The organism is Kribbella sp. NPDC026596, from assembly GCF_040638415.1.
Lineage (GTDB): Bacteria > Actinomycetota > Actinomycetes > Propionibacteriales > Kribbellaceae > Kribbella.
Genome location: NZ_JBEZYF010000018.1, coordinates 55,027 through 108,340, shown reverse-complemented (window position 1 = coordinate 108,340; position 53,314 = coordinate 55,027). Strand labels below are relative to the sequence as shown.

The window sequence follows — 53,314 nt, the reverse complement described above, 5'->3', positions numbered from 1 at the left end:
AAGTTGGCGAGCGTCGGCGACGGGAAGTACTCCGCCAGCGTGCACGTTTGGCCGATGTACTCCGAGGCGAGCCAGATCGACGTACCGTCGGTCACCGCGGCCCCATAGTCGCCCCAGCGCGTCCGCGGCGGATCACCGACGAACGCCTTGTACGACGTGAAGCCGTCCGCCGGCCCGAGCCCCGTCGCGGCGAGGTGGATCGGCCCCACCGACCCGCTCTCCGTGATCCGAACGTAGCCGGCACTCGGGAAGAACGTCTCGCCCATCACGGTGAACGCGATCGCGCCCTGGCCGCTCGGGGTGAAGGCGATGGCCGGCATGGTGAGGTTGTTGTTCGCCAGAGCGATGTAGCCCTGCTTCTTCACCGTGCCCTCGATCTTGCCGGCGCCGTTGATCTTCGGGCTGACCGCGAACCAGGCGATGCCCGCCTTGAGCTCACCGTTGACCCGGACCGCGGTCCCGGAGGAGCCCCAGAGCGTCCCGTTGACGTACCAGGTCTGCTGCATCCGGGAGTCCAGCGAGTCCGGCGTGGACTCGACCTCGTCGTGCGCCGGTTCGTCCGCCGGGAGGAAGAAGACCTGCCAGCAGCCCGGGCCGAATGGGGTCGGCATCGTTGTGTCGTTGACGCACTCACCGAGCGGGATGTCACCGACCTTCTGGTCCGACTTCGGCGGGAACACGTAGGTCTGGCTGTTCGTCAGCCTGCTGGTGATTCCGAGGTTTGGCGCGGCTGTGTTCAGCGACGCGGTGTTGGTGATCGCCCAGATCCCCAGCCGCCGTGCGGTCCCGGTCGGATTGCCGGTCTCGCTGCCGTCACCGGCGATCGTGCTCAGCGCGTACTCCGTGCCGTTGCGCTCGCTGGAGTACTCGCCCGCCGGGGAGTTGGCCGGCCAGACGGTGAAGCCCGGTGAGCCGTCGACGGAGGTGTTCTCGATCAGGGTCACGTTGACGCTGGCCGGGTGAGTGGCGAGCTGCGCCTTCGAGAACGCGAAGATCTGCGCGGCGTTGAAGTTCGGCCCGAACAGGTCGTACTCGTTGGTCGAGATGTAGACGCCGTTGGCGTCCTGGCCGATATGCGGGTAGTCCTGGAAGCAGGGGCCGTGCTCGACGCCGTCGGTGGTGCAACCGTGGTCCGGCGTACCGTCGGTCCCGTCGTTCTGCGCCGGGACGTGGTAGATCGTCCACACGCCGCGTGGGTCGCCGGTGTTCGAGACGGCGACGTCGATCGTGTTCTTGCCGGTGAAATCACCGTTCGGCTCGCTGCCCAAGGTGGTGAGGGCGACCATGAACCGTTGGTGGTCCGGGTCGTACAGGCAGATCGGGTCGATCACCTGCGGCCCGATCACGCCGGTCGCGCGGTTGATCGCTGCCGGGTAGCCGAAGAACGTGTTGAGGTCCTGGACGCCGGTCAGTGCGGCGCCGTTCGCGGCGCTCCGCACCCGGATCACGCTGTTGACCGCTTCGACGGTGAAGCCGTTGCCGACGCACAGCGCCTGGTCCGGTGGCTCGAGCGAGAACTGGTTCCCGCCGTTGGCCAGCCGCTGGTCGCGGTGGGTCAGGCCGTTCACGCTCGCCAGAAGGTCTGGATTGGAGCCGGTCACCGCACTGGACGGGACGACCGGCGCGTCGAGCGGCTTCTTCGGGAACTTGCCGTTCTTGAACCCCGGGCGCGGCCTGGTGAACTCACCGGCCTCGCCGCCTTCTTCCTCTTCCCGGCCGCCGGGCCGCAGTTCGGGCTGCTGGAGTCCGTCCACTCCCAGGGGACGGGTCTGGATGCTCGTGGTGCCGCCGCTGGGAATCGCACGGGTGCCCCCGTCCGCTGTCGCGGCCGACGAGGCCGCCGGCGCTGCCATACCCGTCGCCGCGATGAGTAGTGTCGATGTCGCCAGACCAATGACGCGGTAGCGCGTGGTCTGAAGCCTGAACCTCATGGGTTCCCTCCCTGCTGGCGGTCGCTTGCCACTGCAGTGACGAGCGAGCACCAAGGCATGCAGGGTCTCGCAATGCTCGACAGACTCCCCCCGAGGCGCCCGCTCGCCAGAGCTTCACCAGCCATTGGAGCCCCGTCTCACAACCAAGCGCAAGAACTCGGGACCCCTTTCGAACAACTCCCGACAATCAACAACAGCCGTCGTCAGCCAGCCGACTTCTTCCGACGACGTCGTGGCCACCAAGCCGCCAGGAGGTCCGCCCTTCCCGCGAAGCGCACCGTCAATCCATCACTCCGAGGACCAGCCGAAGGTCCGCAGCGTCTCCCGCCTGCGCCTCGGCCCCGAACTTGCCGATCGCCGTCCCAAGCAGCTCAACTTCAACGTCAATGCCTGCGGCGAGCTCTGATCTGCTGGGCCTGGCCCAATCTCCGACGCGCTACTGCAGGTCGATCCCCTGCCACCGACCTGACCGTGGAGGCCACGCCACTTCCTGACGGTAGGCCCCGTGGTGTTGTGGCTCAACACATCCCGGACGGGTGTCTCAGGACATAGCGGACTGGTGTCTCAAGACATCGGAGACAGGTTTGTTGATGCTCGGGCATGTCGAAGGCCCGGGTGGTGATCACCGCGATCACGGTGGAGAAGCGGTCGGTGGCGCAGGTGGTCGCCGAGTACGGCGTGGCGCGGTCGTGGGTGTACGAGCTGCTGGCCCGCTACCGGGCCGAGGGCGAGGCGGCGTTCGAGCCGCGCAGCCGGCGGCCGAAGACCTCGCCACGCGCCACCCCGCCGGCCACGGTGGAGCGGGTACTGGCGCTGCGCAAACAGCTGGCCGAGGCCGGCCTGGACGCCGGCGCGAACACCATCGGCTGGCACCTACTGCACCACCACGCCACGACGCTGTCGCGGGCCACGATTCACCGGATCCTGACCCGGGCCGGTGCCGTCGTCCCCGACCCCGGGAAGCGGCCGCGATCGTCGTACCTGCGGTTCGCCGCGGAGTTGCCGAACGAGTGCTGGCAGTCCCAGAACCGCACGAGCGATCTGCTCGGCGCGCGTCACCCGCGGCAGCGCTGAAGGCCCGAACACAGCCGTTCAACACGTTGTGGGGGCTGTGGTGGCCAGCGCGCGCCCGCGCCAGTCGACCATTTCCATAAACTATGAATATAAAAGTGTTATGCTTCGAGCATGAGTCGTCAAGGCACCGCTCCTGGCGCGTCCGCCACCATCGGGGCAGCCCTCTACGGCCTGGCCACCAGGGCCGCGAGACGCCTGCCCCGGGACATGAGCCTGACGTCCGCCGCCACCCTGGCCACCCTGGACCGGACCGGCCCGCGGCGCATCACCGATCTGGCCACGGTCGAGGGCGTCACCCAGCCCGCGATGACCGCCCTGGTCCGGGTGATGGAGGAGTCCGGCCTGGTCGAGCGGTGGGGCGACGCGTCCGACAAGCGGGTCACGCTGGTGTGCCTGACCGAGGCCGGCGCCTCCTATGTCCGGACGCGGCGCCAGGCGGGCGTCCACGCGTTCGAGCGGTTGATCGGCGAGCTCACCGGCGACGAGGTCGAGGCGCTGGTGGCGGCCCTTCCGGCGCTGAAGCATCTGGCAGAGCTCGAAAGCCAGGACCGCGAAGGGCCGAAGCATTGACCGGGCAGCCGGTTGGCGGGGTGAAGGCGTTCCCGGTGGCGCGTTCCGAGGCGCGGCTGTTGGTCCCCGCCCTGATGTTCATCGCTCTGGTCGTGGCGGCGGTCGCCAGCCTCGGGACGCCGCTCATCACCAGCGTGGCGACCTCGTTCCACGTCTCGCTCGGCAGCGCGCAGTGGACGCTGACCGTCGCGCTGCTCAGCGGCGCCGTCGCCACGCCGGTCCTGGGCCGGCTCGGAGCCAGCCCGCACCGGCGGGCCACGATCCTCGCCACGCTGGCGGTCGTTGTCGCCGGCAGCGCGCTCACCGTGCTGCCGCTGCCGTTCGCGTGGCTGCTGGCCGGCAGGGCGGCCCAGGGCGTCGGGCTCGGGCTGACGGCGCTGATGATGGGCGTGGCCCGGGACCACCTTCCCGAGGAGCGCAGCGCGGCCGTGATCGCCCTGATCTCGGTGGTCTCGATCATCGGGGCCGGCGTCGGCTACCCGCTGGCCGCACTGCTCGCCGACCTCGGCGGGGTACGGGCCGCCTACGGCCTCGGCCTGGTCGTCACCGCCGCCGCCCTCCTGACCGCGTGGCGCTCCATGCCCGAAGCCCCCGAAGGCCGCTCCGCCCACGTGGACGTGGCAGGCGCGGTCGTCCTGGCCGCTGCGCTGCTCCTGGTGCTGTTCCTCGCCGGCGAACGGAATCTGTGGAGCCGGCACCTCGCCGTGGCGGCGGGCCTCGCCGTCGTCGCGGTGGTGCTGCTCTGCGTCTGGGCCGTCATCGAGCTGCGCAGCACGACGCCCCTGGTCGATGTGCGGGCGGTGCGGCACCCGGCGGTCGCCGGGGCGAACCTCGCCATGTTCGTCGGCGGGATCGGCATGTACCTCCTGCTCACGCTCATCACCCGGTACGCGCAGACGCCGCACGGCGCCGGCTACGGCTTTGGGCTGACGACCTTCGTCGCCGGGCTGGTCCTCATCCCGTTCTCGGTGCTGGGGTTCGTCGCCGGCAAGCTCACGCCGCGGGTCCGGACGCGGGTCGCCGACCCCCTGCTCCTGGCCGGCAGCGCCGTCGTGGTCGGCGGCGGGTTCGCCTTGTTCGCGGCGGCCCGGTCGGACCTGGCCGAACTGTTCGCGGCGATGGGCGTGCTCGGCTTCGGCGTCGGCGGCTTCTCGGCCGCGATGCCCGGCGTCATCCTGGCCGTCACCCCCAAGAGCGAGACGTCGAGCGCCATGAGCTTCAACTACGTCGTCCGCAGCGTCGGGTACTCCCTGGGCAGCGCCATTGGCGGCCTGATCCTCGCCGCGGGCACCGGCCCCGGCCACCTCTTCCCCGACGACAGCGCCTACACGACCGCGGCGCTGGTCGGCATCGGCGCCATGGCGATCACGACGCTGACAAGCCTCGCTCTCGCCCGCCGACGCTCGTCCGAAACCAACCCGTAAGTCAGATGCACTCATCCCAATACTGGAGGTTCCATGCCCAAGGGCTACTGGGTCAGCGTCTACCGCACCATTTCAGACCCTGAGAAGCTGGCTGCCTACAACAAGCTGGCCCGTCCGGCCGTCCAGGCCTTTGGCGGGCGGACCCTCATCCGTGGCGGTCGGGTCGTCGCCCACGACGCCGGAATCGCCGAACGCACCATCCTGGTCGAGTTCGACAGCTTCGAGCAGGCCGTCGCGGCGCGCGAGAGTGCGGCCTACCAGGAGGCACTGGTCGCCCTCTCCGACGGCGTCGAGCGCGACTTCCGCATCGTCGAAGGCATCGACTGACCGAGGTCCAGTCGGATCTTCACTGAAGGACTCTGTCGGGAATCTTGAGGACAGACAGTTAACGATCGTGACGTTGCGTCAGGCTCGTAGGAACATGATGCCCATGTTCCCGGGGGAGCCCCCATCGCTGCACCGCTCACCTAGGCGCAACAGCTCGTTTTGCCTTAGTGCAGAGAAGGAGCTGGCTCTCGATTCAATTCCTTGGTGTGCCGAACGTCGCCCTGTACTGGATCGGTCTCGCAGTCTGGGTGCTGTCCGCGGTCCGGCTTTAGCCACTACGTGGTCTTCATGCTGTCACCCTTCCTCGCGCCACTCGTCGAGCCTGGGCCGCTCGCGTCCAAGAGAAGTCGCCGATCGGGCCGCGGCGGACCTCGGGTACGGCGCGCTGCCGGCGGAGTTCATCACCGGCCGGGAGTACGAACGCGCGCAGTCCTGGGCAACCGCCCCTCGCCAGGGTCTGAAGGCCACTCAGCCGCTCGACACGGCGCGGCTGCGTGCTCTGAGCGGCGCCTGGCCACGGCTCCGCGGAACCGCCGCCAACCAGGCTGAGCCCAGCTCGAGTCGCCTGCGGACAATTCCGGCGCGGGCATGCGCAATCGGTGCACCCTGTTGTTGAAACCTCCGGGCCGCCGCGCCTTCAGCCGGCCTCGCCCGTGCTACCGGCGGACGCGTCACCCTGTTCGACGGCGCTCCGCGAGATGGTGCGGCTGCCGCCGGTCGCATGGGTGATCTCGACCCGGCGTGGCTGACTCCGCGGCGACGCCGGGATGGTCACGTGCAGGACACCGTCGGCGTAGTCGGCGGTGAGGTTCTGCGAGTCCACGCCCTCGCCGAGGGAGAGTTGCCGGGCGAACGACCCCTGGGATCGCTCGGCGACAATGACCTGCTGGCTATCGCGGTAGGGCGGGGTGCGCTCGGCCTGGATCGTCAAGGCGCCGGAGTCGACGGTCACCTCGATGCTGTCAGGATCGACGCCGGGCAGGTCGGCCTCGACGTGGTAGCTGCCGTCCTCGCCGCGGTAGACGTCCAGCGGCATCCCGAGGGGGCCGCGCGTCCCGCTTACGGCCATCGACATGAGCCGGTCGAGCTCCCGGGCAGGGTCACGGAACGGCTCAAACCTGAACACGGACATCGCAGGCCCCTCCTCGTGAGGTGTCGGCTCGGGGACCACAAACCGCCTCGGGCGACGCTGTCTCTCTCGGGACATGATAGTCCTCCTGGGACTCCGCATTCATGTCTCTCGGCCTCGGATGTCAGGAACGGCGAGACCCGCCCGAGGAGGTTGGTCGAGTGGGCTGGCTGTGCTTCTCAGTGGTGACCCGAACCCTTAGCTGTGTCACGCTGCAGGTATGTTCAGGCACGTCGTCCGAGACCACGACGGCATCCGGGAGTCGGATGAACCGCCCACAGATGTTCAGGTCGCTGGGACGTTGGACGTAACCACGATCGACGGGCGCCGCGTGACCTTCCATATCGTCGTAGGGCTGGGCGAACTGCGATACATGGTCGGGCTCGGTGGGGCGCTGCACATTCTCGCCGGTGAGCAGATCATCCAGACGTTCGGACCCGGCTACTGGGCCTTTGTCACTGGCGAGGCGGTGCAGGTCAAGGGCGACGAAGGCTATCTGCCGAGCCGGGGGTAGGGCCTACGCCGGCCGTCGGATGTGGCTAACCTGTCAGTCAGAGTTGAAGCCGCGTCTGGAAGGGAGCGCCGTCGAGGGGTAGCGCCTCGATTGAGGTCACCTCGACCAGCAAGGCGCCGTACACGGGGTTGGTGCCGCTGATGTGCAGGGTGATGCCCGTCTGCGCGTCCCGCAAACAGATTCCTGACTGTCGGGTGCCAGAGGTCGAACCAGTCGACATCTCTGCCGAACAGCGGTCCGCGGCGGGGATCGGCGCCGGATCCGCGCCGAGCCACGTGGTTGCCGAACGGAGGTTGCGCAGCGCTGCCACCTCTGGTGCCCTGCTCTCGCAGCAGCCCATGCTCATGGTCGTCGACCACGGTGCCCTGCCCCTGACGGTCTAGCACGGCCGTCGCCGGCAGTTGCATGTTGAGCGTCGCGAGCGCGTCTGCGTTCGACTCCCGCGGCCTGACGTTCAGGTACCTACGCGCGGGAACACGCGGCCACAGACCGCCGAGCCGTCCCTGACGCTCCCGCATGGCGGCAAGTCAGTGAGCTCAGGCGTGGTCGCGGGTGCCCAGTTCGGTGCGGGCGAGGAGCTCCACCAGTTGACCGACCGTTCGCTGTCGCAGCAGAGCCTCTGGCAAGGGTTTGTCGACCTGGACTCCGTACCGGTTACGGCGGCCGTTCTTGTCCTTGACCACGTATCCGGCTTCCACCAGATCGGTGACGATACCGAACGCCGCGCGCTCGGTGATGCCGAGCGTGCTCGCGATCTCCCGCAGCCGCACGCCCGGGTCGTGCGCGATGCACAGCAGCGCCTGCGCGTGGTTCGTCAGGAAGCCCCAAGCCATGACACAGAGCATACCGGATAATCAGATCTAGGAACTCTATTGCTAGTATTGAAATACTAGCGTAGGTTCAGTTGCGGAACTGGTCTGCGGGTTACGCAAGCCGCTCCACCACAGGAAGGCACACCATGCGCTGCACGCGCGTCGCTCTCTATGACATCAAGACCGGCACCTTCGACGAGGTAGTCAGCCAGGCGAAGTCCGGGATGGTTCCCTTGTTCAAGGACAGCAAGGGCTTCGTGTCCTACGAAGTTGCCCAGATCGCCAAGAACGCTTTCGTCTCCATCAGCACCTGGGAAACCCGGGCGCAGGCTGACGCAGCCACCGCAAAGGCCGCGGACTGGGTGAAGGCCAACAGTCGGGACCGTTTCGCCCTGCGCGACAACTACGTCGGTGACCTCGCCATCGACACCGGCCATCGCGAGCCGGCGCCGATCACCCACTAACCGTCCAGGTAACGAGCCCCGCCGCGCATCGCGGCGGGGCTCGCGCCGTTCCGCCTGTCCGCCGCCAAGGCGCTGCGACATGCTGACGTCGAGGTCACCGTCATCTGCCGCACCAACCCCATCTGTTCCAGCTGCTGCTCTACCAGGTCGTTTCCTTGGGGGCGACACCACCCGGCGCCGGCTTCAGGCTCACAACGTGATCGCGCAGCCGCGCGCCGACGGCGCCGCAGTGTCGGTCTCGTCTGTTGCCCGGGCTGCGCGGGTGCACCGCAACTTCATCCACCGCCACCCCGACCTGCATGCGGCCGCCGTAGCCGCCGCACGGCATCCAGCCGAGCCGGTTCCCACCAACTCTGCCGCCAGTGTCGCGTCGCTGCGAGCAGACATACTCAGCATGCGCGGTCACAACACACGCCTTCAGGAGCGGATCCAATCGCTGGAGCTTCGGCCATCGGAGGCCATAGGCGAGGCGGCGTTCCCGGCCGGTGGGCTTGGCGCACCAGACGATGTCCGCACCCTGCAGCAGTCGCTCGCCGACTCACACCAGCAGATAGTCGAACTGCGCCGTCAGCTCGAAGAACGCACCGACGAGCTAGCCGCAGCCCGCGCCGCGAACCGGGAACTCATGACCCAGCTCAACACCGCCCAGGCTGTCCCAGCCTGAACCACCCGCCAGAGAATCGGTTCGCTACGGCCAGAACCGACGCCAGACCTGGCGCTTGGCTTCAGCGAGAGCATCGACAACGTTTTGCCCGGTGTCGGCCCTCTCGGCGACCCCGAGCGCTTGGCCTACCTCCCGCCATGAGACGCCTTGCGCACGAGCCTCGTGGAGGGCCTCACCAAGCGCCTTGTCAATCGCCATCGATGCTCGACAGCACTCGCGCACAGCATCTAGCGGATCCTGCTCCCACCGGCCACGCTGCCGCAGCCGGAGGCGCGCACCGTGCCCCGAAAGGCGGATCCGTGGCGACCGTGCCAACACGGCGATCACCTTCCTCGGTCGACCACTTATCAGGGTAGACCTCGTACGTCAGTGTCGCCGGGCGCACCTCGCCACAAGGATCGGCGGCACCAGACTCCCGCTGGGTCACAATCCGCTGACCGTCCAGCAGGTTGGCGCCAATCGGTCTCCCGAAGCAGGCCCGAACCGACAAGCAGTGCGCTGGCGGGGTCAGGTGGTCAGCGGTCGACGGTGAGTCGGGCGACGGCGGCGTCGAGGTCGTCCTCGGTGGGCAGGGTGTAGACCCGGGTCGAGTCGAGTGAGGCGTGGCCGAGGAGTTCGGCGACGGTGACCAGGTCGGTGCCGGCGCGGACCAGGTCGGTGCCGAAGGAGTGTCGTAGCACGTGTGGCGTGACCTGGTCGGCCAGGCCGGCGGCGCGCGCGATGCGAGCGATGATCGTGTCGGCGGCACGCGCGGACAGTCGGCCACCGAACCGGTTGAGGAACACCGCGGGGGTGGTGTCGCTGCCGGGCCAGCTGTGACGCTCGGCGAGCCAGGCATCGAGTGCGGTGCCGACCTCGGTGTGGACCGGTACGCTGCGTTGTTTGCGGCCCTTGCCGCGGATCCGCAAGCGGCGGCGCCGCTGGGTGGTGGGCAGGTCGTTCAGGTCCAGGCCGACGGTCTCGGCGATCCGGGTGCCGGCCAGGCGCATCATCGCCGCCACCGCGCGTTCCCGCGGCGGCGCGGACTGGGCGGCTCGCTGCCAGCGCAGGTCGTCGTGACCGACCAGCGCCCTGGGGGCCCGCCGGGCGGGGAGGTCGATGCGGGCGACCTGGTCGCCGTCGAGCCTGCCGAGGCCGCGGCGGATCGCCAGATCCGATACGGCCGCGAGCGCGCCGTTCACGGTTGCCGGCGCCCGCTTCAGCGTGCCGTACAGGTAGGTCTTGTAGTCGCGGGCGGCCCAGGTGGCCGCAGCCGGGTCGGTGAGCGGGTCACCGTCGACGGCGGCATCGGCCAGCCAGGCCAGGTACATCCGCACCCTGGACAGGTAGGTGCGCCGGGCCTGTGCGGTCAGGTCCGCCCGGGCGAGCTCGCCGGCGTACTGGTCGAGCACCGCCACCAGCGTCGTCGGCAGCGAAGTTGGTCTGCGACCCCGCCGCCCGGGCGCCTTGCTCTCTGAACCGGTTGTGGGTGGTTCAACCGATGGCGGGGTTGTGTTCTCTGAACTCACAACAGCGATCATATTAGAGAATCCATATTCTCTGAACCGGCGTAGGATAGCGGTGTCCGGAACGACGACACTCCACTCCTGAGGTGCCAGCCACACCGGCTCCCCGCAAGGAAGACGCCATGGCCGTCTTGCACCGCACCCGGAAATCACCGAAGACCCCGGCGGATCCTGCTGACACGGCCGCCACGGATCCAACACCCGCAACGATCCCCACGCCCGCAGCCTCGACCGAGCCAGCAGCGGCACCGGCGCCCGCGCCGGGTCCGGTGCCCCGCACCCGCACGGGTGCCACCTGGGTCGGGATCTGCGCCGCCGTGCTCACGCTCGTGGTGCTGATCGTGTTCATGCTGCAAAACACCGGCCGCGTCGAGGTCAGCTTCCTGTGGATGGACGGGTCCGTGCCGCTGGCACTGGCCCTGCTGATCGCCGGCGTCGGCGTCGGCATCGTTGCCATGGTGGTCGGCACCGCGCGGGTAACCCAGCTGCGCCGGGTCGTCCGCGACCGCCGGCAGCGTCATTGAGCGGGCTCGTGTCCGTGGCGCAGCCGGCAGTGTCGGTCCGGGGAGAGCGCTGATCGGACGGCCACGGCCCACACAAGGCCCCGACTCCAATGGCGAGGGAGACGTCGCGGTGGCGGACATCAGCCGACCCAACGGGCATCGGGTCGTACCGACCGCACCTGCGCCCGTGCAGGTTTTGATCGGTGGCCGGTGGCTTACCGCCAAGGCGCACGCCGTCCGCGGCGGCGGCCGCCGCGGCGCACAAGTCCTGATCGCCTGCTACGGGCGCCTGGTCTGGATCCCCGCCGCACGGGTCCGCAGACCACAACACCCCTCACCACAACATCATGACTTTCCCGGCCAGCCGCCGGCCAAACCGCCGACCCGGGCAGACCTCGCGTCCGGAACCGGCGGCTCCGAAGACCAGCCGAAGAGGTGACACCACCATGGCGCGACCGCTCCACCCAATCCGAGGCCACAGCAACCGGGCCGACCAACCCGACCAGCCCTCCCAGCAGAACCACGACGAGACCGGCGGACAGGACCGGCCGGGTCCACCGATGCGCTGGCTGCCGAGCGAACCGTTCGCCCACCTCGAAGACATCTACCGGCGGATGAACCAGATGATGCGCAACCTGGCCGAGGACGTCGACTTGCGCTCGTGGCGGTCCCCGGTCGACATCGAGGAGACCGACGACGCCTACCTGGTCGAGATCGACCTGCCCGGCGTGCCACGCGACACCCTCACCCTCAAGTGGAACGACCGCCAACTCACCCTGCACGGCGAGGTCAAAGACCGAGAACGGACCGGCATCGTGCACCAGCAGGCCCGCCGTACCGGCCCATTCGACCACACCATCACCCTGCCCGGCGCCGTCGACGGCGACACAATCCAGGCCACACTGACAAACGGCGTCCTCACCGTCCACGCACCCAAGGCCCAAGCCGCCAAAGGCCGCCGCATCGAGATCACGGACACGCCACCAGCAGCGTCATCGACAGATGCGACCGAACCGACGGGAGGCGACTCAGCCAGCGACCCGCCACCCAACGGCGGATGAGCCGAAAACGCATCGACTTCGGGATGCAGTAGCCATGATTGTGCTCGCACCGACCCGCAGGGGCATCCGCTTCCGCCCTTCCGCGAACACCCGCAGCCGGGTGCTTTGGCCTGGGTCGGCCGGCGGCACGCTGAACGCGTCCAGCGCATCTCGCAGTACCTCTCCTGCCCGTTGCAACGCGCCCAGCGCCTCGCCGCCTGTCAGCGCCGTCGGCAACAGCTCCGGGCCCGCTTCCGCCGCCGCGCTCTGCTCGACTCGCGACAGCCCCTTGCAGCAAGTTCTCGGCGCGCCGGTACATCAGCGCGAATGCCGCGTCATCGGCACCAACCGCCAAGTCATCGCCGGACTCCTTTCAGCGCTCGATGGTCGCCCACCGCTATCAACGCTACGTTGCAGCACGCATGCTTCGAGCGGCGCTCCATAAGGGGTGCGGTGGCTGTTAGTCGCTAATGCCGGGCTTGGCTCCATGCCCGGTAGCGGGCGATGATCAGCATCCGGTTGATGCGGGTCTCGGTCGAAGCGTTGTGTGGAGGCGGAACGGAGTTGGGCTGCGTCGGCGTCGTGATGGCTGGGCGCCGGTGGAGGTGACTGGAGTGTCGTCTGTGCATGGCGAATCCCCCTCGTACGGGGCACTGCATAGGGCGCTTTCAGTGTGCGCCGTGATCCCGCGGTTCGTCACCTTCGAGCCAGGCGCGGCTGGCCTGGCGCGACGCGGCTCCGTATTCAGGGTTATGGCACGGGTCTCAGTACGAGCCGAAGTACGACGGCTTCCTTTCCTGCACTGGTCGAGGGTCGGCTCGTGTACCTCAGCCTGTGAGGCCCGGCGTCCGTATCGCGGATGGTTGGAGCTCACCAGGTCAAGCGGCGGTGGCGCGCTTTCTTTGGAGGCGTTGCTGGTCTGGCCATTTGACGTCGTATGCCCAGCCGAGTCGTTCGAGTTGCTTGATGAGCCAGGCGTTGATGTCGACTTGTCCTTTGAGTACGCCGTGGCGTGCGCACGTGGGGTCGGCATGGTGGAGGTTGTGCCACGACTCGCCTTGGCTGAGGATGGCCAGCCACCAGACGTTTCCTGACCGGTCGCGGGATACGAAGGGTTTGTCGCCGGTGACGTGACAGATCGAGTTGATCGAGAATGTGACGTGGTGCATCAGGGCGATGCGGACCAGGGTGCCCCAGAAGAATCCGGTAGCGGCGCCGTGCCACGACCTGTCCCACAGTCCTCCGATCAGCGCCGGTGCTAGCAAAGAGATCGCCGCCAGTCCGCGGAAATGCCGCGAGATCGATACCATGTCGTGGTCGTTCAGGAGGTCTGGGGCGTAGTGCTTTGGGTCGGCGCGGTCTTCACCCCATAGCACCCAGCCGACATGGGCGAATATGAATCCTTTGGTCACCGCCCACGCGGTGGTGCCGTAGCGCCAGGGGGAGTGTGGATCTCCGTCTCGATCGGAGAACTTGTGGTGTTTGCGGTGGTCGGCGACCCAGCGGATGACCGGACCTTCGAGGGCCAGACTCCCGGCGATGGCGAGTGCGATCTTGAGGCCACGCTTGGTCTTGAAGGATCCGTGGGTGAAGCCGCGGTGGTAGCCGGCGCCGATGCCGGTCGCGGTGAGCGCGTAGAACGCGACCAGTAGCACGATGTCGTGCCAGTTGATCCATCCGCCCCACGCGAAGAAGATCCCTGGCAGCATTGCGAGCGTTGGCACGACGATGAACACCCAGATGAGTCCGCGTTCGAGCTTGCCGCCGACGGGTTGGAATTCGCCCGGCGGCGAATCATCGGAACGTGCTGCTGAAGTCATGGTCCACTCCTAGATTCCGGACGACACCTGAGCACGGGTGGGGCTTAGTGAGCCCCACATGGGCGGCCCAAGAACCGGGCGTCGCGAACCCGGCCTTCCTTCATCCGGCGGCGATCGTCCGCGCTCGGCGCAACTCGGCCCGACATCACGCAGGTGGCGGATCACCACGCCGTACGACGCGAACGCCGAGGCCTCCACGGAGGGCGGCACCTGGTGCGCCGCGCAGAAGCGTCGCACCACGGGTTGCGCCACCCGGAGATTGGGCCGCGGCATGCTCGGGAACAGGTGGTGCTCGATCTGGTAGTTGAGGCCGCCCAGCACGAAGTCGACGAACGGCCCGCCCCGGATGCTGCGGGAGGTGAGCACCTGCCGCAGCAACGGGTCGGCGGCCTGCTCGGCGGTCCCGATCGGGATCCCCTTGTGGTTGGGGGCGAACGAGCAACCGAGATAGACACCGAGCAGCCCCTGGTGGATGACGAGAAACACGCTCGCCTGCAGCCAGGTCATCGTGGTGACCAGCAAGACCGCATAGCCGCCGAAATGGACGCCGAGCAGCGCGAGCTCCGTGGCTCTGGCCCGGATGCCCGGCCTCAGCAGGGCGCGGACGCTGGAGACATGCAGGTTGAGTGCCTCGAGCAACAGGAGAGGAAAGAGCAGCCAGGCGGCCGCGCCCTTCCTCGCGGCGGCCTGGGCCGCGTCGAATACCAGGATGCCGGGCAGGACGTCCGGATCGGCCTCGAGGTCGTTCGGATTGGCGTGGTGGGCAATGTGCTTGTCAATCCACCAGCCGTAACTGAGCCCGTTTAACAGGTTGGCGTTCAACAGGCCAAGCAGCATGGTCGGCACACGCTTGCGGGCTATCTGGTGGTGGCCGGCGTCGTCGCCGAAGAAGCCGATCTGCGCCGACATGATCGCCAGCGCGACCGCGAGCAGCATCAGCCACCAGGAGTCGCGCAGCAGCGCCATCGCGGTGACGACGCCGGCGAGGGCGATCAGATTGGCGACCAGCAGGACGGCGTAAGAGCCCGGCCGTCGCTGTTGCAGGCCAAGGCGGCGGATCTCCCGGGCCAGCTCCCCGTAACCGCTGGTGGCCGGGGCGGCATTGGCACTTCGCACGCTGATGGACATCCCTGGACTCCGTTGATCCGCGTCCTCGCCACCGGGTCCAGGGCAGCCGTTCATCTCAGCGTACGCCGGAATAGCTCAGGCGAAGGCCGCCCTGTACCTGTTCATCCGCGTGGATTCGCGACCAGATCGGTCGGGCGGGCAACGCCTGTGCCCCACCCAGCCAACGATCAGACACACCGGTCCTGTCGCCCACGGCCCGACCCGATGAGCGCGGTACAGAATGCCGTCCCCGTCCTCAGCGTCAGCCAACCGCCACTCGTCCACGACACCTCGCGGGGCGACTGGGTGGCGACCCTGACGCCCTCCGTCTTCGAGCTCACCAAGCCGTTCCGGACCGATGACGAGGCGCTGCTGACACTATGGGACAGGGTGCGGAACCTCGACGACCGCATCGAGGAATCCCTCGCGAAGAACGGCTACTCAGCTGTCCTGGGGAGTCGCTCCTCACACGCCAGAGCGAGGACGAGATCGTGCTCTGCCTGAACTACGACGGGCTCTACGGCATCAACAACGTGAACCGGTTCCTTCAGGGGAGCAATCCCAGTCCCGCTGTGAGCTGAGGCGAGTCCATCTACAAGGTCAACGACCCTGTGCTGTTCAACGACTCCGACCGGTTCCGACCCGTCATCTTCAATAACATGAAGGGCGCGATCGTCGCCATCGACCGCGCGCCCGGTCGGATCACGTTCGACATCGACCTCGAACGGGACGTCACATCAGGCGATGTGACCGGCACGGATCTGCGCTGGGTCGAGGGCACCACGGCCCAGTTCGACGTCTTCGAGCGCGCGAGCAGCGACGATGACGACGAGACGGTCAACACGTTGATCCCATTCCAAATTGCATACGCCGTGTCGATCCACAAGGCTCAAGGCCTCGAATTCGACTCAGTCAAGGTCGTCATCACCGACGCCAACGAGGAACGGATCTCTCACAACATCTTCTACACGGCGATCACCGAGCTCGCCAACGGCTTGCCGTGTTCTGGACACCGGAAACGCAGCATCGGATCCCCAGCCGATTGACCGTGCGCGAGAACACGAAGGACGAGAGCCTGCTGAAGCTCGCCGAGGGATCACGCCGCTCGGGAAGCGGCCAAAACTGCAGAAGACGCGCCAACGTCCCTAGACGCAGACTTTTACATTGGCAACCGCAGGTGTCCATCCTGCGAACGAGAGCATGCGGGCCGCTGTCTTGCGGCCCGATTCATCGGTGGAGGCTCGATCCCATGACACCCGAGCTCACCCTCCCCACCGGCGGCGCCTGGCCGGTCACGATCGGGAGCGGCGCGTTGTGCGACATCGACCTCGAGGCCGGTGCGGTCACGCGCGGTGCCTTCAGCCATCGACCGCCGCCTCACAAACCTGTGGCGGCACGTCACCGTCCGCGTTGGTGCAGCCTTGGTTCGACTGGCTCGGAGCACGAGTAGCATCCGGGGGTGGCATCGGTCTCCGTACCTGAGAAGACGCTCGAGCACTGGTCGAGCCTGTACCTGGCGTACCGGTACAAGTCGAATGCGGCACTGTGGTGGCCTGCCACGGGCGAGGACATCGACATCGACTGGTTACCGTCTCGGCCGGGCAAGGCTGTCCAGATCGAGCTCAAGACCTTGACGATGACCGGTCCTGACCTTCAGGACGTCAAGGTCGACCTCGGACAGCTGTGGGAATACCACCATCGACCGCTGAGCCGCCAGCCGTTCTATGCCTTCCCGCAACCCGACTGGACCGGCGAGCTTGCGCAGGAAGCGCAGCAAGACGGTGTGCCTGTGACTGAGCTGGCGTTCCGTCGCAGTGGACCGGCCTGGTGGTTCGCCGAGTGGATGGTCCTACTGACCACAGCCGACGTTGCCCGGGCGCTCTCGCCCGAGCTCACCAAGCACGGCTCGCCGAAACGCGGAAACCGCAAGCGACTGGTGCGCTACGACTTCTCACACAAGAAGCGCCGACCAGCCGCGGCCTGGGGCGCAACCGGGACGATGCCGCCACAGTCGTGCATACCGTGGCGCCAGTTCTGGGGAGCGCTTCAACTGTGCGGACAGACCGACTGGCCTCAGCTCATACGTATCCCACGTCATTACCTTTCGGCGCGTCCGCGGCACACCGCCGACGAGATGCGCCATCTGCTCCGGAACGTGGCGAATGCTGCCGAGTTCCTGGCCAGCGACCTGGTCACCCTCGTGCCCGACTCGGACGGCGGGTTCGTGCTCGAGCAGGACGACGAACGGGCCACGGTACGCGAAACAGACCAGACAGCGGACGGCACCGAGGACAACCGTCAACTGGTGTTCCTCGATGCGAGCGTGATGTCGGGGAACTAGCCGCCAGACGGCCGGCGTGGCACCGAATGCCTCGCCGCCAGCCTGGCGTTGAGGTTGTTAATGGCCTCCAGCAGGCCGTCCATCGCCACGGTGCCTCCGTTCGGCGATCCTGCGGCCTCAGTAGCGAGCTCACTCCAGGCCAGCATCAGCGGCGACCACCACTCCTCGGCTTCCCGGAAATGATTGGCTATCGCGTAGTACTCCCGAATCGCCTTGCGGTCCACCGGGGCACCTGGGTTGCGATCGAGATGATCGACGGCCAGCAGACCCGGATCCGTGTAGAGCACCGACCTCAGATGGCGCAGCCGGGCAACACGCTCCGCATCCTTTCGATTCTGCGCCGCGGCCCGCGCCGCGTCCGCGCTCACCCCGAGCTCAACTTTGGCCGTCAACCTTCGGTAATAGCCGTCCGCGCAGTCGCTCGGGCACCCTAGCTCCGCGTTGATCGCGGCCTGAGCCGCCGATAGATCGTCGGCGGCGTACGCCCTCGAGATGTTGGACGCGCTCTCGACAACCCGTGTCCGGACCAGGCTCTCCCGATCGAAGTGATCCTTGCGACTGGGCACGAACCTGACGATCACGCGGGCGTCGAAGTCCACGCCGTCGAGTGAGGTACGAAGCCTGTTCCTCTCCGGGAACGCCAACTCGACCCGCCGTCTGCGCCACCTCATATAACCGTGTGGGCCTCAGGTGGCGCAGTATCTCCGGCAGCGACCAGCTTCACCTTCGATTGGATGTCTCCCTCAGGATCGCGTCCCGAGAACCGATCCTGGCCGCCGAAACGTGCGAGGAGTCTATAGAGCGCCATACCCGCGCCTTGCTGGACAGCAGCCGCTGCTACGGCGTCCACAACACGTGCGTAGTGAGTCTCGTCGAGGCTCGCCTTGGCCAGGATTGTCAGGATCGCATCATGCGTGATGTCGTCGGCCAACGCCTCCCCAAGCACAAGCTGCAGATCGATCTCGGCCGCTTGCTCGCTCAGCAGCCAAGGCAGACTGCCGGCATCCGCACTCACGAGCGCACGCAGCGCAAGCTTTGCCGAGGGCTTCGAGGCATCCTGCTTCAGCCACGCCGCCGCGCTCGCGATGAACTGCGTTCGCGCCCCCGGATGCTGTAGAGCCGCTTCGAACGCCGCGAGAACAGACACGCTGATCTCCTCCTTGCTCGTCTCGTCGGCAACGCGCTGCAGCCGTCGCACGGCGATCTCCGATCGCTCACCATCCAGCAGCAGTCGCTCTGCCACCGCGACGACGACGCCCTGCAGCTCCTCGTTGAGAGCCCAGTCGTAGAGGACGCGCTCACACCGACGTCGCATGTGAGGATCCTTTGCCCCGTCGTACAGGACGTCGGCGAGCAGCCACGGGCAATCCTGCTCGATGGCAAGCTTCTGCATCTTCTTCTTGATGAAGTCCACGTCCTGGTGACGGCGTACCAGCTCGGACAGCCATTCCTTCGCGACCTGTTGCCGCCCCGCGTCCTTGACCGCAAGACGGATCAGCCACTCAGCGATCGGCGGGCGCGACGTCGGATAGTTGTCCCAAACATAACGGACGGCCGCATCTCCGAAAGCGGACTGCTTAAAGGCGACGATTTCACCCGGGCGCACGCGCGCTTTGATGCGGTCGATGCGCCCACGGAGCCCGGGGCCGCCGAGGGCCTCGTACGCCGAAACTTTGCCATCGTCCCTGGGCTGCGCTATCCGCTGAAGGTACGCGGAGAGGGATTTGCTGACCGAATCCAGTTCGGCAAGCTGAACGCTCCGAAGGCACCCGAGAGCGATGAGCAGGCAACGATCATCGTTCGACAACAGCTCTGCCTGCGACGGGGTTTCAGACGGTACGAACAAGCCGTTCAGCTCGCCGGTGTGATTGTCGAGAACCTTCGCAAGGTGATCACACCACTCGGCTTCATCCTCTTTGACGGACAACAAGGCCCATTCGTGCAGGATCGTCTGCGCAGCCTCGGCAGCCTGGACTGCGCTCAACTCCTGAAGATGCGGCTTGACCTTCGGGTCGTTTAGGTGCGGCACCAAGGCCGCAGCCGACTGCTTGATTCGACGCTCGATCAGGCTCAGTGAGTCCGGTGCCTCGTCGAGCCGGAGAACATGGATGCCCGCGATCGGTTGGCCCGCGACTGCCCGCCAGAGGTCAGCTCGAACGGTCAGCACCAGGCGAGCCTGCATGTCCCGGTAGCAATCCGCGAGCTGCGTCAGACCGCCCAGGAACTGCGGGGACAGCCGGTCCGTGTCCGGATCGCGGAGGTCGAGAATGTGCGCGTACCACGGCCGCGGGCGAAGGACCGCCGTCGTTGGACCGTCCCAGTCGCCAGGCTCGAAGGTTGTGAGCTGCATACCATCGGCGCCTCATGAGCCAGCAACTGCTCGGCGAACGTCGTCGACCCGACCCCTGGCGCGGCCACGATGACGACGATGTCGCCTCGTTCGAAAGCGTCGCGAGCCTCGTTGCAGCGCTGCTCCCACCTCGGTGGCGGAACGAAGGTCTGGTCGGTGCGGCGTCCTTCGCGATTGATCGTGGACTCGGACAGCCGGTTCTGGTCCTTCAAGTCCCGGACCGGGCTTGACTCGACGGCAAGGGTCGCACGCTTCCCGAGGAGTGCGAGCATCGACTCGATCCGGCTGATTTTGATGCGCCCCGAGGACCAGACTCCCTGGCTGTTGTACCGATCCGTGAGCACCCCGATGACAGCGCCGTCACCATGGCGGAGAACTGGTGCTCCGCTCATCCCCTGCTGTACGCCGTCCGCCCGGGCCCAGCCCAGTTTCACTCCGGTCTCGTCGGTCGCCGTTCCCTCCCATCGACCTGCCGTCGGCATCTCCCGGTAGGAGGCGTACCCCGTGCCCTCCGGCAACATCGCGTACCCGGTCAACGTAAACCTGGTATCGGAAACCTGATCGTCCGAGTACGCGATATAGGACGCGCTGGCGGGCAGATGCCCATCGGTCGTCAAGACCGCGAGGTCATGCTCGACATCGGAGGCAACCAGTCTCGCCTCCGCCCTGTCCTCGCCGGCCCGCCCCGCCAACGGCTCGAAGCGGACCATGCGTCCAGGTTGATCCTGCGACGCATCATCCACCACATGCAGAGCCGTCACCAGCACTCCTGGCGTGACCTGGAAGCAGGTTCCGACCGGACGATCCTGCGCATCGAGTATCCGGCCGTGAGACTGAATGGACGGCACGCTCATGACACACTCGCCTCGCCCTGACCGGCAATGCTTGTCCCCGCGGCGTCTGCCAGCGCATCGCCATACACGATCTTGACGCTCAGCGACGCCTCGGTGGCTGCGCTCGCAATGACGACATCGCCTTGCACCGAGAACTTCAATCCGAACTGGATCTCGACCTCGTCGGGCCGACGGCTGTGGGCCGCGACTCGCTCGCCGACCTGCACGGCTGACAAGGCGAACTGTTCGATGACTGCTTGTGCCCGGCTGAACATGTCGTGCGCCCGCTCGACGCTGCCCGGTCTCGCGGTCTGCTGCGTTCCCGGCAAGGCCACGGCCTCGATTAGAACCGGCACCCCGCCCAGCTCGGTTGAAACCAACGACCACTGCATGGAGTTCCCCCTGATGGCTCCTCGACGTCACGCCGTTTCGTAGCGTAGTGATCCATACAGGAATGCGTCCGTCACACCGGCGAGTCCCGCTCGACCTCGAGCTCTGGGATGGCCGTGAGATGCTCGAGCGACGACACGTGGCGCTTCGTCCCCAAGCGTCGGGCGGCCCGTTCCCCTACTGACGGCCGTCGAACTGTGTGTCATGAGACGGGACCTCATCAGAGCGCTGGCGACCTGCCGCATGCGGCTGAGGACAACACCGCGAGTACTGCCTGGTACTTCTGCTCCTGCACGCTCAACTCCTGCAACATGAGTCGAGTGTCAAGAAACAACCGAAGCCACCGTCAAGCATCTACCGGAGCCGCGTAAAGCAAGAGCCCGAGCCAACCTGTCATGGATGACCCGGACTCATACAGGGGATTTGTAGGCCCCGTGGTGTTGTAGGCCCCGTGGGACTCGAACCCACAACCCGCGGATTAAAAGTCCGCTGCTCTGCCAGTTGAGCTAGAGGCCCTCTCACGAGGGTGAGGGGAACAGTGTGTCAGGTTTGTCGAGGGGATTGGGCGGCGGGGGGCTGACGGGTGATCACTGTTCGGAGCGGGGTGGTCGGCGTACTCTCGGGCTCAGGGGGGAACAGGGGGCACGAGCATGGGGGTTGTGGAGCGGGCGACGATCCTCGGGGTGCATCGCGAGGTGCTGGATGCCTGGCGGGAGATCGTGGGGCAGGCGGGCACGATGGGGCTGGCCGATCGGATCGTGATCGGGGTCAAGCTGAAGGCGCGGGCTGACGCGTTGGCGGCGTATGAGGGGCTGGTTCGGGACGCGGGGGACTTGGCCGGTGATGCGCGGGCATTCGCGAAGGCGGTACGGACGCAGAATCCGCTGACTGCCGTGTGTTGCGGGGTCGGGGTGGCTGCCGGGGGGCTGGGGTTCTTCGGGTGGTGGTCGTTCCAGGCGCTGCAGCACGCGTTCACCTCGGACGCGGACGTTCCGGGGATGGCACAGACGACTGTTGCGCTGATCGGCGTTCTGACAGTGGCGGCAGGTGCGGTGATCATCGGGGTCGTGCGAGCTGCGGTGGTTGCTGCTCAGGCTGGGCTGCAGGCGCTCGAGATCTTCGGTGTCAACGAACACCCGTCCGCGGTCATGCTGCGCGAGGTTCGGCCGGCGGAGGAGCGACTGTTCGCGGTGTTTCAGCAGCGGGTGCCGGATCCACCGATCAGCGCTGTGCTGTTGATTGTGCTGGCGGTCGGCGGTCTGGTCGCCGGGATCGTCGTTGCGGCGCTGGCTGGAGTGGGCGCAACGAGCTGAGCGGCGGCGCGCCGGTTCAAGCTGGCGTTTGACCCTTTGGGTGCCTACGCTGTGTAGGCACACAGTTCAAAGCGGTCACGCTGGGGGTGTCGACTGGCGTGCTGCTTCCTCGGGGGAGGAATGACGATGGGTCTCCGGATCCATTTCGGCTGCGCTGATCTGGCGCGTACGACGATCGGTCGCGAGCCGGATCCGTTGTGGGAAGTGCTGCTCGGCATGCACATGTTGCAGACCGACGACGAGCCGGCGGTGTTCGGCTCCTGGCGTCAGCGGACCCGCGCCCGGCTCACGCCGATGGAGCGCGAACTGCTGGTACTCGCGCCACCCGTCGGCTACTCGCCCGACTTCCTCACCCCGGCCGAGTCCGCTGACGGACTCGACGCCGGGCTGGCCGCGGTCGCGGCGACACCGAAGCGTCGGCTGCACGAGGAGCTCAGCCAGTTGGCCGAGCAGGTCCGGCTGCCGCGCTGGACCCGCCGCCTCGCCGTCGGCGATCCCGCCGTACTGGCGAAGGTGTGTCAGGGCCTCAAGCACTTCCACCGCACCAAGATCGCGCCGCAGATGCCGACGATCGCCGGCATGGTCGACCGCGAGGTCAGGCTGCACAGCAACACCGTGACGACCGGCGGCTTCGAGACGCTCGCAAAGACACTGCATCCGGCCCTGCAGTGGGGTCCGCCCGTACTGCACGTCGACATGCGACACATCGAACGCGACCTGTACCTCCGCGGCCGCGGCATCCGCCTGGTCCCGTCGTTCTTCTGCTGGCGGCACCCGATCATGCCCGCCGACTCCGACCTCCCACCGGTCCTCGTCTATCCGGTTCAACACGACCCGGCCGGCGCCGAGCCGACCGAGCAGTGCGCCGATCCGGAGCGCGCGTTGGCTGACCTGCTTGGGCGTACGCGCGCCGCCGTACTGCGGACCATCTCCGCCGGCGCCTGCTCCACCAGCGAACTGGCCGCGCGGGCCGGCATCTCGCTCGCCTCGGCCAGCGAGCATGCCCGCGTCCTGCACTGCACCGGGCTAGTCACCACGCGCCGCGCGGGCAACGCCGTACGGCACACCATCAGCCCGATCGGCACCCACATCCTCACCGGTACGCACGGCTGACTGAGCAGTAGGTCACGAAACCACTGCGGTTCGTCGCGGATCCGCGCCGACCCCTCGCGGCAGATTGCATCAGGATGATATGGATCTGAATTCGTCCGGGAGGTCCGGGCGCTGACAATCCCGCCGCGGGGGGAACCGACGGCGGGTTGGGGGGAATCGTGCATTTCATTCGTGCCGCGCTGGCACCGGTCGCTCTGCTGGCCGTCGGCGCACTCGCCACCGGCTGCGGATCACCATCGGGTACGTCGAACGCCGGCGAACCGGCCGCGATCGCGAGCATCCGGGTCACCACCACACCGGCATCGACGCCGGCCGCCACCCCGACGCCGACCACGAAGGCCACCCCGACAACGACCGCGACCGCGAAGAAGCCGACGACGACCACGAAACGGGTCGTGGAGTTCCGCACGATCCCGTTCAAGAAGAAGACGGTGACGGACGACTCGATGCCGAAGGGCGAGAAGACCATCCGGACCACCGGGGTCAACGGGACGCGGCGGCTGACCTATGAGGTCACGTACGTGGACGGCGTACAGACCACCAAGGAGTTGCTGAAACAAGAGGTGGCCAAGCAGCCGCGGACGCAGGTGACCGCGGTCGGCACGAAGGTCGAGGAGGAGAGCGGGTCGTCGGGCTGCGATCCCAACTACAGCGGGGCTTGCGTCCCGATCGCGAGCGATGTCGACTGCTCGGGCGGCAGCGGCAACGGACCGGCGTACGTTCGCGGCCCGGTCACTGTTGTCGGCGTAGACATCTATGACCTCGATCGCGACGGGGACGGGACCGGCTGCGACTCATAGCCGGCGGATGGCGGTGAGCTGGAGGTCGAGGGTCACGTCCGGGCTGACCAGGATCGTGGTCACGGCGTTCCAGTTCGCCCGCCAATCCATGCGGTTGATCGTCTGTGTCGCCTCGAAGGTGACGTCGCCCGTCAGCTTGAACGGGATAGTGATCGAGTGCGTGACGCCCCGGATGCTCAGGTCGCCCTTGACGTTGAAGGTCGTCTCCGTCACCTGCTCGACTCTCGTCGACGTGAAGGTGATCGTCGGGTACGCCGCGGCGCCGAGGAAATCCTTGCTGAGTTGAGCATCCCGTCGCTTGTCGCCGGTCTCGATGCTGTCCGTCCGGATCGACAGCCAAGCACTCGACCTGGCCGGGTCGCCGCCGTCCAGGTGCGCGGCGCCGTCGAACGTACCGAACCGCCCGCGCACCCTGGTACCGAACCGGTGCCGGGCAACAAACCCAATCCGCGTCTGCTCCGCGTCGAGCACGTAGTCGCCGGTTAGTTGACTGAGTCTCGTCGTCGTTGTCATGCCAGTACGACGAGATACCGCCACCGAGTGTCAGGCGGTGGCGCGCTTCTTCTCGAGGCGTTGCTGGTCTGGCCATTTGACGTCGTATGCCCAGCCGAGTCGTTCGAGTTGCTTGATCAGCCAGGCGTTGATGTCGACTTGTCCTTTGAGTACGCCGTGGCGTGCGCACGTGGGGTCGGCATGGTGGAGGTTGTGCCACGACTCGCCTTGGCTGAGGATGGCCAGCCACCAGACGTTTCCTGACCGGTCGCGGGATACGAAGGGTTTGTCGCCGGTGACGTGACAGATCGAGTTGATCGAGAATGTGACGTGGTGCATCAGGGCGATGCGGACCAGGGTGCCCCAGAAGAATCCGGTAGCGGCGCCGTGCCACGACCTGTCCCACAGTCCTCCGATCAGCGCCGGTGCTAGCAAAGAGATCGCCGCCAGTCCGCGGAAATGCCGCGAGATCGATACCATGTCGTGGTCGTTCAGGAGGTCTGGGGCGTAGTGCTTTGGGTCGGCGCGGTCTTCACCCCATAGCACCCAGCCGACATGGGCGAATATGAATCCTTTGGTCACCGCCCACGCGGTGGTGCCGTAGCGCCAGGGGGAGTGTGGATCTCCGTCTCGATCGGAGAACTTGTGGTGTTTGCGGTGGTCGGCGACCCAGCGGATGACCGGACCTTCGAGGGCCAGACTCCCGGCGATGGCGAGTGCGATCTTGAGGCCACGCTTGGTCTTGAAGGATCCGTGGGTGAAGCCGCGGTGGTAGCCGGCGCCGATGCCGGTCGCGGTGAGCGCGTAGAACGCGACCAGTAGCACGATGTCGTGCCAGTTGATCCATCCGCCCCACGCGAAGAAGATCCCTGGCAGCATTGCGAGCGTTGGCACGACGATGAACACCCAGATGAGTCCGCGTTCGAGCTTGCCGCCGACGGGTTGGAATTCGCCCGGCGGCGAATCATCGGAACGTGCTGCTGAAGTCATGGTCCGGTCCAGATGTTGGTCTACTGAGGGGCCGGCACTCGGGCATGGGTGAGCTGTCCCCGCGCCGTACCTATCAAGTTCCCAAATCCGCCACCATCCACTCGTGGACCGCGCCGCGCCCCGGACCGGATGGCTAGGCGGGCCAGTGGGGGGAGCGGCCGAGGTGGGCGACGATCTGGTCGAGGCGGTCGTCGCCGGACCAGGTGATGTCGGGGGCGAAGGCGGCGCCGGGGGTGAGCCGGGGTTCACCGGTCGGAACGATTTGCGCGACGGTGTGGGCGGCTTCGAGGAGGTCCGGGGCGAAGGTGACCGTGGTGCCGAGGGCCTTGGCGACGTCCCAGCTGTGGACGACGTAGTCGATGAAGTGGAAGCTGATCGCCTGGTGGCCGGGGAAGGAGGCGCCGAACTCGTGGAGGGGGAACTGGCGCTCGGTGACGCCGTCTTCGGCGAAGGCGGCCAGGACGTGTTCGGCGGAGGTGATGTAGGCCTTCACCGGGTCGTCGCCGAGGTCGCGGAGCTTCCAGATCGCCGCATTGTCTTCGCCGCGAGAGGCGGCCGCGAAGCCGTAGTGCTGGGTGGCCATGTGGGCGAGCAGGCCGTAGAGGGTCCAGGCCCGGCACGGCGTCGGCTTGGACAGGTCGTCGGAGGTGGCGCGCGCCACCAGGTCGATGCTGGCCCGTACGGCGTCGGCGTCCAGGGATACGTAATCAGTAGGCATGCGCTTATCGTATGCGCAATCATATGATTGCGCCAGTGTTATCTTCCGCTTGTGACCGATGAGCGCCCCGACCTCGCAGCGATGCTGTATCCGCTGGTGCGCGCGCTCATCGCGGAGGAGCTGCCGGTACTCGCGACGCACGAGGTCTCGATGTGGGGGTACTCGGTGCTCACCGCGCTGGACGAGACCCCCGTGCGTACGCAGGCGGCCCTCGCCGAGGCGATCGGTGCGGACAAGTCACGCATCATCGGCACCCTCGACGAGCTCCAGGACGCAGGCCTGATCGAGCGCACCCCGGACCCGGATGACCGCCGGGTCCGCCTGCTCTCGATCACCACGCAAGGCCGTCGCGTACGCCGTGCCGTCCGCAGGGACATCCGCGTTCGCGAGGACCGCCTCCTCGCCAAGCTCCCACCCAAGGACCGCGAAGCCTTCCTCCGAGCCCTCCGCCACCTCCACGACACCCGCTGACGTTCAACCCCGCGATGGAGCCGGTTCCCCCGCGGGAGTGATCCGTACGGCGGCCGCACCCAAACAGACTGTCCGCATGGCAACCATCGCGGAGACACGCACCTCGGTGCCGACCGCAACCCTGATCTGGGCAGCGTCGTACGGAGGCCTGCGCGTCTGGTTCGCCACCGGCCACGCGCCAACCTGGAAGCTCCCGGGTCGCGACCTGCTGATTCCGGACTGGATCGCGGTAGCGGGATGCCTGGTCAGCGCCGCCGCCGTGATCGCCCTCAGTCGACAGCCGAAGTCCCGGTGGCTCATCGCGACCTTGTGGGCCTTCGCGGCCGGCTGGGTAGCAGTGGCTGGATTCGCCTTGCTCGACGTGGTCGGCGGTCTGCTTCCCGGCCTCGGAATCCCGTTCGATCTGCCCGGGATGCTCAGCCGATTCACCGCGCTCGGAGGCGCGGTCCTGCTCGGAAGCACAGCCCTGGCCTACCAGCGACGCCTCGACCCGACATGCATCCGCTGCACAGGCCAGCCGCGTCCCACCGCAACTCCGCACTGGCCGGCCTGGCTCGCCGTAGCCGGCTGTCTGACCCGCCTCGCTGCCCAAGCCGCGGTCGGATTCGACACCACCCCGTACCAAGGCGGCCTCTCGATGATCGTCTTCGAAGGCGGCTTCCTCCTCGCCGGAACCGCCTTACCCCTGTTGCTCGTCTACCGCCCCGGCCGGATCTTCCCGCGCTGGATGCTGCTCCTTCCCGGTGCCGGGCTGGGCGCCGGCATCACGGCGTACTTCGGGGTCGGACTGCTCCAGATGATCGGCGCCGCACTCCAAGGCAAACCCGTGTACGGCGACGTCGGCCTGCCGGACGCCTTCTTCTGGGTCGCGGTCCCGGCCTATCTCGTCTGGGGTGTCGGCCTCGGCATCGCCGCCTACGGCTACCACCTCCGCACCCGCAAACCCTGCACGGGCTGTGGACTGTGATTTGATCCTGTACAGAATGGTGGCGAGAACAGCAGCCAAGTGAGCAGGAGCGCCGATGGCCGATGACCGGGCGGCGCTGTTGCGTGAGCTGCATGATGTGCATGCGCCCGCGCTGTGGCGGTTCGTCGTCCGGTTGACGGGTGACGATCGGCTCGCGGAGGACGTCGTCCAGGAGACTCTGCTCCGGGCGTGGCGCCGGCCGCAGATCCTGACCGAGGACGAAGCGGGGGCCCGGGCCTGGCTGTTCACGGTGGCGCGCAATCTCGTCATCGACGACCGGCGCAGTGCCCGGGTCAGCCGCGAGGTGGCCAGCGGCGACCTGCCGGAGAACCCGAGCGCCGACCACGCCAACACGGTACTGGACGCGTGGCTGGTGGCGGAGTCGCTGGCTCAGCTGTCCGAGGAACATCGGCAAGTGATCGTTCGTGCGTACTACGGACGCCGCACCGTCACCGACATCGCCGAAGAGCTGGACATCCCGTCGGGCACCGTGAAGTCGCGGCTGCATTACGGGCTGCGGGCGTTGAAGCTCGCGCTGCAGGAGAAGGGGGTGACGAGCCAGTGAGCGACCCGTACCGCGAATGGGACGCGGCGTACCTGCTCGGAGCGTTGTCGGCGAAGGACCGACGCGCGTACGAGGAGCATTTGCAGACGTGTGACGAGTGTTCGGCCGGGGTGGGATCGCTGGCCGGGGTGCCCGGGACGCTGACCGCGCTGCCGGCCGACCGGGCCCTCGCGACCATCAACGACGCCCCGCCGAACCTGTTGCCCGACCTGGTCCGCACAGTGCAGCGCGACGTACGCCGCCGGCGCGTGCGGCTCGGCGTATTGATGACTGGAGTCGCCGTGGCCGCGGCCGTGATCGGCGCGGTGATCGCGATCCCGCTCACCCGCGAGCAGCCGCAGGGGGACTACGTCGTACTCGCGCAGACCGTGGCCAGCAAGCTGTCCGCGGATGCCCGGCTGGTCCCGGAGCGCTGGGGTACGACGATCGAGATCAGCTGCCGGTACGACGAACTCGCAACACCGAGCGAACGGGCCCGGGGCTACGAGTTGTACGTCACCGACACGTCGGGGAAGTCCCAGCTGCTCGCGAGCTGGACCGCGTCACCGGGGACGACGGTGAAACCGGCGGCGACCACGAAGTTGCAGCGCAACGAGATCCAGGCGCTGGACATCCGCAGTTCCGAGACCGGCCGGGTCCTGCTCGCTGTGCATTTCTGATCACTGTCGGCGTGATTGCCGGTCGGCGCGCGGGGCACTTGGAAGTCACGAGTGACGGTCGCTCGAGAGGCCGCCGATCGAGACCCCGGTGTTCAGGGACGTGCGCCGGGGTCGTCCTCTGCCCGGGCACAAGGACGCCGTACGCAAAGATTTCCGTCGATCCTGTAACACTCGGCCCGTCACCGGCGATACACCGTGTGTAACGCCATTGAGGATCCTGTCCCAGGTCAACCGCCCGAAGGGCCTGGGGCGGGGTTCTCGTTCGCCGCCCAGGCGCCCCGGCCGCGTTACGCACGAAGGCCCCCGGAGGAATCCTCCAGGGGCCTTCGTGCTGTTATCCCCTCCTCAATTCAACGCACCGACCTCGGCGCGCTACGACGCTCGTTCGGTCGGGCCGTCCGACTCCGGCAGAGCGATCCGGTCCGCCGGCAGGCGTTCCGTCCGCTCGTTTCCGTCGTCGCCCTCGTACTGCACCAGACCGGTCCATCCCGTCTCCTCGTGCTCGCGGCCGATCAGCCAGCCGCGACGCCATTGGCCGTCCGCATGGACGACTACATGGCTGGGCAGAGGGAGGCGGGACACCAGATCGGTGCCGGGCTCGAACTCAGTCATGGCCGAAGGCTAGGTGGTTTCCGCGTTATGCGCCTCCCCCGGCGCGTCATTCTCACGGGGTTCTCAGGGCTGCAACTCCCGGACAACGCCTACCGGCAAGCCAAACTCACGCACCGAGCCGCTCACCTTCAACGCCCGCCCACCAGGGATGTGACGAACCCAACCCTGATCCAACGCATGCGCACACAAAGCAGCACCGACAGCGCCGGCGAGGTGCGGCCTTCGCTCGGTCACGTCCAGACATGACCGAACGGCGGGCCGTCCGCGCCGCGGCTCGACCACGATGCCGAGCTCGTCCAGCCACGCCGTACCCGACGGTGTCAGCGCGATCCCCTCCGACCAGTCGAGCAGCCCGCGCTCGGTCATCGCGTCCGCGAGCGCGACGCCGAGTTTCCCGGCCAGGTGGTCGTAGCAGGTCCGGGCCCGGGCGAACGCGTCCCGCTTGCTGACCGCGGCCAGACTGTGCGCAACCTCGGTACGCCGTGGTGCGAGCGCCGAGAGTCCTTCGATCAGCTCGGCCGTGTCCGGACCGGCGAGTTTCACGTACCGATGCCGGCCCTGCCGCACCTCGGTCAGCAGACCGCCGTCGACGAGCAGGTTGAGATGCTCACTGATCGTCGGCCGCGACACCTTCGCCACCCGGGCCAGCTCGGTCGCCGTCCACGCCCGTCCGTCGAGCAACGCCACGCACACCGTCGCCCGCGTCCCATCGGCCAGCATCCGGGCCCAAGCAGCCAGCTCCTGTCCCTCGGTCCGCGTGCTCATGCATCCCATCATGCCGTCCCGACAGTTTGGTCCGGGCCGAAGCGACCGCCGCCTAGCGTCGAACGCATGACCCACCTGACGATCGAACCGTCCATCCTGTACGTCGGTACACCGATCGCACTGCTGTCCACCGCGAACGACGACGGCACGGTCAATCTCGCCCCGATGTCGTCCGCCTGGGCACTCGGTGACGTCGTCGTCCTCGGCGTGGGCGAATCCGGTCAGACCGCCCACAACCTGCAGCGCCGGCCCGAGCTCGTGATCAACTACCCGTCACCCGCGCAGTGGGAGGCGGTCGAGCGGATCGCTGGCCTCACCGGCCGTCATCCGGTGCCGGACGCGAAGAAGGCCCGCTTCCGGTTCGAACGGGAGAAGTTCAAGGCAGCGGGGCTGACCCCGGTCGCTTCCGAGCGAGTCGGCCCGCCGCGGGTCGCCGAGTGTCCACTGCACTTCGAGGCGACCGCGGTTCAGGTCGACTTCGATGCCGGTGGCACCTTTCTGATCATCCAGGCGAAGGTGCTACGGGTCCACGCCGACGAGCGGATCGTCGTACCAGGAACGTCGTATGTCGATCCGGCGGCCTGGTCGCCGCTGCTCTACAACTTCCGCCATTACTTCGGCCTCGGCCCCGAACTGGGCGAATCCTTCCGCACCGAGACACCTAGACAAGCCGCAGGCGATCGACTTCCTCGTCGCTGAGGACGACATCCAGACTCGCCAGTGCCTCGGGCAGATCCTGCGCTGGTACGACGCGCTCCGTCGTCCGGCCGTCGGCGTACTCGACCGTGAGCTTGTCCCCGACCAGACGACGTACGACGCCGTCGGCGACCCGCATCACCACGGGACGGCCGGTGAAGGGCGAGTTCGGGTGGGTCGAGACGTAGTGGTGGTAGACCTCGTAGTCGATCGCGCGGACCGGTTCGTCGTTCGACGCGTGCTGGGGGGCCCAGCCGTCCACGGTCTGCTTCGACAGCGTCCACACGTCGTCGTCGAGGGTGAGCCGGTGATCCCAACCGCCTTGGTCGATGACGACTCCGTCCTTCATCGGCGTCGGGTACAGCTGCCCGGCGCCGAAGCCGACGTCGGCCAGGAAGTCCTGGCCGTCGACGCCGACTTTGAGGAGGGCATGCGTACGCGGTCCGGCCTTGTGAGGCTGGACTCGCGCCACCCGGCGGGTCACCTCGAATCCGAGACGTTCGAGTGCGGCGCTGAAGAGCAGCGCGTGCTCGTAGCAGTAGCCGCCGCGCTGCCGGCGGACGAGCTTGGCCTGGATCGCGTCCAGGCCGATGCCGGGATGCGTGCCGAGGATGACGTCGATGTTCTCGAACGGGATCGCCAGCACATGCGCCCGGTGCAGACTGCGCAGGCTGTCGGCCGACGGGGATACCCGGGCGTGCCCGATCCGGTCGAGGTAAGCGTCCAGGTCGAGGTCTTCGGTCTGCCACATGACGCTTACCTCAACACTTCAAGACGACTTGAGGTCAAGCTCGGTGAAGAGGGTCAGCTGAATCCCGCCTGGTGTCTCCAGGCGGGCGTTCAGCGAGTTCCACGGCGTTCGGGTCGGTTCGGCGATCACGGTGGCACCGGCCTCGGCCAGCGTCCGCGTCGTCGCCGCGGAGTCGTCGACCTCGAGCGCGACCCGGTACTTCCCGGCCACCCGGCGGCCGACCTCGACCGCATCGATGTAGTCGGCCTGTGCCGGATTCGCGATCTCGAGTGTCGCCCGCCCGGCCTCGAGGATCATCACTCGCGCGTCTTCCGTGGCGTACGACTCCCGCTCGGGCAGCCCGAGCACGTCCCGGTAGAACGCCACCGCCTCGTCGTAGTCGTCCGCCGTCACGACCAACCGCAGTTCCTTGACCGTCATGCCCCCAGTATCAGTCCTACGGAAGCAGGGACACCTGGTAGTGCGAGATCAGCCAGTCGGCACCGACCCGGCGCAGGATCACGCTCAGGTAGACCGGCAGCGTCGGGCGGTCGGTGAAACCGAAGTCGACCGCGAGGTAGCCGAGGATCAGGTCGTCGGCCGGCCGGCGGTGCTCCAGGATCCGGTACGCCGCGGTCAGTCCGATCGGCTGCGAGTCGTAGTACTCGGCGACGGCGTCCGGGCCCACGCCGTACGGATGAAGGCCCTGGAAGATCGCGTCGTCGGTGAAGTACGACGCCACCCGCTTCGGGTCGTGCGCGTCGACACCCGCCTTCCACTGGTCGAGGACGGTGCGCAGAATGTCGTTGTCGGTCATGGAAATCTCCTAGTTCGGTTGGTGGCGGACGAGAGCAGCGGCGGTGGCGGCGAGTGCCACCACGCCGGCGCTGATCAGGAGCGCCTGGTGGTATCCGTTGTGTAGCAGGGGTCCGACCGCCAGCGGGCCGACGATCTGGCCGAGGCTGTAGCCGGTGGTGAGGATCGCGACGGCGCGGGGGACGTGGAGGTCAGCGCCGATCGCGAGCACGATGTTGGCGACACCGAGGAACGTCGCACCGAAGAGCGCCGCCGAGATCAAGGCCGCCGCGACCCCGCCGATCAGGACGGGTAACGCAATCCCGACAGCTTGGAGGAGCAATGCCACGAGGAGCAGGAGCGGACGCGGCCAGCTCCGGCCGAGCCAGGCCCACAGGGCTGACGAGGGCAGGGCGGCCAGGCCGACGATGATCCAGGCGCCGCTGCCGACCCGGCCGGAGGAGGCGGTTTCGTTGATCGCGGCAACGAGGAACGTGCCCGCGATGATGTAGCCGACGCCTTCCAGTGAATAGCTGGTCAGCAACGCGGTGAAGTGCCGCGATCCGTTGCCCCGCTCAACCTTCACCTGAGCGGGCGCGGGGGCGGTCAGGTGCCAGGCGGGCACAGTGCAGGCGACGGTCAGTACGGCCGTCAGCCACCACGCCTGCCGCCAACTACCGCCGATCAAGACCGCGCCGGACACTGCGATGCCCGCGCCGACTCCACCGAAGATCCAGCCCACCTGGTGGCTGTGCAGTCGGGGGAGTACGGCGCTGACGGCGATCACGAAGACCAGTGCGCTGGCGACTCCGGCGATCAACCGCAAGCTGAGCCAGAAGATCCCACTGTGGCTCAACGGCATCAGCGCCAGCGTCGCGGACAGAAGCAGCAACGAGAGTCGCAGTGCCCAGCGGGAGTGGGTCAGTCTCGGTACGACGATCGCGGCCAGCGCCCCGGCGAGATAGCCGGTGTAGTTGGCTGTTGCGAGCGCCGCTCCGAGTCGTGGGGTCAGCCCGGCCTGCGCGTGCATGATCGGGAGGATCGGGGTGTAGGCGAAACGCCCGATCCCCATCCCGCCGGCCAGCGCCGCCGCCCCTTGACCCACCACCCGCCAGGGTTTCATCAGCGGCCGGCCTGCTGGCCGCCGTCGACGTGCAGGATCTCGCCGGTGACGAAGTTCGCGCCTTCGAGGTACGTGACGGCCTCTACGATCTCGTCGATCTCACCCATCCGGCCGACCGGGTGCAGTGCCGCCAGGAACTCGTGCGTCTCCTCCGGGTGCATCGGCGTACGGATGACGCCGGGGGCGACCGCGTTGACCCGGATGCCGCGGGCGGCGTACTCGGTGGCCAGCGACTTGGTGACCGAGTTCAGGCCGCCCTTGGTCAGCGACGCGAGCGCGGACGGCACCTTGCTGTCGGCGTGCTCGGCCAAGGTGGTGGTGATGCTGACGATGTGCCCGCCCTCGTTCTCGAGCATCGCGGACACCGCGCGCCGGGTGATCTCGAAGAATCCGCGCAGGTTCACGCCGTCGACCAGGTCGAAGTCTTCGTCGGTGTACTCGGTGAACGGCTTCGCGACGAACACGCCGGCGTTGTTGACCAGGGTGTCGATCCGGCCGAAGGTGTCCAGCCCCTGCTCGATCACGCGGATGCCCACGCCCGGCTGGGCGATGTCACCGGCGACCGCCAGGATCAACGGGTCGTCGGAGCGCTCGATCGTGCGCGAGTTCGCGACGACGGCGTACCCGAGCTTGCGGTACGCCGTGACGAGACCGGCACCGATGCCCTGGGAGGCTCCGGTGATCACGGCGACTTTCTGGGTATTCATGGTTCTCGCTTTCTCGAATGGATGTACTTCGATACTCGTCGAACCATCGGTGGTTTTCCACGACCGCTTTGCTCCCAGCTAGGAGGCTCCGCCTACTACGATCAGCGCGTGGAGCTTCGGCAGTTGCGGTACTTCGTGGCGGTCGCCGAGGAGCTGAACTTCGGCCGGGCCGCGGCCCGGTTGCACATCGCCGGGCCGTCGCTGTCGCAGCAGATCAAGTCGCTCGAGCGTGATCTCGGTGTGCGGTTGTTCGAGCGGGACCGGCGGACGGTCGCGCTGACCACGTTCGGGGAGACGTTGCTCCCGCAGACGCGGGCGTTGCTGGAGCAGGCCGACGCATTACGGCGTACGGCGGCCGGCTTTGCGGCGAGCGAACCGGTGCGGCTCGGCTACGTCAGCTGGCGCCCGCCCGATCTGGTCGAGCGCGCGTCCGCGGTGGCGCAACTGCGGGTGGACGCGTGGGTGATGCCGTCCCACACGCAGGCCGCCCGGGTCGCCGACGGGAGCATCGACCTGGCGATCTGCTGGGTGCGGGCCACCGACCTCGCCGAGCAGGAACTGACCGGCCGCCTCATCGGTGCGGACCGCCTGTACGCCGTCTCACCCGGGCGCGACGAGTCCGCCGTACGCGCGAAGGACACCGCCGTACTGCTCGACGCCGACACCGCGACGTGGGCGTCGTGGAACATCTATGCGGCCGAATTCGCCCGCTCGACCGGTGCCGAGCTGGTCCGGATCGACGACCACGGGATCACCGGGCCGGCCTTCTTCGATCACGTCCGGCGGTTGCGGAAGCCGGTGGTCAGTTCACCCAAGCGCGATGACACGCCACTGCCCCGGGACTTCGTTCGCCGTCCAGTGGCCGACCCGATCCCGGTCTGGACCTGGGCTCTGGTGTCGCGTCGCGACGAGATCCGTCCGGCGGTGCTTGCCGCCATCGAGGCGCTGACTCGGGACATTGCGGTCGACTTGGATCCGGCGACGTCTTGGCTGCCTGCCGACGATCCGTTCCGCGACGGCGCCTACCAGCCCTGAGCGAGCGCGGTCGTCCGCGGGGCCGGGGTGAGGCGGTAGCCGGTGTTCGCCGAGAACTCGGCCGACAGCGCGAAGCGGTCCCCGCGGACCACGGTGTGGCGCCACTCGACCGGTCTGTTCTGGACGGTGCCCTGGCGAATGATCGAGAAGGCCGCAGCCTCAGCCGGGCAGTGCAGCAACGCCCGCTCGGCCGGCGTCGGGTTGATCGCTCGGATGTCCTCGCGGCCGTGGTCGAGACTCACCCCGGTCCGGACGGCGAGCTCGTTATAGAGGCTGGTGTGGGTGAAATCGGCCGCGAGCAGCGCTTCGGCGAGTGACGCGGGCAGCCAGACCCGGTCCAGGGCCAACGGTTCGTCACCGGCGTACCGGAGGCGCTCGAGGTAGAGCAGTGGGCTCGACCCCTCCAGGTCGAGCCGGGCCGCGATGACGCCGTCGGCTCTGATGTCGAGCGCCCGTACGACGCTGTGCTGAGGCAGACCGGACGCCTCGACGGACGAGAACAGGCTGTAGAGCGCGCCCATCGGCTGGCGGATCTCCGGCGCGGTGGCGACTCTTGGCTGGCGACCACGTTCGGCCACGATCAGGCCGTCCGAGCGGAGCTGACCGAGTGCCTGGCGGACCGTGTGCCGGCTCACCTCGTACTCCTCGACCAGCGCGAGCTCACCGGGGAAGGCGTCGTCGAACTCTCCGGAGCGCAGCCGCCGGACCAGGTCCTCCTGCAACTGCTTCCAGAGCGGCTGGCCGCCAGTGCGGTCGAGCCTGCGCACGGTCATCCGATTCCCGCCTCCCGGCTTGCCAAATGTCCGGTCATCTCCTAGCTTAAATGTGCGTACATTTCTGCGGGAGGAGCCGGTCCGATGGTGCAGGTCGAGGTTAGGCCACCCAGCCGCTCGATCGGTCCTGTCTCACCTCACACCCGGTTCACCAGTGTTCTCCTGGGGACCGACCGTCGCCTCGGCTCGGCGTTGGGGCGGTTGCCCGGGTTGCTGGTTGTGCTGGCTATCGCCGCCGTCGCCGTACCTCTCGGTCGGCTGGTTCCTGTGGTTGGCGGGCCGGTTTTCGGGATCGTGCTTGGTGTGCTCGGCGGCTTACTGATCCCGGCGCTGCGGGCTGAGCGGTGTCGTCCGGGCTACGATTTCGCCGCGAAGAACCTGCTGCAGGTCTCGATCGTCGTGCTCGGCACCGGCCTGTCCCTCCAGCAAGTAGCGCGCGTCGGGGCGTCCTCGCTCCCGGTCATGCTCGGCACGCTGGCGATCGCTCTCGGTGGCGCCTGGTTGTTCGGCCGCCTGCTCGGCGTCCGCGGCGACACCCAGACTCTGATCGGCGTCGGTACGGCGATCTGCGGCGGCTCAGCCATCGCCGCGGCAACAGCAGCGATCGGCGCCAAGCGCTCATCAGTCGCCTACGCCCTGGCGACGATCTTCACCTTCAACGTGGTCGCCGTCCTCACGTTCCCGCCCCTCGGCCACCTGCTCGGCCTCAGCCCGGAAGCCTTCGGACTATGGGCCGGTACGGCGATCAACGACACCTCATCCGTGGTCGCCGCCGGGTACGCCTACAGCCAGAGCGCTGGCGACCAGGCACTCGTCGTGAAGCTCACCCGCTCGCTCACCCTGGTCCCGATCGTCCTCACCCTGGTCCTGCTCAAGTCCCGCCGTGAGGCCCGCACGAACGGTGCATCCGACAACCGCCGACTGCCCTGGCGGAAGCTGGTCCCGCTGTTCCTGATCGGCTTCATCGCAGCCGCGGGTCTTCGCAGTGCGGGCGCCGTACCCGAGTCCTGGCTGCCGGCCCTGAGCCAGACCGGAACGTTCCTGATCACGTCCGCCCTCGTCGCGATCGGCCTGTCCCTCCGCCCGAAGGAGCTCCGCGACGCAGGACCCAGGCCACTCCTCCTCGGAGCGATCCTCTGGGTCCTGGTCGCAGTCGGCAGCCTCGGACTTCAGTCCTTCTCGTAGGCGGCCTGGCGGGTTTGGACCGCCTGGACGCGCGGTACGTCGAGTTTGTTGCTGCGGTCGAAGCGGTAGATGCCGTTCTCTTCCTGGAAGACGTCGGTCAGCTGCGTATAGCAGTAGCCGAACATCAGCGGGTTGTCGAGCAGCGCGTCGACCAGCCCGGCGAACCGGGTGTAGAACGCCTCCTCGTCCGCGACCCGCTGACCGTAGCCCCACGAGTCGGCGGAGTTGCCGGAGGCTGCCGCGGCCGCCTCCGGGTTCCACCAGATGCCGCCGAACTCACTGCAGAAGTACGGCTGACCGGCGTACGGCTGGGAGATCGGCCGACCCTCGCGCCCACCGCTGTTCCCGTACGGCGCTCCGTCCGCCAGGCCGGCCATCTGCTTCGCGAACTCGACCGGGTCCTGCTCGTAGTTGTGCGAGTCCCAGACGTCGGTCTCCGGCACGCGATGCGAGTAGCCGGACGAGTCCAGCACCGGACGGGTCGTGTCGGCCGCCTTCGTGGCCAAGAACATCGCCCGGGTGACGTCGTCCAGCTGGGTGATCCGGTCGTGCAGGAGCTGGTGGGTCTCGTTCAGCGGGCACCAGCCGATGATCGACGGGTGGCTGTAGTCGCGCTCGACGGCTTCCAGCCACTGACCGACGTACGACGCGGTCGGCTGCTGATTGTTGTCACCGGTGTCGCCGACGCCCGAACCCCAGTCGCCGAACTCGCCCCAGACCAGGTAGCCGAGCCGGTCCGCGTGGTACAGGAACCGCTCCTCGAACACCTTCTGGTGCAGCCGCGCACCGTTGAACCCGGCGGCGATGCTCAGCTCGATGTCGCGGACCAGAGCCTCGTCGGTCGGCGCCGTCATCAGGCTCTCCGGCCAGTACCCCTGGTCCAGCACGAGCCGCTGGAACACGTGCTTGCCGTTGATCAGGATCGCCTGACCGTTGATCGACACCGACCGCAGTCCGGCGTAGCTGTCCGCGGTGTCCACGACGTTGCCGTCGGCATCGATCAACTCGAGGCGTACGTCGTACAGGTGCGGATCGGTGGTGTCCCACAGGCGGACCCGGTCGGCCGGGACCTGGAGGGTGAGCCGCGGCGCGAGGTCGAGATCGGCGCGGACCTCTTGCGTTGCGACCTCGCCGTCGGCGTCGCTCAGGGTTGCGCGGACTTTCCAGCCCGGCTTGTTGGCCGAGACCGGTACGGCGAGGTGGAAGCTGGAGCCGGCCACGTCCGGGGTGATCCGCGGGCGGCCGAGGTGCACGGTCGGCACCGCTTCCAGCCAGACGGTCTGCCAGATGCCGGTGGTCCGGGTGTAGAGGCAGGCGTGGTTGGCGTACAGCTGGCTCTGCTTGCCGCGGGCTTGAGCGCCGTACCGGCTGTCCCGCGCGCGGACCACGATCGTGGCTTCCTCGCCCGGCTTGGCCGTCTGGCTCAGGTTGGCGCTGAACGGCGTGAAGCCGCCGCGGTGCCGGACGACCTCGACGCCGTTCACCCACACGGTCGCGTCGTGGTCCACGGCCTGGAAGTGCAGTACGGCGTCCTTGCCGGACCAGTCGGCCGGGATCGTGACGGTCGTCCGGTACCAGACGGCTTCCATGAAGTCGACGTCCTCGATCCCGGACAACTGCGTCTCCGGAGCGAACGGGACGGTGATCCGCTGCGCCAGCTCGCGCTCGTGGACCTTCCGCTCCCATCCCGAATCGGGCCGATCGATCTCGAACTGCCACTCGCCGTTCAGATTCACCCACCCCGCCCGGACAAACTGCGGACGCGGATACTCGGCACGAGGCTGAGACATGGACTCTCCTGGGGGACTGTCGAAGACGGACACGAAGACACTACAACGTTGGAATACCGCCAGCAACGGCCCGTCCGCGAACCGTGTGTCACCCGGCCAACGCGGTCGACCCCGCGCTCGGTTGACGGAGGACTCGTGGTGGGCGGGGATCGGGGGGCCTGGTGGATCAGGCACCAGCTCTGGGGTTGAGACCGGGTCCTGACTCACCCTCTGGGGACGTGGGACAGGTTATTTCAGGTCCTGGACCCCCGGTTCTTGTCCAAGCCCCCGAGACCACACCCGATCCGGCGGGCGTGGTCCGACTGATCCGGAGGGAGCTGAGATTGGCGGCGTACGGGTATTGGTTGGCTTTCTAGCGGTAGTGAGCCACGCCTTGAACTGGTGAGACTGCTCCATGCGGAGTGGTTTCGGTTCGAGAGAAGGAGAAACGTATGGCGACGTTCGTGCTTGTTCCTGGTGGTTGGCATGGCTCCTGGGCGTTCGAGGGGGTGGTTCCGTTGCTGGAGCGTGCCGGTCATACCGTTCACGCCCTGACCCTGACCGGTCTGCGGCCGGACGACGACGACGTGACGGTCGCGACGGCCAACCTCGACACGCACGCCGACGACGTACTGCGGCTCCTCGATCGCGCTCATATCACCAGCGCGACGCTGGTCGGCCACAGCTACGCCGGGATGGTGATCGCCGCCGCAGCCGATCGCGCCGGCGGCCGGGTCTCGCGGCTGGTGCATCTTGACGCCTACGTACCGCGCGACGGCGAGTCGTGCTGGTCTTTGACGAGCGAGGGCTACCGGCAAGCATTCGCAGACGGCGCCGCGGACACCGGCTACGCCGTACGTCCGCCGTTCCGTCCGCCGGACGGTGGCGATCCCCGCCGCCGTCCCCATCCCCTCGCCTCGTTCCTGCAAGCGATCCGTCTCACCGGCGTTGTCGACCGCGTGCCGCGCCGCGAGTTCGTCTACTGCTCCGGATGGGAGGACCGTACGCCGTTCGCCGAACTCCGGACCCGCCTGCAAGCCGACCCGGAGTGGCGAGTTCACGAGCTCCCAACCGCCCACAACGCCATGCGCGAGGCCCCGGAAGCGGTCGCCGCAATACTCCTTGGCGAACGCATCGCGGATGCGTCGGCGCACAGCCGACAGGCCCACCGTTGAAGCCGGCGCAACCCCAGTCCATCCGGCCCTGAGCGTCGGCCCGTACCGCCCGTTCGGCCTGGACGGCAAAAGCGGGGTGGCGGGGCGAGGTTCGGGGGTTCTAGTCGGGGGTGGGGACCCCACCCGGGGGCTTCGGACAGGTTATTTCCGGTGCCAGGGCCCCGCTTCTTGTTCAAGCCCTCGAGGACACGCCCGAGCCGGGAGGGCGGTGGCGGGCGGGAAAAGGAGGTGAGCGGGAGGTGGGGGATCGCCTAGGGTCGTGGTGATGATGCGTTTCTGAAGGCGCCCGCCGTGGCCCCCGGCATCGACCTCCGTCGTGCCGTCTCTTCGTGCTGCCATGAGCGTGCGCCGCGCTTCGACTCCTCTGTCGATCGCGATTCTTCAGGAGCCTCATGGTGTCCGGTATCTCGGACCGTCTTGTCCTGCGCACGCTCGATGGCGCCGCCGACCTTCTCATGGAGGAGCTGCGGCCGGTCGGTGCGGTTCGCCAGTTGTCCAACGTCGCCGTGGAATGCACAGTCGACGGCCGCCTGGGCGAACTCGCCGCCTGCCCGCTCTACTCGACCCTGGCGATCCCGCTCCCAGGCGAACCAGGTGATCGCGACTTCCTGCGTGCCCTCGAGCGCTCGAGTACGAGCGGCGTACTCGCAACCCTCCGTACGCCGCTCACCTTCCGAGTCGGCGTCGAGAACCCAGAGGTCAGGCGCCACCTGATCAAAGAAGTCGAATGCACCCTGGGCTGGATCAACCGGCCCGGCGGATGGACCGTGAACCTCACCCACACCCAGCAAGCCTGGTACGCCGAGATCGGACCGCTCTCCTGGACACAGCGATTCGGCCGGTCAGAACGGTTGCCATGGTCAACGACCCCGCTCGTCGCCGAGGTGCTGGTGCGACTGGCGAAAATCCGGCCAGGCCAGCGGGTACTCGATCCGTTCTGCGGCACCGGCACGATTCCCCGAGCGGTACGCCGACGACACCCGACGACCCGCGTGCTCGGAAGTGACCACGACCCCCGCGCACTCGAACTCGCGATCCGCAACAGCCGACTCGACATCGACCTCGTACTGGCGAACGCGAACGCGGAGGCTCTACCGCTCCCAACCGACAGCATCGACCGGATCGTCGCGAACCTCCCCTTCGGCAAGCAGGTCGGCACGCACCAGCTCAACCGAACCCTCTATCCGAAGCTTCTCCAAGAGATCGACCGCGTCATGGCCGCCGACGGACGCGCCGTACTCCTCACCGAGGACAAACGCGTCCTCCAGCAGGCGATCCACCACCAGCCAGGCCTCAAGCTAACCCGTCAACGCCTACTCAAATACAACGGCGCAACCCCAACCGCCTACGTCCTCACGAGGCCGCGACGCCGCTAAAGCCCAAGCAGTCGGACGCCGTTGTCCCAGCAGACGGCGCGGAGCCAGTCGTCGCCGAGGTTCAGGGACTCCAAAGATGCGAGCTGTACGGCGTACTCGTACGGGATGTTGGGGAAGTCGGACCCCAGCACGATCCGGTCCTGCAGGTCGCCAAGGCGCGAGGTCAGCTCGCGTGGGAACGGCATCAGGGATTCGGTGAACGGCGTCAGCGCCATCGTCGTGTCGAGGTGGACGTTCGGGTACGACGTCAGTCCCAAATGCTCGGCGTACTCCGGCATGCCCAAGTGTGCGATGACCGCGGTCAGCTCCGGGTGCTTCCGCAGTACCTCACCAAAGGGACCCGGTCCGGTATGCCGCCCGCGGATCGGTCCGGATCCGCAGTGCACCACCACCGGTACGCCGGCCTCGGCGAGCTGTCCCCACACGTCGTCGAGCTCGTCGGTGCGTGGATCGTAGTCACCCACCTGCAGGTGAACCTTGAAGATCCGCGTCCCCGACTCCAACGCCTCGCGGACGTAGTCACCCGCACCCGGCTCGGGGAAGAACGTCCCACTCGTCACGCAGCCCGGCGTCGACGCGGCGAAGTCACGCGCCCACCCGTTCAGCCACACGGCCATCCCCGGCTTGTGCGGGTACACCAACGCCGGAAACGACCGAACCCCCAACGATTCCAGCGTTTTCAGCCGCTCCTCGACGGACGTCCGATAGGTGATCGGCCACGCGGTCCCGTAGTGCTCCGACGCCTGATCGAAGTACGCCCACACCGCGTTCATCACCTGGTCGGGCAGGAAATGCACATGCACATCCACCAGCCCGTCCAACCCCAACCGCTGCCACCATCCCGGTACGTCGTCATCGCGCACCCGCCCAGCCTAGACACGCGCAGCGCTTGCCCATCACCTGCCTAACGACTCATGATGCATTTTGGGCGTTAGAGAGGCGGAGTCATGGAGTATCGGCCTGAGCTGGTCGGCGGACATCTCGTGCTCGACCTGGTCAACACTGTGGCGTGGCGGTTGGACGAACGACGGCGGGTCGACCGGTTCGCGGACCCGGCCAACCTGCGGAGCTGGCTGACGGCCACCGGGCTGGGACCGTCGGAGCCGGGCACCGAAGCCGAGCTGCCGCAGATCCGCGAGACGGCGTACGCGGTGCTCCAGAAGCTCGCAGTCCGTGAGGAACCCAACGACGCCGATCTCGCCGTACTCCGGGAGCTGATCGAGAACGCCGTACGCAACGCCGAGCTGGTCAGCCCACGACCGCTGACCTGGCGAGCCGACACCGTCACCGACCGGGTGCGGTTGTCGGTCTGGCGACTCTTCGAGGATGAGGATCTGGACCGGCTGCGGCAGTGCGACGACGACGATTGCGGCTGGTTGTTCCTGGATCGCAGTAAGAACGGCTCGCGGCGATGGTGCAGCTCCGCGGACTGCGGCAATCGGGCCCGCGCCCGCCGGCACTACCAACGTCGTCACGCCGAGGCATCGACATGACGGCGATCCACCGGGCCGGCCTTGCAGAAGGAATCCGGCTCGGGCTAGGACCGGCCGGTGCAGCTTTCGTCCTCGCTCTCAGCTTCGGCGCCGAGGCCGAGGCCCGCGGCTGGGGAGTCACGTTGCCGGTCGTCTTCTCTGCCCTGGCGTTCTCGGGCTCGGCGCAGTTCACCTTGCTGACGGCACTGTCCGGGGGCACGGTGGTCGCCGCGGTCGCTTCGGCGGCGTTGATCAACGGGCGCTATCTCGTGATGAGTGTCGCGTTGAACGACAGCCTGAGCGGAAGCCGGCTGAGACGGGCTCTGGAAGCGCAGGCCCTCGTGGACGCCTCGTTCATCTTTGCTCATCGCAACGACGGCCGGTACGACGTCTCCCGCCTGATCGGCGCGAGCCTGCCGCAGTGGGTGCTCTGGGTGCTCGGGACCGCGGTCGGCGCCCTGACCGCACCATCGGCGGATCTGATGTACCGGCTCGGGCTGGATGTCGTGTTCCCGGCGTTCTTCCTGGTACTCGCGCTGGACGAGGTGCGGCGGTCCCGCCGGGCGCTGGCCGCGTCGCTGCTCGGCGCCGCCATCGCCGCCGCGTTGCTGCTGGTCACCGATCCGGGCTACGCACTGCTCGGCGCCACGGCAGCCGCACTGATCGGGCTGATCCCCGAGCACACGAACGTACGTGAGGAGACGTCATGAAACTGTGGCTGGCCGCCATGACCGTTGCCGTCGTCAATTGGCTCATGAAGGCCGGCGGTCCGCTGCTCATCGGCCATCACAAGCTGCCGCCTGCCGCGGTCCGGGTCGTGGGTCTGATCGCCCCGGTGCTGCTGGCGGGCCTGATCGTCACCGAACTCGGCGGCAAGCGGCTGGACTGGACACAGCTCATCGGAGTCGCTGCCGCCGGGATCCTTTCCCTCGTCAGACTGCCCTTGCTGCCCGCGGTCGCCGCCGGCATCGCCCTCACCGCCGGAGTGCGGCTGTTCATCTAGCGAGTCTGATCGGCCACCCACAGGTTGGTGAGACCCTTGAAGTGGGACAGGAATTTCTCCTGTTCGTGCTTCGGGTACGTCGCCTCGACGGTCTCGCGCAACAAGCGATCGAAGTCGCTGCCGGAGACCCAGTCGCGGACGCGCGCGTCGAAGTCACCCAGGTGTTCGGCGCACCATTCGTGGTACTTCGTGGTCTCGAAGTGCTCGTCGGCCAGCGCGAGGTAGGCGTCGAGTTTGGCGTCGTAGTCCATCGACTCGTCGTCGGCGATCGCGAAGTACCGCTCGGTGCGCAGGTCGACCTTGCTGCGCCGGCCGGTCGCGAGCGAGAACACCGACCACTTGACCAGCGCGCTGATCGCCCATGGGAAGTAGTAGTGCAGCGAGGTCACCGCGACGTCCGGGCAGGCGTTGGCGTAGTCGATCGGGTGGACCGAGTCGCCCGCGACCAGCATCTCGCAGGAGTTGAACTCCCAGCCGAAGAACGCGTTCACGATCCGGCTGATCGCCACCGCCTGGTGCCCGGCGGACGGGCTGAGGAAGTCGTGCGAGACGGCGTACCGGTTGTGCATCGGCTCGTCCGGGCGGAAGTCCATCACCATCGTCTCGGCGCCGATCGACAGGGCCCGGGCGAACTTGTCGTACTCGATCGTGGCCTGCAGGTGCATCAGCATCTCGTCGGATTCGTCGTACGCGCGGTGCAGGTCGTCGGGATTGTTGATCCGGGAGACCCCGCGCCAGCCGCCGCCGTCGAACGGCTTCATGTACAACGGGTAGCCGAGGTCGGCCGCGATCGCGTCGAGATCGAACGGCTTGTTGTACTTCGCCGACGTGTAGGCCCACCGCACGTTGTCGACCGGGTTCTTGTACGGCACCAGCACGGTCCGCGGGATCTTCAGCCCGAGCCGGAGCATCGCGCAGTACGCCGAGTGCTTCTCCATCGACTGGAACGTGAACGGCGAATTCAGCAGGTAGGTGCCGTTCATCAGCGCGGCCTTCTTCAGCCACTCGCGCGGGTGGTAGTACCAGTACGCGAGCCGGTCGATCACCAGCCCGACCCGGACCGGGTCGTTCAGATCGAACGGCTCGATCGTCAGCCGCCGCGACCCGAACTCGTGCTCGTGCCCGTCCTCGAGGGTGACGGGCCCGACCCGCTGCAGCAGCGCCTCGAACGCCTGCGGCCAGTCCTCCTCGGCGCCCAGCAACAACCCGATCAGATGCCTGGAGCGGTCAGCCACAATCAAACTCCTAACAGAAGCGGGGCAAATGGTGGGCAAGTTGCTGGCGCCACCAGGGCCAGTCGTGAGCTACGTCGTACCCCCAAAGGTCCAGCTCATGCGGGATCCCCTTCGACTCCAGTACGGCGGCAGTCGCGCGAGCGGACGGCAACGAGCCGGTCGGGTTCGTCTCCCAGTCACCCTGACCGACCGTGAGCAGGATGAAGAGCCGGCCGCGCAGGTACTCGAGGTGGTCACCGGACAGGTTGGGCAGGTAGTCGGCCGGATTGTTGAAGTACGTCGCGTCGCCGCGCTCACCCCACGCGTGCCAGCTGGCCGCGTCGTAGTTGCCGGACTGGCAGATCGCGACCGGGAACAGATCGGACCGTTTGAACGCGAAGTTCAGCGCGTGGAACGCACCCAGGCTGCAGCCGGTGGTGATGATGTCGCTGACGCCGGGTGAGTCGGCGCCGATCGTCGGGACCACCTGGTTCACGATCCAGGACTCGTAGAACTCGTGCCGGCGGGCCCGGTCCTCGAGCTGGATGCTGCGGTCCGACCAGCTGACGTGGTCGAAGGAGTCCACGCAGTACAGCTTCACCCGGCCGGCGTCGATCAGGTCCTTGACGGCGGCGACCATGCCGTTGTTCTCGTAGTCCCAGGCCCGGCCCTGTTCGCTCGGGAAGACCAGCACCGGGCGGCCGAAATGCCCGTAGCGGATCACGGTTCCGCGCCGGTCAAGCCCCGGCGCCTCCAACTCGACCTGCTCCCGCTCCATCAGCCCCACCCCAGGTCTGTCGCAGTACATCGGTGAGATCAGGATCCAGCACATTACGCCAGGCTGTGAAGTTGTGCATGTCCGGGGTTTCCCCGAACGCCACGGTGAGCCCGAGATCGGCCAGTTTCGCCGCCATCACCCGGTTGTTGTGCACGTTCTCCTCGGTCGTCCCGGCGGTCATCCCGACCAGCGGCGTACTCGGCGCCGTGGTTGCCGTCAGCACCTGCTTCACGAAGCCGGTGACCCGGGCGTAGAACTCGAACTTCGACTCCTGCGGGTCCGTCTCCGGTGTGAAGAACGACCCGGACTGCAGGAACAGCCCGTCGAAGGTGCCGGGATAGTGCCATTCCGCGTGCAGCGCGGCGAGTGCGCCCAGGCTCGCGCCCATCATCACCGGCTTCCGGCTCCGGTACTGCGCTTCTACGGCAGGGAGCACGTACTGCGTCAGGGCCTCGGCGTACTGCGGGTTGGCGGCGTACCAGAGGTTGCGGGCAGTGGGGTGGATCAGGACGAGCCGGAACGGCGCCAGGCTTCCAGAGGCGACCATCGCGCCGGCGTAGTGGGTCAGACCGGCGTACGCGGCGAACTCGGGACCGTCGTGAGCGAGCAGGAGCGGGAGCTCGAAGGTCGGCGCAATGCCTTCCGGTGCCCAGACCTGCGCGTCGACCGGCCCGAGCGGGGACTCCACGGTGAGCGGGGTCAGCGTCGACGCGATCGACTCAGCGGTGATCCAGGCGGGCTCGACGTACCCGGGGAGCGGCAGCCAGGAGTGCTCGCCGAAGGCGCCGCCGACGAGCCGCGGGTTGGTCGGGTCGGTCCGCATCCCGAGGTCGGCGATGTCGAACAGGTACTCCATCCGGTGCACGGACGGCCGCGGCAGGTGCAGCTCCCACCCGTAGTCGACCGGCTTGAACTCGAGCAGCTCGGCCGCGAGTCCGAGCTCCTGCCAGAGCCGAACCCCCGTGAAGGCATGCGAAGGGTCGCCGAGGCGGAACACCACCTCGGCCCCTTCGACCGCACTCAGCACAGCAGGCATCCGACCAAGGTACAACCGGAATCACTGACAACAGGTGTCAGTGATAGCGGTCTATCGTTGGAGCGTGGTCGATCTCACGGACATCAGGGCAGTCACAGCGGACCTGCCGCGCAGCTACGAGGTGCTGGTGCGGGACTCGATCAAGTTCCGGGTCGGGCAGATCGTCTACCTGGCGGTGGCGCCGGACGAGCAGACGATCGGGATCGGGTTCCCGATCGAGGAGCGGGAGGCGGCGCTGGCGGCCGAGCCGGACAAGTTCTTCAGGCCCCGGCCGTCCGACGAGCGGTTCCGGTGGATCCAGGTGCGCCTGGACGCGCTCGAGTACGACGAACTCCGCGAGCTGATCCTGGACGCCTGGTCGATGTGCGTCCCGAAGAAGGTCCGGAAGGCCTACTTCGGCGAGTCGTAAGTCTGGGCCCAGGGCAACCATCTCATCCTCTGGTAGTAGGCCGGAACCATTCCGATGGCCGATGGGTGGCGCAGTTCCGCGAAGCACTCTTGAAGATGTGACCGGAGACTTCCTACCGCGGCGCCGCCAGGCGTCGATCCTCAGCCAAGCCCTGACCGTTCTGATCGTGCTCGCCGTCGTGGGCCTGGCCGCCTATCTGTTCTCCTAGGAGTCCCAGCGGACTTCGGCCTCGCCCGGTCGCACCACGCCGGCCTCGTACGCGACGACGACCGCCTGCACGCGGCTGGACAGGCCCAGCTTCGAGAGCACGCTGCTGACGTGAGTTTTCACCGTCGTCTCGCTGACGAACAGCTTGCTGGCCAGGTCCCGGTTCGACAGGCCGCGAGCCATCCAGACCAGGATCTCCCGCTCCCGCTCACTCAGGTTGGCCAGCAGTCCGACCCAGCGAGCGTCCGGTTGGGCCGGCGCCGGCGCGGCCGGATCGCCGCCGACCTGGCGCTCCAGTTCCATGCACCGCTCGAGCAGCACCCGGGTCGACGCCGGGTCGACCAGCGAGTCGCCTCGGTGCACCGCGCGTACCGCTGACACCAGCAGGTCCGGATCGGTGTCCTTGAGCAGGAACCCGGACGCTCCAGCCCGGACGGCGCTCAGTACGTACGCCTCGTCGTCGAACGTCGTCAGCACGAGTACGGCGGGACGCGAACGGCCGGCCGCCTGGTTGGCGGCCGTGATCCGCTCGGTCGCGACCAGCCCGTCCATCACCGGCATCCGGATGTCCATCAGGACCACGTCCGGGTCGTACTGCTCGATCAGCCGGAGCGCCTCCTCGCCGTTCTCCGCCTGGGCGATCGTGGTCAGGTCGGGCTCGTGGTCGAGGATCATCGCGAGACCCATCCGGATCACGCCCTGGTCGTCGGCCACGAGCACCTTGATGTCGTCGGTCACTTCTGCGGCGGCAGCCATGCCTGCACCCTCCATCCACCCAGGGGGCCGGCCGCGACGGCCAGTGTGCCGCCGACCGCCGTCGCCCGTTCCCGCATCCCGATCAGTCCGTTCCCGCGGCCGCTCTCGCTCCGCCGGGCGGACTCCAGCACGTTCACCGGCGGCGGCCCGCCGCTGCCGTTGTCGTCGATCGTCAGGAGCTCGCCCTGCGGTCCACTCTGCCAGGTGACCCGAGCCGCGGTCGCCTTCGCGTGCACCATCACGTTGGTGAGCGCCTCCTGGATGATCCGGACCGCGGTCAGATCGGAGGCCGAGCTCAGTTGCCGCTGCCGTGGCGGCAGGTCCATCGTCACGTCGATGCCGACCGCCTTCAGCCGGTCGCCCATTCGCGCCACGTCGGACAGATCCGGCACCGGCGCGGTCCCGCCGCCCGAGCCCGGTGACGCTCCGGCGCCGTCAGGCGAGGCCGTGTTCAGGACCCGGACCGTCTCCCGCATCGCGGTCAGCGCTTCCTTGCCGCTGGCAATGATCCAGCGGATCGCCTCCCGCAGCACCTCGGGTCGCTGGTCGGCCACCCGATCGGCGGCCTGGGCCCGGATCACCACCGCGCTGACGTGGTGGGAGATCACATCGTGCAGGTCGCGGGCGATCCGGGTCCGCTCCGCGACCGCGGCGCGTTCCGCCTCGACCGCGCGGAGCCGGACCAGCTCGGCGTTCCGCTGCTCCAGCAGTGCGACGCTCTTCCGCCGACGTCGGGCGTCCGCTCCGAGCAGCACCATGCCGCAGATCAGCGCCTCGGCGAAGACGAACAGCGAGACGTCGATATAGCTGTAGAGGCTCGGTAGATCCCTGGGGAGCTTCTGATACCGGTCGCCGTACAGGATCGCGCGGTTCGCGTGGCCGAGGACGATCGCGACCACGGTAGGCAGGCCGATCATCAGTCCGGCCAGGCTGCCCATGGTGAAGAACAGGCAGGTGAACCGCCGTACGCCGCTCGATGCCGCCAGGTACCCGACGACGAGCAGCGGGACCAGGTGGATCTCCGACTGCAGGGCCGCGTCGCTGATCTGGGGCTGGCCGAAGACGGTGACCCCGAGCTGGGCGGCCAGGCCGGTGCCGACCGCGGCGTACAGGAACGGGTAGAGCACCGAGACAACCACGAGCATCGTGCGCGGGATCCGCCGTCCGAACGCGACCGTGGCGACCAGGAAGATGCCGGTCACCACCGAGACGGCCGGATTCTGCGGTCGCAGGCCGCTGCCGTTGATCAGGTTCAGCGCCACGAACCAGACCAGCCCGATGACCGCGGCGCGCAGCACATCCTGCTGCGACTGCGACATTCGGCGCCAGACACTGATCACGTTGCCCAGCGTAGTCAGCCGGTGTTCGCCGAAGCTTCATCTGCCCGGAGGGGCAGTCTCTCCAACTTTTGGAGGAGGCTCGGCGTCCGAACCGATACTCAGGGGCTACTGATGGTGCACGAGGACGGTCCCTGGGACCGATGTGCCGACCGTCCCGATCCGAAAGGCTGTACCCATGAGGAACGACCTGCCGCCGCGCCGGACCGGCGCGGTGCGGACACGGTTGCTGTCCGTGACTGGCGTGGTCCTCGTGGGGGCGGTGATCGGCTCGCTGCTGCTGTGGCATGCGCAGCTCGGGGAGATGTTCGGTCTGGCCGCGGACAAGGAACCGGTCGTGTCGAGCGTCAGCGCACCTGCTGTCGGTGCGCCGGTGGCCGAGACCACCCTGGCGACCCCCACGCCGACCCGCTCGCCGTCCAACCCATCCAGGACGCCGACCACGACGAAGCCTCCCAAGAAGAAGACGGTGAAGACGACCCCGTCGCGGGAGGAGAGCATCGATGGACTGTCGCCGAAGCTGAAGGCCAGGCTGACGAAGGCGATCGCGGCCGCGAAGGCCGACGGCGTCACGATCCGGATCACCTCCGGCCGACGGAGTGCGGCCAAGCAGCAGCGGCTACTGAACGAGGCGATCAAGAAGTACGGGTCCTACAAGGTGGCGACCCGCTGGGTACTGCCGCCGAAGTACTCCGCGCACGTGCTGGGCAAGGCCGTGGACATCGGTCCGACGGCGGCCATGACCTGGCTCAACCAGAACGGCTGGCGGTACGGCGTGTGCCGCCGCTACGACAACGAACCGTGGCACTTCGAGGCGCTCACCGCACCCGGTACGAAGTGCCCGCCGCGTGAACCACACGCGGTCGCCAAGGCCGATTGAAATCCAGGGGGAACTGACGATGACCATGACCTACGCGCAGCCCATGCCCCGGCGCTACACCCGTGCCCGGCTCGCCGTCCCGGCGCTCTGGCGGCAGGTGATCCGTGCCAGTGAGAAGGGAGACGAGACGATCGTGCCCGAGCCGGACCGGTCCGCGTACACGCAGTTGGAGATCTACGACGGCTTCCTGGCCGCCTTCGAGCGCCGCACCGAGGTGGCCGACGTGCTGCGGACCTCCGTCGACCGGACCATCGCCGTACGCCGGTTGCGCGAGGAGTTCTCGCTCAACCACCTGCAGGCGACCGCTCTGCTCGATCTGCCGCTGACCACGGAGTGCCGCGACCGGATCGCGCACCGTGCGGAGGAGCTGCGGTCTGCGCTGAATCGCTGACCCGCAGCCGTCTCACGGCTCGCGCAGAACCTGCGGGGTTTGCGTCGCGTTGGGAGGATGGAAGGGTGATCACGATCGAGCAGGCTGGGCGACTGCGCAAGGCCGGGGTGCTGTGGGCGCCCGCGGCAGGGGATCGTTTCGTCGTACCGGACCGGGAGATGGACGACGACGTGTTCGTGGTGAGCGACATGACCGTCGAGGTGCACGACTACCAGGGCAGCAAGGTGATCGGCTTCAACGGCACCACCGAGTGGGCCCTGGACAGCATCGAGCAACGCGAGGTCATCTGGCTCCCCCGCGAGGAGCAGCTCCGCGCGCTCCTCGGCGAGCATTTCCACAAACTCCAAGCAGTCCCCGGCGGCTACCAGGTAGACCTCACCGACTCCACCCACACCGCCGAAGACGCCGAACAGGCCTACGCCCAGGCGGTCATTCACCTCCTGGGCGCTTAGCCCGTGGTCGGCCGCCAGTACTGCTTCTTGTCTTTGTCTTTCACGGTGTAGCCGAGGTTGGCGAGCTCGTCGCGGAGTTCGCGGAGATCGGCCTTGCCCTTGTCGCCGTCGTCGAAGGCTTTCGAGCGGGCCTTGAGGATGGCGTTGGCGGTGGGAGACAGGTCGGGGTCGTCCTGGACCCAGCGACGGAAGCGGGCTGCGTGGGGGTCGCCGGCGTCGGACCACGGGTAGCCGTGGGTGCGGAACGCAGCCGGGATCTGCTTCGCGTCCGACTTCAGCTGGTCGTGCTTCTCCCGCGCCAGCTCCCGTGACGTCGCGTCCTGCAGCACGATCTCCTTGCCGTCCAGGAACGCGGCCGACACCTTCTCCCGCGGCACCGTCACCGTCTTCTGGTTCTTCAGGAACTCCACCGACTGATCGGTGACTGTCACCTTGAGCGTGTCGTCGAGCGCCATCCCCGCGAGCAGTACGCCGGCCAGCAGCCCGAGCACGATGCAGATCGCGACCACCCACCAGCCGTCCCAGCCGGAAATCAGCCTCAGCGGTCCCTGGAACGGCACCCAGTCCTTCGAGGCGGCCCAGTCCGCGATCCGCGGCAGGAAGAACCCGAGCACCAGCCCGATCAACGGCAACCCGCCGAACAGCAGGACCTTGTCCGCCGTCGAGTGCCCGATCACGGTCCGTCTCGGTGCCTGTGTCGTCGACCCCATGACCTGAACGTAGCGTGGCGGCGCGCAACTTAAGTATCGAACAACAACGACAGAAGAACCCCTCACTTCGCTCGGGGGAGAGTACAGCCGAATAACCCCTCGCTGCGCTCGGGGGAGAGTAGTGCCGAAGGACAGGACGTAGAGGTCTACGCAGACGCCTCCGCCACGCTCAGCCGGTCCAGCCGTCGGGCCGCTCGGACCGCCACCTCCTGTCCGTAGGTACGGTCTCAGGGTGATCTGGTTGCGATTTCTGAGCGGACCTGACATCGACGAGCTGGGGCTGACCCGGCTGGAGATCGTGGATGCGGTCGAGGAGGCGGTCCGGGAGCACGGCGAGGGGCGGACCAGCTTCGAGCCGCGAGTGCACCTGATGCCGGACAACGGCGGCATCGGCCACTTCAACGTCCTGCGTGGTCACCTCGACGGGCTCGGCGAGCACGGCATCAGCGGGGTCAAGGTGGTCGGCGACTTCGTCCCGAACTACCAGAAAGGTTTGCCGAGTGAGCTGGCGATGGCGACCCTGTTCGACCCGACCACCGGCGTACCGCTCGCGGTGCTGGACGCGACGATGATCACCGCGGCCCGGACCGGCGCGATGACGACGGTCGGCGCCCGCCACCTGGCCCGGCGGGACAGCAAGATCCTCGCCCACGCGGGAGCCCGCGGTACGGCGTGGTGGAACGTCACCATGCTCGACGATCTCTTCGACCTGGACGAGATCCGGGTGACGTCACGACGGCCCGAGTCCCGGGAGAAGTTCGCCGCCGAACTGTCGGCCGAGCTGTCCACGCCGGTGCGGGTGGTGGCGACGGTGGAGGAGGCGTTCGACGGTGCCGACGTACTGGTCGAGGCGACCCGGTTGACGTCGCCTGAGCCGCTGTTGCGGACCGCCGTGGTGAAGCCGGGTGCGTTCGTCGTACCGTACGGGACGATCAGCGCGGTCGAGCTCGACCTGCTCGACGTGATGGACAAGGTGGTCGTGGACGACTGGCGGGAAGCTCAGTCCGGGCGGTTCGGGTCCCTGCGGCGGCACGTGGACACC

The 53,314-nt window shown here is 67.6% G+C and carries 61 protein-coding genes, 1 tRNA gene and 1 pseudogene (2 of these 63 running past the window's edge); 32 read left to right on the top strand and 31 right to left on the bottom strand.

Features of this window, described 5'->3' with window-relative positions:
• A protein-coding gene (locus tag AB0E63_RS17610) for a hypothetical protein (protein ID WP_360366601.1) crosses the window boundary here: on the bottom strand, window positions 1-1,931 show its 5' portion. The gene continues 70 nt to the left of window position 1, outside the view; the window shows 1,931 of its 2,001 coding nt (coding positions 1-1,931); its start codon is at window positions 1,929-1,931; its stop codon lies beyond the left edge, outside the window.
• 600 nt (window positions 1,932-2,531) lie between these two features.
• Here AB0E63_RS17610 and AB0E63_RS17605 point away from each other — a divergent pair.
• From AB0E63_RS17605 to AB0E63_RS17590, 4 genes are all read left to right on the top strand, one after another.
• Window positions 2,532-3,005 carry a leucine zipper domain-containing protein gene (locus AB0E63_RS17605; protein ID WP_360366599.1) on the top strand — a complete coding sequence of 158 codons (474 nt, stop codon included), beginning with the start codon at window positions 2,532-2,534 and terminating at the stop codon, window positions 3,003-3,005.
• 111 nt (window positions 3,006-3,116) lie between these two features.
• Window positions 3,117-3,575 (top strand): MarR family transcriptional regulator, encoded by a 459-nt coding sequence (locus AB0E63_RS17600; RefSeq protein WP_360366597.1) that lies wholly within the window; start codon window positions 3,117-3,119, stop codon window positions 3,573-3,575.
• A 35-nt stretch (window positions 3,576-3,610) separates the two neighbouring features.
• A complete protein-coding gene (locus tag AB0E63_RS17595) occupies window positions 3,611-4,999 on the top strand; it encodes an MFS transporter (RefSeq protein ID WP_360366595.1) in 1,389 nt (462 codons plus the stop codon).
• Window positions 5,000-5,032: 33 nt separating this feature from the next.
• Window positions 5,033-5,326 (top strand): DUF1330 domain-containing protein, encoded by a 294-nt coding sequence (locus AB0E63_RS17590; protein ID WP_360366594.1) that lies wholly within the window; start codon window positions 5,033-5,035, stop codon window positions 5,324-5,326.
• A gap of 637 nt (window positions 5,327-5,963) precedes the next feature.
• On the opposite strand, the gene AB0E63_RS17585 is transcribed toward AB0E63_RS17590, so the two are convergent.
• The gene (locus AB0E63_RS17585; protein ID WP_360366592.1) at window positions 5,964-6,458 is read right to left on the bottom strand and encodes an Hsp20/alpha crystallin family protein; all 495 of its coding nucleotides are present in this window, start codon (window positions 6,456-6,458) and stop codon (window positions 5,964-5,966) included.
• A 217-nt stretch (window positions 6,459-6,675) separates the two neighbouring features.
• On the opposite strand from AB0E63_RS17585, the gene AB0E63_RS17580 reads away from it, so the two are divergent.
• Entirely contained in the window at window positions 6,676-6,969 is a 294-nt protein-coding gene (locus tag AB0E63_RS17580; RefSeq protein WP_360366590.1) for a hypothetical protein, read from the top strand.
• Between the two features lie 37 nt (window positions 6,970-7,006).
• On the opposite strand, the gene AB0E63_RS17575 is transcribed toward AB0E63_RS17580, so the two are convergent.
• Window positions 7,007-7,144: a hypothetical protein gene (locus AB0E63_RS17575; RefSeq protein WP_360366588.1), complete on the bottom strand. Its 138-nt coding sequence runs from the start codon at window positions 7,142-7,144 to the stop codon at window positions 7,007-7,009.
• Window positions 7,145-7,505: 361 nt separating this feature from the next.
• Window positions 7,506-7,802 carry a MarR family transcriptional regulator gene (locus AB0E63_RS17570; RefSeq protein WP_360366586.1) on the bottom strand — a complete coding sequence of 99 codons (297 nt, stop codon included), beginning with the start codon at window positions 7,800-7,802 and terminating at the stop codon, window positions 7,506-7,508.
• A 125-nt stretch (window positions 7,803-7,927) separates the two neighbouring features.
• Between AB0E63_RS17570 and AB0E63_RS17565 the strand changes: the two genes are divergently transcribed.
• Window positions 7,928-8,245, top strand: coding sequence for an antibiotic biosynthesis monooxygenase (locus AB0E63_RS17565; RefSeq protein WP_360366584.1), 318 nt, complete (start codon window positions 7,928-7,930; stop codon window positions 8,243-8,245).
• A gap of 196 nt (window positions 8,246-8,441) precedes the next feature.
• Window positions 8,442-8,909, top strand: coding sequence for a hypothetical protein (locus AB0E63_RS17560; protein ID WP_360366582.1), 468 nt, complete (start codon window positions 8,442-8,444; stop codon window positions 8,907-8,909).
• A gap of 515 nt (window positions 8,910-9,424) precedes the next feature.
• Here the strand turns inward: AB0E63_RS17560 and AB0E63_RS17555 are convergent.
• The gene (locus AB0E63_RS17555; RefSeq protein ID WP_360366581.1) at window positions 9,425-10,300 is read right to left on the bottom strand and encodes a tyrosine-type recombinase/integrase; all 876 of its coding nucleotides are present in this window, start codon (window positions 10,298-10,300) and stop codon (window positions 9,425-9,427) included.
• Window positions 10,301-10,536: 236 nt separating this feature from the next.
• Between AB0E63_RS17555 and AB0E63_RS17550 the strand changes: the two genes are divergently transcribed.
• The 3 genes from AB0E63_RS17550 (at window position 10,537) to AB0E63_RS17540 (ending at window position 11,978) form a co-directional block, all read left to right on the top strand.
• Window positions 10,537-10,938: a hypothetical protein gene (locus AB0E63_RS17550; RefSeq protein ID WP_360366579.1), complete on the top strand. Its 402-nt coding sequence runs from the start codon at window positions 10,537-10,539 to the stop codon at window positions 10,936-10,938.
• A gap of 109 nt (window positions 10,939-11,047) precedes the next feature.
• Window positions 11,048-11,356, top strand: a complete 309-nt coding sequence (locus AB0E63_RS17545; RefSeq protein WP_360366577.1) for a hypothetical protein — start codon at window positions 11,048-11,050, stop codon at window positions 11,354-11,356.
• A 7-nt stretch (window positions 11,357-11,363) separates the two neighbouring features.
• Window positions 11,364-11,978: an Hsp20/alpha crystallin family protein gene (locus AB0E63_RS17540; protein ID WP_360366575.1), complete on the top strand. Its 615-nt coding sequence runs from the start codon at window positions 11,364-11,366 to the stop codon at window positions 11,976-11,978.
• Between the two features lie 857 nt (window positions 11,979-12,835).
• Here AB0E63_RS17540 and AB0E63_RS17535 read toward each other — a convergent pair.
• Complete coding sequence (locus AB0E63_RS17535; protein WP_360366573.1) at window positions 12,836-13,777, bottom strand: fatty acid desaturase; 942 nt, start codon at window positions 13,775-13,777, stop codon at window positions 12,836-12,838.
• A 9-nt stretch (window positions 13,778-13,786) separates the two neighbouring features.
• Complete coding sequence (locus AB0E63_RS17530; RefSeq protein ID WP_360366571.1) at window positions 13,787-14,905, bottom strand: acyl-CoA desaturase; 1,119 nt, start codon at window positions 14,903-14,905, stop codon at window positions 13,787-13,789.
• A 590-nt stretch (window positions 14,906-15,495) separates the two neighbouring features.
• On the opposite strand from AB0E63_RS17530, the gene AB0E63_RS17525 reads away from it, so the two are divergent.
• Entirely contained in the window at window positions 15,496-15,930 is a 435-nt protein-coding gene (locus AB0E63_RS17525) for an ATP-binding domain-containing protein (RefSeq protein WP_360366569.1), read from the top strand.
• A 413-nt stretch (window positions 15,931-16,343) separates the two neighbouring features.
• On the top strand, window positions 16,344-17,225 hold the full coding sequence (locus tag AB0E63_RS17520; RefSeq protein WP_360366567.1) for a hypothetical protein: 882 nt from the start codon (window positions 16,344-16,346) through the stop codon (window positions 17,223-17,225).
• Here the strand turns inward: AB0E63_RS17520 and AB0E63_RS17515 are convergent.
• The 5 genes and pseudogenes from AB0E63_RS17515 to AB0E63_RS17495 all read right to left on the bottom strand — a co-directional run bounded on the left by AB0E63_RS17515 (window position 17,222) and on the right by AB0E63_RS17495 (window position 21,314).
• Window positions 17,222-17,896 carry a hypothetical protein gene (locus AB0E63_RS17515; protein WP_360366565.1) on the bottom strand — a complete coding sequence of 225 codons (675 nt, stop codon included), beginning with the start codon at window positions 17,894-17,896 and terminating at the stop codon, window positions 17,222-17,224. The genes AB0E63_RS17520 and AB0E63_RS17515 overlap by 4 nt on opposite strands.
• Window positions 17,893-19,575, bottom strand: a complete 1,683-nt coding sequence (locus AB0E63_RS17510) for a hypothetical protein (protein WP_360366563.1) — start codon at window positions 19,573-19,575, stop codon at window positions 17,893-17,895. Before AB0E63_RS17510 ends, AB0E63_RS17515 begins: the two co-directional genes overlap by 4 nt.
• Before the next feature lie 353 nt (window positions 19,576-19,928).
• A pseudogene (locus AB0E63_RS17505) lies at window positions 19,929-20,429 on the bottom strand (serine protease); the annotation flags it as partial.
• A complete protein-coding gene (locus AB0E63_RS17500; RefSeq protein ID WP_360366561.1) occupies window positions 20,426-20,800 on the bottom strand; it encodes a CU044_2847 family protein in 375 nt (124 codons plus the stop codon). The pseudogene AB0E63_RS17505 and the gene AB0E63_RS17500, both read right to left, overlap by 4 nt.
• Before the next feature lie 441 nt (window positions 20,801-21,241).
• Window positions 21,242-21,314, bottom strand: a tRNA-Lys gene (locus AB0E63_RS17495).
• Between the two features lie 134 nt (window positions 21,315-21,448).
• Between AB0E63_RS17495 and AB0E63_RS17490 the strand changes: the two genes are divergently transcribed.
• From AB0E63_RS17490 to AB0E63_RS17480, 3 genes are all read left to right on the top strand, one after another.
• A complete protein-coding gene (locus tag AB0E63_RS17490; RefSeq protein WP_360366559.1) occupies window positions 21,449-22,111 on the top strand; it encodes a hypothetical protein in 663 nt (220 codons plus the stop codon).
• 126 nt (window positions 22,112-22,237) lie between these two features.
• Window positions 22,238-23,224 (top strand): transcriptional regulator, encoded by a 987-nt coding sequence (locus AB0E63_RS17485; RefSeq protein WP_360366557.1) that lies wholly within the window; start codon window positions 22,238-22,240, stop codon window positions 23,222-23,224.
• Window positions 23,225-23,382: 158 nt separating this feature from the next.
• Window positions 23,383-24,024 (top strand): G5 domain-containing protein, encoded by a 642-nt coding sequence (locus AB0E63_RS17480; protein WP_360366555.1) that lies wholly within the window; start codon window positions 23,383-23,385, stop codon window positions 24,022-24,024.
• Here AB0E63_RS17480 and AB0E63_RS17475 read toward each other — a convergent pair.
• The 3 genes from AB0E63_RS17475 to AB0E63_RS17465 form a co-directional block, all read right to left on the bottom strand.
• Complete coding sequence (locus AB0E63_RS17475; RefSeq protein ID WP_360366554.1) at window positions 24,019-24,537, bottom strand: YceI family protein; 519 nt, start codon at window positions 24,535-24,537, stop codon at window positions 24,019-24,021. The two genes, AB0E63_RS17480 and AB0E63_RS17475, sit on opposite strands and share 6 nt — an antisense overlap.
• A 30-nt stretch (window positions 24,538-24,567) precedes the next feature.
• Window positions 24,568-25,506, bottom strand: a complete 939-nt coding sequence (locus AB0E63_RS17470; protein ID WP_360366552.1) for a fatty acid desaturase — start codon at window positions 25,504-25,506, stop codon at window positions 24,568-24,570.
• Between the two features lie 133 nt (window positions 25,507-25,639).
• Complete coding sequence (locus AB0E63_RS17465; protein WP_360366550.1) at window positions 25,640-26,224, bottom strand: TIGR03086 family metal-binding protein; 585 nt, start codon at window positions 26,222-26,224, stop codon at window positions 25,640-25,642.
• A gap of 51 nt (window positions 26,225-26,275) precedes the next feature.
• Between AB0E63_RS17465 and AB0E63_RS17460 the strand changes: the two genes are divergently transcribed.
• The 4 genes from AB0E63_RS17460 (at window position 26,276) to AB0E63_RS17445 (ending at window position 28,886) form a co-directional block, all read left to right on the top strand.
• Window positions 26,276-26,695 (top strand): MarR family winged helix-turn-helix transcriptional regulator, encoded by a 420-nt coding sequence (locus tag AB0E63_RS17460; protein WP_360366548.1) that lies wholly within the window; start codon window positions 26,276-26,278, stop codon window positions 26,693-26,695.
• A 76-nt stretch (window positions 26,696-26,771) separates the two neighbouring features.
• A complete protein-coding gene (locus tag AB0E63_RS17455; RefSeq protein ID WP_360366546.1) occupies window positions 26,772-27,662 on the top strand; it encodes a hypothetical protein in 891 nt (296 codons plus the stop codon).
• Window positions 27,663-27,717: 55 nt separating this feature from the next.
• Window positions 27,718-28,227 carry a sigma-70 family RNA polymerase sigma factor gene (locus AB0E63_RS17450; protein WP_360366544.1) on the top strand — a complete coding sequence of 170 codons (510 nt, stop codon included), beginning with the start codon at window positions 27,718-27,720 and terminating at the stop codon, window positions 28,225-28,227.
• Window positions 28,224-28,886 (top strand): zf-HC2 domain-containing protein, encoded by a 663-nt coding sequence (locus tag AB0E63_RS17445; RefSeq protein ID WP_360366542.1) that lies wholly within the window; start codon window positions 28,224-28,226, stop codon window positions 28,884-28,886. The genes AB0E63_RS17450 and AB0E63_RS17445 overlap by 4 nt, the downstream gene beginning before the upstream one ends.
• A gap of 372 nt (window positions 28,887-29,258) precedes the next feature.
• On the opposite strand, the gene AB0E63_RS17440 is transcribed toward AB0E63_RS17445, so the two are convergent.
• Together AB0E63_RS17440 and AB0E63_RS17435 are read right to left on the bottom strand one after the other, a co-directional pair.
• A complete protein-coding gene (locus AB0E63_RS17440; RefSeq protein ID WP_360366541.1) occupies window positions 29,259-29,498 on the bottom strand; it encodes a hypothetical protein in 240 nt (79 codons plus the stop codon).
• A gap of 63 nt (window positions 29,499-29,561) precedes the next feature.
• A complete protein-coding gene (locus AB0E63_RS17435; RefSeq protein WP_360366539.1) occupies window positions 29,562-30,263 on the bottom strand; it encodes a helix-turn-helix domain-containing protein in 702 nt (233 codons plus the stop codon).
• Window positions 30,264-30,329: 66 nt separating this feature from the next.
• Between AB0E63_RS17435 and AB0E63_RS17430 the strand changes: the two genes are divergently transcribed.
• Window positions 30,330-30,962 carry a flavin reductase family protein gene (locus AB0E63_RS17430; RefSeq protein ID WP_360366537.1) on the top strand — a complete coding sequence of 211 codons (633 nt, stop codon included), beginning with the start codon at window positions 30,330-30,332 and terminating at the stop codon, window positions 30,960-30,962.
• Here the strand turns inward: AB0E63_RS17430 and AB0E63_RS17425 are convergent.
• Genes AB0E63_RS17425 through AB0E63_RS17405 form a run of 5 tightly spaced genes read right to left on the bottom strand, consistent with a single transcriptional unit; the run spans window position 30,925 to window position 34,314 of the window.
• Window positions 30,925-31,710 carry an arylamine N-acetyltransferase gene (locus AB0E63_RS17425; protein ID WP_360366535.1) on the bottom strand — a complete coding sequence of 262 codons (786 nt, stop codon included), beginning with the start codon at window positions 31,708-31,710 and terminating at the stop codon, window positions 30,925-30,927. The genes AB0E63_RS17430 and AB0E63_RS17425 overlap by 38 nt on opposite strands.
• 18 nt (window positions 31,711-31,728) lie before the next feature.
• Window positions 31,729-32,130, bottom strand: a complete 402-nt coding sequence (locus tag AB0E63_RS17420; RefSeq protein WP_360366533.1) for a VOC family protein — start codon at window positions 32,128-32,130, stop codon at window positions 31,729-31,731.
• A 16-nt stretch (window positions 32,131-32,146) separates the two neighbouring features.
• Window positions 32,147-32,506, bottom strand: coding sequence for a nuclear transport factor 2 family protein (locus tag AB0E63_RS17415; protein WP_360366531.1), 360 nt, complete (start codon window positions 32,504-32,506; stop codon window positions 32,147-32,149).
• A 9-nt stretch (window positions 32,507-32,515) separates the two neighbouring features.
• A complete protein-coding gene (locus tag AB0E63_RS17410) occupies window positions 32,516-33,607 on the bottom strand; it encodes a YbfB/YjiJ family MFS transporter (RefSeq protein ID WP_360366529.1) in 1,092 nt (363 codons plus the stop codon).
• A complete protein-coding gene (locus AB0E63_RS17405; RefSeq protein ID WP_360366528.1) occupies window positions 33,607-34,314 on the bottom strand; it encodes an SDR family oxidoreductase in 708 nt (235 codons plus the stop codon). Before AB0E63_RS17405 ends, AB0E63_RS17410 begins: the two co-directional genes overlap by 1 nt.
• 108 nt (window positions 34,315-34,422) lie before the next feature.
• On the opposite strand from AB0E63_RS17405, the gene AB0E63_RS17400 reads away from it, so the two are divergent.
• Window positions 34,423-35,349 (top strand): LysR family transcriptional regulator, encoded by a 927-nt coding sequence (locus tag AB0E63_RS17400; protein ID WP_360366526.1) that lies wholly within the window; start codon window positions 34,423-34,425, stop codon window positions 35,347-35,349.
• Here the strand turns inward: AB0E63_RS17400 and AB0E63_RS17395 are convergent.
• Window positions 35,337-36,122, bottom strand: a complete 786-nt coding sequence (locus tag AB0E63_RS17395; RefSeq protein WP_360366524.1) for a GntR family transcriptional regulator — start codon at window positions 36,120-36,122, stop codon at window positions 35,337-35,339. The two genes, AB0E63_RS17400 and AB0E63_RS17395, sit on opposite strands and share 13 nt — an antisense overlap.
• Before the next feature lie 84 nt (window positions 36,123-36,206).
• Between AB0E63_RS17395 and AB0E63_RS17390 the strand changes: the two genes are divergently transcribed.
• Complete coding sequence (locus tag AB0E63_RS17390; protein WP_360366522.1) at window positions 36,207-37,307, top strand: putative sulfate exporter family transporter; 1,101 nt, start codon at window positions 36,207-36,209, stop codon at window positions 37,305-37,307.
• Here AB0E63_RS17390 and AB0E63_RS17385 read toward each other — a convergent pair.
• Window positions 37,292-39,097 (bottom strand): sugar-binding domain-containing protein, encoded by a 1,806-nt coding sequence (locus AB0E63_RS17385; RefSeq protein WP_360366520.1) that lies wholly within the window; start codon window positions 39,095-39,097, stop codon window positions 37,292-37,294. The genes AB0E63_RS17390 and AB0E63_RS17385 overlap by 16 nt on opposite strands.
• A 431-nt stretch (window positions 39,098-39,528) precedes the next feature.
• On the opposite strand from AB0E63_RS17385, the gene AB0E63_RS17380 reads away from it, so the two are divergent.
• Window positions 39,529-40,251, top strand: coding sequence for an alpha/beta hydrolase family protein (locus AB0E63_RS17380; RefSeq protein WP_360366518.1), 723 nt, complete (start codon window positions 39,529-39,531; stop codon window positions 40,249-40,251).
• Window positions 40,252-40,643: 392 nt separating this feature from the next.
• The gene (locus tag AB0E63_RS17375) at window positions 40,644-41,627 is read left to right on the top strand and encodes a methyltransferase domain-containing protein (protein ID WP_360366516.1); all 984 of its coding nucleotides are present in this window, start codon (window positions 40,644-40,646) and stop codon (window positions 41,625-41,627) included.
• Here the strand turns inward: AB0E63_RS17375 and AB0E63_RS17370 are convergent.
• Window positions 41,624-42,490: an amidohydrolase family protein gene (locus AB0E63_RS17370; RefSeq protein ID WP_360366514.1), complete on the bottom strand. Its 867-nt coding sequence runs from the start codon at window positions 42,488-42,490 to the stop codon at window positions 41,624-41,626. The genes AB0E63_RS17375 and AB0E63_RS17370 overlap by 4 nt on opposite strands.
• An 84-nt stretch (window positions 42,491-42,574) precedes the next feature.
• On the opposite strand from AB0E63_RS17370, the gene AB0E63_RS17365 reads away from it, so the two are divergent.
• Genes AB0E63_RS17365 through AB0E63_RS17355 form a run of 3 tightly spaced genes read left to right on the top strand, consistent with a single transcriptional unit; the run spans window position 42,575 to window position 44,102 of the window.
• Window positions 42,575-43,120 carry a CGNR zinc finger domain-containing protein gene (locus AB0E63_RS17365; RefSeq protein ID WP_360366512.1) on the top strand — a complete coding sequence of 182 codons (546 nt, stop codon included), beginning with the start codon at window positions 42,575-42,577 and terminating at the stop codon, window positions 43,118-43,120.
• Complete coding sequence (locus AB0E63_RS17360; RefSeq protein WP_360366511.1) at window positions 43,117-43,809, top strand: AzlC family ABC transporter permease; 693 nt, start codon at window positions 43,117-43,119, stop codon at window positions 43,807-43,809. Before AB0E63_RS17365 ends, AB0E63_RS17360 begins: the two co-directional genes overlap by 4 nt.
• Window positions 43,806-44,102, top strand: coding sequence for an AzlD domain-containing protein (locus tag AB0E63_RS17355; RefSeq protein ID WP_360366509.1), 297 nt, complete (start codon window positions 43,806-43,808; stop codon window positions 44,100-44,102). The genes AB0E63_RS17360 and AB0E63_RS17355 overlap by 4 nt, the downstream gene beginning before the upstream one ends.
• On the opposite strand, the gene AB0E63_RS17350 is transcribed toward AB0E63_RS17355, so the two are convergent.
• Genes AB0E63_RS17350 through AB0E63_RS17340 form a run of 3 tightly spaced genes read right to left on the bottom strand, consistent with a single transcriptional unit; the run spans window position 44,099 to window position 47,130 of the window.
• Entirely contained in the window at window positions 44,099-45,337 is a 1,239-nt protein-coding gene (locus AB0E63_RS17350) for a hypothetical protein (RefSeq protein WP_360366507.1), read from the bottom strand. The genes AB0E63_RS17355 and AB0E63_RS17350 overlap by 4 nt on opposite strands.
• 10 nt (window positions 45,338-45,347) lie before the next feature.
• Window positions 45,348-46,094 (bottom strand): alpha/beta hydrolase-fold protein, encoded by a 747-nt coding sequence (locus tag AB0E63_RS17345; RefSeq protein WP_360366505.1) that lies wholly within the window; start codon window positions 46,092-46,094, stop codon window positions 45,348-45,350.
• A complete protein-coding gene (locus AB0E63_RS17340; protein ID WP_360366503.1) occupies window positions 46,054-47,130 on the bottom strand; it encodes an alpha/beta hydrolase-fold protein in 1,077 nt (358 codons plus the stop codon). The genes AB0E63_RS17345 and AB0E63_RS17340 overlap by 41 nt, the downstream gene beginning before the upstream one ends.
• Before the next feature lie 64 nt (window positions 47,131-47,194).
• On the opposite strand from AB0E63_RS17340, the gene AB0E63_RS17335 reads away from it, so the two are divergent.
• Entirely contained in the window at window positions 47,195-47,539 is a 345-nt protein-coding gene (locus AB0E63_RS17335; RefSeq protein ID WP_360366501.1) for an MmcQ/YjbR family DNA-binding protein, read from the top strand.
• A 204-nt stretch (window positions 47,540-47,743) separates the two neighbouring features.
• Here the strand turns inward: AB0E63_RS17335 and AB0E63_RS17330 are convergent, their stop codons facing one another.
• Window positions 47,744-48,484 (bottom strand): response regulator transcription factor, encoded by a 741-nt coding sequence (locus AB0E63_RS17330; RefSeq protein ID WP_360366683.1) that lies wholly within the window; start codon window positions 48,482-48,484, stop codon window positions 47,744-47,746.
• Window positions 48,481-49,842, bottom strand: a complete 1,362-nt coding sequence (locus AB0E63_RS17325; protein WP_360366499.1) for a histidine kinase — start codon at window positions 49,840-49,842, stop codon at window positions 48,481-48,483. Before AB0E63_RS17325 ends, AB0E63_RS17330 begins: the two co-directional genes overlap by 4 nt.
• Window positions 49,843-50,017: 175 nt before the next feature.
• Between AB0E63_RS17325 and AB0E63_RS17320 the strand changes: the two genes are divergently transcribed.
• The 3 genes from AB0E63_RS17320 to AB0E63_RS17310 all read left to right on the top strand — a co-directional run bounded on the left by AB0E63_RS17320 (window position 50,018) and on the right by AB0E63_RS17310 (window position 51,562).
• On the top strand, window positions 50,018-50,719 hold the full coding sequence (locus tag AB0E63_RS17320) for a M15 family metallopeptidase (protein ID WP_360366497.1): 702 nt from the start codon (window positions 50,018-50,020) through the stop codon (window positions 50,717-50,719).
• A 19-nt stretch (window positions 50,720-50,738) separates the two neighbouring features.
• The gene (locus AB0E63_RS17315) at window positions 50,739-51,110 is read left to right on the top strand and encodes a hypothetical protein (protein ID WP_360366495.1); all 372 of its coding nucleotides are present in this window, start codon (window positions 50,739-50,741) and stop codon (window positions 51,108-51,110) included.
• Between the two features lie 65 nt (window positions 51,111-51,175).
• Entirely contained in the window at window positions 51,176-51,562 is a 387-nt protein-coding gene (locus tag AB0E63_RS17310; RefSeq protein ID WP_360366494.1) for a pilus assembly protein CpaE, read from the top strand.
• On the opposite strand, the gene AB0E63_RS17305 is transcribed toward AB0E63_RS17310, so the two are convergent.
• Window positions 51,559-52,272 (bottom strand): hypothetical protein, encoded by a 714-nt coding sequence (locus AB0E63_RS17305; protein WP_360366492.1) that lies wholly within the window; start codon window positions 52,270-52,272, stop codon window positions 51,559-51,561. The two genes, AB0E63_RS17310 and AB0E63_RS17305, sit on opposite strands and share 4 nt — an antisense overlap.
• Before the next feature lie 232 nt (window positions 52,273-52,504).
• Here AB0E63_RS17305 and AB0E63_RS17300 point away from each other — a divergent pair, with 232 nt between their 5' ends.
• Window positions 52,505-53,314, top strand: the 5' portion of a protein-coding gene (locus tag AB0E63_RS17300; RefSeq protein WP_360366490.1) for an ornithine cyclodeaminase family protein. Its footprint extends 195 nt past the window's final position; the window shows 810 of its 1,005 coding nt (coding positions 1-810); the start codon lies at window positions 52,505-52,507; its stop codon lies beyond the right edge, outside the window.

Bases quoted from the DNA above. Each gene is read 5' to 3' on its own strand.
- AB0E63_RS17450 (WP_360366544.1), top strand. From the start codon at position 27,718: ATGGCCGATGACCGGGCGGCGCTGTTGCGTGAGCTGCATGATGTGCAT.
- AB0E63_RS17465 (WP_360366550.1), bottom strand. From the start codon at position 26,224: ATGCCTACTGATTACGTATCCCTGGACGCCGACGCCGTACGGGCCAGC.
- AB0E63_RS17540 (WP_360366575.1), top strand. From the start codon at position 11,364: ATGGCGCGACCGCTCCACCCAATCCGAGGCCACAGCAACCGGGCCGAC.
- AB0E63_RS17395 (WP_360366524.1), bottom strand. From the start codon at position 36,122: ATGACCGTGCGCAGGCTCGACCGCACTGGCGGCCAGCCGCTCTGGAAG.
- AB0E63_RS17500 (WP_360366561.1), bottom strand. From the start codon at position 20,800: ATGCAGTGGTCGTTGGTTTCAACCGAGCTGGGCGGGGTGCCGGTTCTA.
- AB0E63_RS17320 (WP_360366497.1), top strand. From the start codon at position 50,018: ATGAGGAACGACCTGCCGCCGCGCCGGACCGGCGCGGTGCGGACACGG.
- AB0E63_RS17440 (WP_360366541.1), bottom strand. From the start codon at position 29,498: ATGACTGAGTTCGAGCCCGGCACCGATCTGGTGTCCCGCCTCCCTCTG.
- AB0E63_RS17470 (WP_360366552.1), bottom strand. From the start codon at position 25,506: ATGACTTCAGCAGCACGTTCCGATGATTCGCCGCCGGGCGAATTCCAA.
- AB0E63_RS17570 (WP_360366586.1), bottom strand. From the start codon at position 7,802: ATGGCTTGGGGCTTCCTGACGAACCACGCGCAGGCGCTGCTGTGCATC.
- AB0E63_RS17355 (WP_360366509.1), top strand. From the start codon at position 43,806: ATGAAACTGTGGCTGGCCGCCATGACCGTTGCCGTCGTCAATTGGCTC.
- AB0E63_RS17405 (WP_360366528.1), bottom strand. From the start codon at position 34,314: ATGAATACCCAGAAAGTCGCCGTGATCACCGGAGCCTCCCAGGGCATC.
- AB0E63_RS17580 (WP_360366590.1), top strand. From the start codon at position 6,676: ATGTTCAGGCACGTCGTCCGAGACCACGACGGCATCCGGGAGTCGGAT.
- AB0E63_RS17360 (WP_360366511.1), top strand. From the start codon at position 43,117: ATGACGGCGATCCACCGGGCCGGCCTTGCAGAAGGAATCCGGCTCGGG.
- AB0E63_RS17565 (WP_360366584.1), top strand. From the start codon at position 7,928: ATGCGCTGCACGCGCGTCGCTCTCTATGACATCAAGACCGGCACCTTC.
- AB0E63_RS17550 (WP_360366579.1), top strand. From the start codon at position 10,537: ATGGCCGTCTTGCACCGCACCCGGAAATCACCGAAGACCCCGGCGGAT.
- AB0E63_RS17475 (WP_360366554.1), bottom strand. From the start codon at position 24,537: ATGACAACGACGACGAGACTCAGTCAACTAACCGGCGACTACGTGCTC.
- AB0E63_RS17345 (WP_360366505.1), bottom strand. From the start codon at position 46,094: ATGGAGCGGGAGCAGGTCGAGTTGGAGGCGCCGGGGCTTGACCGGCGC.
- AB0E63_RS17425 (WP_360366535.1), bottom strand. From the start codon at position 31,710: ATGTGGCAGACCGAAGACCTCGACCTGGACGCTTACCTCGACCGGATC.
- AB0E63_RS17605 (WP_360366599.1), top strand. From the start codon at position 2,532: ATGTCGAAGGCCCGGGTGGTGATCACCGCGATCACGGTGGAGAAGCGG.
- AB0E63_RS17410 (WP_360366529.1), bottom strand. From the start codon at position 33,607: ATGAAACCCTGGCGGGTGGTGGGTCAAGGGGCGGCGGCGCTGGCCGGC.
- AB0E63_RS17430 (WP_360366537.1), top strand. From the start codon at position 30,330: ATGACCCACCTGACGATCGAACCGTCCATCCTGTACGTCGGTACACCG.
- AB0E63_RS17305 (WP_360366492.1), bottom strand. From the start codon at position 52,272: ATGGGGTCGACGACACAGGCACCGAGACGGACCGTGATCGGGCACTCG.
- AB0E63_RS17600 (WP_360366597.1), top strand. From the start codon at position 3,117: ATGAGTCGTCAAGGCACCGCTCCTGGCGCGTCCGCCACCATCGGGGCA.
- AB0E63_RS17390 (WP_360366522.1), top strand. From the start codon at position 36,207: ATGGTGCAGGTCGAGGTTAGGCCACCCAGCCGCTCGATCGGTCCTGTC.
- AB0E63_RS17590 (WP_360366594.1), top strand. From the start codon at position 5,033: ATGCCCAAGGGCTACTGGGTCAGCGTCTACCGCACCATTTCAGACCCT.
- AB0E63_RS17530 (WP_360366571.1), bottom strand. From the start codon at position 14,905: ATGTCCATCAGCGTGCGAAGTGCCAATGCCGCCCCGGCCACCAGCGGT.
- AB0E63_RS17365 (WP_360366512.1), top strand. From the start codon at position 42,575: ATGGAGTATCGGCCTGAGCTGGTCGGCGGACATCTCGTGCTCGACCTG.
- AB0E63_RS17380 (WP_360366518.1), top strand. From the start codon at position 39,529: ATGGCGACGTTCGTGCTTGTTCCTGGTGGTTGGCATGGCTCCTGGGCG.
- AB0E63_RS17535 (WP_360366573.1), bottom strand. From the start codon at position 13,777: ATGACTTCAGCAGCACGTTCCGATGATTCGCCGCCGGGCGAATTCCAA.
- AB0E63_RS17485 (WP_360366557.1), top strand. From the start codon at position 22,238: ATGGGTCTCCGGATCCATTTCGGCTGCGCTGATCTGGCGCGTACGACG.
- AB0E63_RS17455 (WP_360366546.1), top strand. From the start codon at position 26,772: ATGGCAACCATCGCGGAGACACGCACCTCGGTGCCGACCGCAACCCTG.
- AB0E63_RS17385 (WP_360366520.1), bottom strand. From the start codon at position 39,097: ATGTCTCAGCCTCGTGCCGAGTATCCGCGTCCGCAGTTTGTCCGGGCG.
- AB0E63_RS17510 (WP_360366563.1), bottom strand. From the start codon at position 19,575: ATGCAGCTCACAACCTTCGAGCCTGGCGACTGGGACGGTCCAACGACG.
- AB0E63_RS17315 (WP_360366495.1), top strand. From the start codon at position 50,739: ATGACCATGACCTACGCGCAGCCCATGCCCCGGCGCTACACCCGTGCC.
- AB0E63_RS17490 (WP_360366559.1), top strand. From the start codon at position 21,449: ATGGGGGTTGTGGAGCGGGCGACGATCCTCGGGGTGCATCGCGAGGTG.
- AB0E63_RS17435 (WP_360366539.1), bottom strand. From the start codon at position 30,263: ATGAGCACGCGGACCGAGGGACAGGAGCTGGCTGCTTGGGCCCGGATG.
- AB0E63_RS17415 (WP_360366531.1), bottom strand. From the start codon at position 32,506: ATGACCGACAACGACATTCTGCGCACCGTCCTCGACCAGTGGAAGGCG.
- AB0E63_RS17375 (WP_360366516.1), top strand. From the start codon at position 40,644: ATGGTGTCCGGTATCTCGGACCGTCTTGTCCTGCGCACGCTCGATGGC.
- AB0E63_RS17340 (WP_360366503.1), bottom strand. From the start codon at position 47,130: ATGCCTGCTGTGCTGAGTGCGGTCGAAGGGGCCGAGGTGGTGTTCCGC.
- AB0E63_RS17515 (WP_360366565.1), bottom strand. From the start codon at position 17,896: ATGAGGTGGCGCAGACGGCGGGTCGAGTTGGCGTTCCCGGAGAGGAAC.
- AB0E63_RS17585 (WP_360366592.1), bottom strand. From the start codon at position 6,458: ATGTCCGTGTTCAGGTTTGAGCCGTTCCGTGACCCTGCCCGGGAGCTC.
- AB0E63_RS17420 (WP_360366533.1), bottom strand. From the start codon at position 32,130: ATGACGGTCAAGGAACTGCGGTTGGTCGTGACGGCGGACGACTACGAC.